General features: G+C 67.7%; 53 protein-coding genes and 5 tRNA genes. 21 read left to right on the top strand and 37 right to left on the bottom strand.

The window, feature by feature from the left end; all coding sequences use genetic code 11:
• Positions 1-139: 139 nt before the first annotated feature.
• From fusA to KBY47_RS20355, 15 genes are all read right to left on the bottom strand, one after another.
• Positions 140-2,266: an elongation factor G gene (fusA, locus tag KBY47_RS20425; protein WP_210922693.1), complete on the bottom strand. Its 2,127-nt coding sequence runs from the start codon at positions 2,264-2,266 to the stop codon at positions 140-142.
• A gap of 39 nt (positions 2,267-2,305) precedes the next feature.
• The gene (gene rpsG, locus KBY47_RS20420; RefSeq protein ID WP_003998848.1) at positions 2,306-2,776 is read right to left on the bottom strand and encodes a 30S ribosomal protein S7; all 471 of its coding nucleotides are present in this window, start codon (positions 2,774-2,776) and stop codon (positions 2,306-2,308) included.
• A 2-nt stretch (positions 2,777-2,778) separates the two neighbouring features.
• Positions 2,779-3,150, bottom strand: coding sequence for a 30S ribosomal protein S12 (rpsL, locus tag KBY47_RS20415; RefSeq protein WP_003948652.1), 372 nt, complete (start codon positions 3,148-3,150; stop codon positions 2,779-2,781).
• A 334-nt stretch (positions 3,151-3,484) separates the two neighbouring features.
• Positions 3,485-4,018 (bottom strand): DUF1707 and DUF4190 domain-containing protein, encoded by a 534-nt coding sequence (locus KBY47_RS20410; RefSeq protein WP_210922690.1) that lies wholly within the window; start codon positions 4,016-4,018, stop codon positions 3,485-3,487.
• 125 nt (positions 4,019-4,143) lie between these two features.
• Positions 4,144-8,043: a DNA-directed RNA polymerase subunit beta' gene (locus tag KBY47_RS20405; RefSeq protein WP_210922688.1), complete on the bottom strand. Its 3,900-nt coding sequence runs from the start codon at positions 8,041-8,043 to the stop codon at positions 4,144-4,146.
• A 94-nt stretch (positions 8,044-8,137) separates the two neighbouring features.
• Positions 8,138-11,617, bottom strand: coding sequence for a DNA-directed RNA polymerase subunit beta (gene rpoB / locus KBY47_RS20400; protein ID WP_210922686.1), 3,480 nt, complete (start codon positions 11,615-11,617; stop codon positions 8,138-8,140).
• A gap of 560 nt (positions 11,618-12,177) precedes the next feature.
• Positions 12,178-12,567 (bottom strand): 50S ribosomal protein L7/L12, encoded by a 390-nt coding sequence (rplL, locus tag KBY47_RS20395; RefSeq protein ID WP_210922684.1) that lies wholly within the window; start codon positions 12,565-12,567, stop codon positions 12,178-12,180.
• Positions 12,568-12,681: 114 nt separating this feature from the next.
• A complete protein-coding gene (gene rplJ, locus KBY47_RS20390; protein WP_210922683.1) occupies positions 12,682-13,212 on the bottom strand; it encodes a 50S ribosomal protein L10 in 531 nt (176 codons plus the stop codon).
• A gap of 295 nt (positions 13,213-13,507) precedes the next feature.
• Positions 13,508-14,377: a DUF1396 domain-containing protein gene (locus KBY47_RS20385; protein WP_210922681.1), complete on the bottom strand. Its 870-nt coding sequence runs from the start codon at positions 14,375-14,377 to the stop codon at positions 13,508-13,510.
• 91 nt (positions 14,378-14,468) lie between these two features.
• Positions 14,469-15,341 carry a hypothetical protein gene (locus KBY47_RS20380; RefSeq protein ID WP_210922788.1) on the bottom strand — a complete coding sequence of 291 codons (873 nt, stop codon included), beginning with the start codon at positions 15,339-15,341 and terminating at the stop codon, positions 14,469-14,471.
• Positions 15,342-15,488: 147 nt separating this feature from the next.
• Complete coding sequence (rplA, locus tag KBY47_RS20375; RefSeq protein WP_210922679.1) at positions 15,489-16,214, bottom strand: 50S ribosomal protein L1; 726 nt, start codon at positions 16,212-16,214, stop codon at positions 15,489-15,491.
• 81 nt (positions 16,215-16,295) lie between these two features.
• The gene (rplK, locus tag KBY47_RS20370) at positions 16,296-16,730 is read right to left on the bottom strand and encodes a 50S ribosomal protein L11 (protein ID WP_073940577.1); all 435 of its coding nucleotides are present in this window, start codon (positions 16,728-16,730) and stop codon (positions 16,296-16,298) included.
• A gap of 167 nt (positions 16,731-16,897) precedes the next feature.
• On the bottom strand, positions 16,898-17,695 hold the full coding sequence (nusG, locus tag KBY47_RS20365; protein ID WP_210922678.1) for a transcription termination/antitermination protein NusG: 798 nt from the start codon (positions 17,693-17,695) through the stop codon (positions 16,898-16,900).
• Between the two features lie 77 nt (positions 17,696-17,772).
• Positions 17,773-18,060 carry a preprotein translocase subunit SecE gene (gene secE, locus KBY47_RS20360; RefSeq protein WP_210922676.1) on the bottom strand — a complete coding sequence of 96 codons (288 nt, stop codon included), beginning with the start codon at positions 18,058-18,060 and terminating at the stop codon, positions 17,773-17,775.
• 105 nt (positions 18,061-18,165) lie between these two features.
• Positions 18,166-18,238 (bottom strand) — tRNA-Trp (locus tag KBY47_RS20355).
• A gap of 273 nt (positions 18,239-18,511) precedes the next feature.
• Here KBY47_RS20355 and KBY47_RS20350 point away from each other — a divergent pair.
• Together KBY47_RS20350 and KBY47_RS20345 are read left to right on the top strand one after the other, a co-directional pair.
• Positions 18,512-19,738 (top strand): pyridoxal phosphate-dependent aminotransferase, encoded by a 1,227-nt coding sequence (locus KBY47_RS20350; protein ID WP_210922674.1) that lies wholly within the window; start codon positions 18,512-18,514, stop codon positions 19,736-19,738.
• Between the two features lie 115 nt (positions 19,739-19,853).
• Positions 19,854-20,885, top strand: a complete 1,032-nt coding sequence (locus KBY47_RS20345) for an adenosine deaminase (protein ID WP_210922672.1) — start codon at positions 19,854-19,856, stop codon at positions 20,883-20,885.
• 33 nt (positions 20,886-20,918) lie between these two features.
• On the opposite strand, the gene KBY47_RS20340 is transcribed toward KBY47_RS20345, so the two are convergent.
• The 10 genes from KBY47_RS20340 to KBY47_RS20295 form a co-directional block, all read right to left on the bottom strand.
• The gene (locus KBY47_RS20340) at positions 20,919-21,629 is read right to left on the bottom strand and encodes a thioredoxin domain-containing protein (RefSeq protein ID WP_210922671.1); all 711 of its coding nucleotides are present in this window, start codon (positions 21,627-21,629) and stop codon (positions 20,919-20,921) included.
• 54 nt (positions 21,630-21,683) lie between these two features.
• Positions 21,684-22,739 carry a UDP-N-acetylmuramate dehydrogenase gene (locus tag KBY47_RS20335; RefSeq protein ID WP_210922670.1) on the bottom strand — a complete coding sequence of 352 codons (1,056 nt, stop codon included), beginning with the start codon at positions 22,737-22,739 and terminating at the stop codon, positions 21,684-21,686.
• A 109-nt stretch (positions 22,740-22,848) separates the two neighbouring features.
• Positions 22,849-23,229, bottom strand: coding sequence for a DUF3291 domain-containing protein (locus KBY47_RS20330; RefSeq protein ID WP_210922669.1), 381 nt, complete (start codon positions 23,227-23,229; stop codon positions 22,849-22,851).
• A 430-nt stretch (positions 23,230-23,659) separates the two neighbouring features.
• On the bottom strand, positions 23,660-25,105 hold the full coding sequence (locus KBY47_RS20325) for a DHA2 family efflux MFS transporter permease subunit (RefSeq protein WP_210922668.1): 1,446 nt from the start codon (positions 25,103-25,105) through the stop codon (positions 23,660-23,662).
• 91 nt (positions 25,106-25,196) lie between these two features.
• The gene (locus KBY47_RS20320; RefSeq protein WP_210922667.1) at positions 25,197-25,766 is read right to left on the bottom strand and encodes a TetR/AcrR family transcriptional regulator; all 570 of its coding nucleotides are present in this window, start codon (positions 25,764-25,766) and stop codon (positions 25,197-25,199) included.
• 103 nt (positions 25,767-25,869) lie between these two features.
• Entirely contained in the window at positions 25,870-26,298 is a 429-nt protein-coding gene (locus tag KBY47_RS20315) for a MaoC family dehydratase (protein WP_210922666.1), read from the bottom strand.
• A gap of 4 nt (positions 26,299-26,302) precedes the next feature.
• Positions 26,303-26,755 (bottom strand): MaoC family dehydratase N-terminal domain-containing protein, encoded by a 453-nt coding sequence (locus KBY47_RS20310; RefSeq protein WP_210922664.1) that lies wholly within the window; start codon positions 26,753-26,755, stop codon positions 26,303-26,305.
• A 108-nt stretch (positions 26,756-26,863) separates the two neighbouring features.
• The gene (gene rpmG, locus KBY47_RS20305) at positions 26,864-27,028 is read right to left on the bottom strand and encodes a 50S ribosomal protein L33 (RefSeq protein ID WP_003948671.1); all 165 of its coding nucleotides are present in this window, start codon (positions 27,026-27,028) and stop codon (positions 26,864-26,866) included.
• 89 nt (positions 27,029-27,117) lie between these two features.
• Positions 27,118-27,190: transfer RNA gene (locus KBY47_RS20300), tRNA-Met, on the bottom strand.
• A gap of 46 nt (positions 27,191-27,236) precedes the next feature.
• Positions 27,237-27,309: transfer RNA gene (locus KBY47_RS20295), tRNA-Thr, on the bottom strand.
• Positions 27,310-27,604: 295 nt separating this feature from the next.
• Between KBY47_RS20295 and KBY47_RS20290 the strand changes: the two genes are divergently transcribed.
• Together KBY47_RS20290 and KBY47_RS20285 are read left to right on the top strand one after the other, a co-directional pair.
• Positions 27,605-28,861, top strand: a complete 1,257-nt coding sequence (locus KBY47_RS20290; RefSeq protein WP_210922663.1) for an amidohydrolase family protein — start codon at positions 27,605-27,607, stop codon at positions 28,859-28,861.
• Positions 28,862-28,948: 87 nt separating this feature from the next.
• Positions 28,949-29,605 carry an SDR family oxidoreductase gene (locus KBY47_RS20285; protein WP_210922661.1) on the top strand — a complete coding sequence of 219 codons (657 nt, stop codon included), beginning with the start codon at positions 28,949-28,951 and terminating at the stop codon, positions 29,603-29,605.
• Between the two features lie 3 nt (positions 29,606-29,608).
• Here KBY47_RS20285 and KBY47_RS36625 read toward each other — a convergent pair whose 3' ends face one another.
• Together KBY47_RS36625 and KBY47_RS20280 are read right to left on the bottom strand one after the other, a co-directional pair.
• On the bottom strand, positions 29,609-29,821 hold the full coding sequence (locus tag KBY47_RS36625; RefSeq protein WP_247694975.1) for a hypothetical protein: 213 nt from the start codon (positions 29,819-29,821) through the stop codon (positions 29,609-29,611).
• 76 nt (positions 29,822-29,897) lie between these two features.
• Positions 29,898-29,988, bottom strand: a tRNA-Tyr gene (locus KBY47_RS20280).
• Between the two features lie 298 nt (positions 29,989-30,286).
• Here KBY47_RS20280 and KBY47_RS20275 point away from each other — a divergent pair.
• Positions 30,287-31,354 (top strand): hypothetical protein, encoded by a 1,068-nt coding sequence (locus KBY47_RS20275; protein WP_210922660.1) that lies wholly within the window; start codon positions 30,287-30,289, stop codon positions 31,352-31,354.
• A 40-nt stretch (positions 31,355-31,394) separates the two neighbouring features.
• Here KBY47_RS20275 and KBY47_RS20270 read toward each other — a convergent pair whose 3' ends face one another.
• Both KBY47_RS20270 and KBY47_RS20265 read right to left on the bottom strand, forming a co-directional pair.
• Positions 31,395-32,753, bottom strand: a complete 1,359-nt coding sequence (locus tag KBY47_RS20270) for a HEPN domain-containing protein (protein ID WP_210922658.1) — start codon at positions 32,751-32,753, stop codon at positions 31,395-31,397.
• A gap of 118 nt (positions 32,754-32,871) precedes the next feature.
• The gene (locus tag KBY47_RS20265; protein ID WP_210922656.1) at positions 32,872-33,603 is read right to left on the bottom strand and encodes an HNH endonuclease signature motif containing protein; all 732 of its coding nucleotides are present in this window, start codon (positions 33,601-33,603) and stop codon (positions 32,872-32,874) included.
• A gap of 180 nt (positions 33,604-33,783) precedes the next feature.
• Here KBY47_RS20265 and KBY47_RS20260 point away from each other — a divergent pair, with 180 nt between their 5' ends.
• Positions 33,784-34,572, top strand: a complete 789-nt coding sequence (locus KBY47_RS20260) for a GntR family transcriptional regulator (protein ID WP_210922654.1) — start codon at positions 33,784-33,786, stop codon at positions 34,570-34,572.
• Here KBY47_RS20260 and KBY47_RS20255 read toward each other — a convergent pair.
• Positions 34,556-35,686, bottom strand: coding sequence for a helix-turn-helix transcriptional regulator (locus KBY47_RS20255; RefSeq protein ID WP_308405214.1), 1,131 nt, complete (start codon positions 35,684-35,686; stop codon positions 34,556-34,558). The two genes, KBY47_RS20260 and KBY47_RS20255, sit on opposite strands and share 17 nt — an antisense overlap.
• A 587-nt stretch (positions 35,687-36,273) precedes the next feature.
• Between KBY47_RS20255 and KBY47_RS20250 the strand changes: the two genes are divergently transcribed.
• From KBY47_RS20250 to KBY47_RS20220, 7 genes are all read left to right on the top strand, one after another.
• Positions 36,274-36,543, top strand: a complete 270-nt coding sequence (locus KBY47_RS20250; RefSeq protein WP_210922653.1) for a DUF6284 family protein — start codon at positions 36,274-36,276, stop codon at positions 36,541-36,543.
• Complete coding sequence (locus KBY47_RS20245; protein WP_210922651.1) at positions 36,540-36,821, top strand: DUF6303 family protein; 282 nt, start codon at positions 36,540-36,542, stop codon at positions 36,819-36,821. Before KBY47_RS20250 ends, KBY47_RS20245 begins: the two co-directional genes overlap by 4 nt.
• Complete coding sequence (locus KBY47_RS20240; protein ID WP_210922649.1) at positions 36,818-37,681, top strand: protein spdB; 864 nt, start codon at positions 36,818-36,820, stop codon at positions 37,679-37,681. Before KBY47_RS20245 ends, KBY47_RS20240 begins: the two co-directional genes overlap by 4 nt.
• Complete coding sequence (locus KBY47_RS20235) at positions 37,681-38,031, top strand: RRQRL motif-containing zinc-binding protein (RefSeq protein WP_210635691.1); 351 nt, start codon at positions 37,681-37,683, stop codon at positions 38,029-38,031. The genes KBY47_RS20240 and KBY47_RS20235 overlap by 1 nt, the downstream gene beginning before the upstream one ends.
• Positions 38,028-38,345: a hypothetical protein gene (locus tag KBY47_RS20230; protein ID WP_210922647.1), complete on the top strand. Its 318-nt coding sequence runs from the start codon at positions 38,028-38,030 to the stop codon at positions 38,343-38,345. The genes KBY47_RS20235 and KBY47_RS20230 overlap by 4 nt, the downstream gene beginning before the upstream one ends.
• A gap of 104 nt (positions 38,346-38,449) precedes the next feature.
• Positions 38,450-40,576, top strand: a complete 2,127-nt coding sequence (locus KBY47_RS20225) for an FtsK/SpoIIIE domain-containing protein (protein WP_210922645.1) — start codon at positions 38,450-38,452, stop codon at positions 40,574-40,576.
• A 207-nt stretch (positions 40,577-40,783) separates the two neighbouring features.
• The gene (locus KBY47_RS20220) at positions 40,784-41,236 is read left to right on the top strand and encodes a hypothetical protein (protein ID WP_210922643.1); all 453 of its coding nucleotides are present in this window, start codon (positions 40,784-40,786) and stop codon (positions 41,234-41,236) included.
• A 7-nt stretch (positions 41,237-41,243) separates the two neighbouring features.
• On the opposite strand, the gene KBY47_RS20215 is transcribed toward KBY47_RS20220, so the two are convergent.
• Positions 41,244-41,480, bottom strand: a complete 237-nt coding sequence (locus KBY47_RS20215; RefSeq protein WP_210922642.1) for a hypothetical protein — start codon at positions 41,478-41,480, stop codon at positions 41,244-41,246.
• Positions 41,481-41,629: 149 nt separating this feature from the next.
• Here KBY47_RS20215 and KBY47_RS20210 point away from each other — a divergent pair, with 149 nt between their 5' ends.
• The 4 genes from KBY47_RS20210 to KBY47_RS20195 all read left to right on the top strand — a co-directional run bounded on the left by KBY47_RS20210 (position 41,630) and on the right by KBY47_RS20195 (position 46,064).
• Positions 41,630-42,514, top strand: a complete 885-nt coding sequence (locus KBY47_RS20210) for a bifunctional DNA primase/polymerase (protein ID WP_247694974.1) — start codon at positions 41,630-41,632, stop codon at positions 42,512-42,514.
• Positions 42,515-42,516: 2 nt separating this feature from the next.
• Complete coding sequence (locus KBY47_RS20205) at positions 42,517-43,989, top strand: ATP-binding protein (protein WP_210922639.1); 1,473 nt, start codon at positions 42,517-42,519, stop codon at positions 43,987-43,989.
• 449 nt (positions 43,990-44,438) lie between these two features.
• On the top strand, positions 44,439-44,627 hold the full coding sequence (locus KBY47_RS20200; protein WP_019525248.1) for an AlpA family transcriptional regulator: 189 nt from the start codon (positions 44,439-44,441) through the stop codon (positions 44,625-44,627).
• Positions 44,628-44,696: 69 nt separating this feature from the next.
• Positions 44,697-46,064, top strand: a complete 1,368-nt coding sequence (locus KBY47_RS20195; RefSeq protein WP_164351123.1) for a tyrosine-type recombinase/integrase — start codon at positions 44,697-44,699, stop codon at positions 46,062-46,064.
• 162 nt (positions 46,065-46,226) lie between these two features.
• Here the strand turns inward: KBY47_RS20195 and KBY47_RS20190 are convergent.
• A tRNA-Tyr gene (locus KBY47_RS20190) sits at positions 46,227-46,308 on the bottom strand.
• 224 nt (positions 46,309-46,532) lie between these two features.
• Between KBY47_RS20190 and KBY47_RS20185 the strand changes: the two genes are divergently transcribed.
• Positions 46,533-47,021 (top strand): YajQ family cyclic di-GMP-binding protein, encoded by a 489-nt coding sequence (locus KBY47_RS20185; protein ID WP_210922638.1) that lies wholly within the window; start codon positions 46,533-46,535, stop codon positions 47,019-47,021.
• Between the two features lie 96 nt (positions 47,022-47,117).
• Here the strand turns inward: KBY47_RS20185 and KBY47_RS20180 are convergent, their stop codons facing one another.
• On the bottom strand, positions 47,118-47,384 hold the full coding sequence (locus tag KBY47_RS20180; protein WP_210922636.1) for a GlsB/YeaQ/YmgE family stress response membrane protein: 267 nt from the start codon (positions 47,382-47,384) through the stop codon (positions 47,118-47,120).
• A gap of 177 nt (positions 47,385-47,561) precedes the next feature.
• Between KBY47_RS20180 and KBY47_RS20175 the strand changes: the two genes are divergently transcribed.
• Positions 47,562-48,809 (top strand): APC family permease, encoded by a 1,248-nt coding sequence (locus tag KBY47_RS20175; RefSeq protein ID WP_210922634.1) that lies wholly within the window; start codon positions 47,562-47,564, stop codon positions 48,807-48,809.
• Positions 48,810-48,858: 49 nt separating this feature from the next.
• Here KBY47_RS20175 and KBY47_RS20170 read toward each other — a convergent pair whose 3' ends face one another.
• Complete coding sequence (locus KBY47_RS20170; protein ID WP_210922633.1) at positions 48,859-49,425, bottom strand: SMI1/KNR4 family protein; 567 nt, start codon at positions 49,423-49,425, stop codon at positions 48,859-48,861.
• Between the two features lie 91 nt (positions 49,426-49,516).
• Positions 49,517-49,846 (bottom strand): YccF domain-containing protein, encoded by a 330-nt coding sequence (locus KBY47_RS20165; protein WP_210922628.1) that lies wholly within the window; start codon positions 49,844-49,846, stop codon positions 49,517-49,519.
• A gap of 87 nt (positions 49,847-49,933) precedes the next feature.
• Between KBY47_RS20165 and KBY47_RS20160 the strand changes: the two genes are divergently transcribed.
• Positions 49,934-50,335: a YccF domain-containing protein gene (locus KBY47_RS20160; RefSeq protein WP_210922626.1), complete on the top strand. Its 402-nt coding sequence runs from the start codon at positions 49,934-49,936 to the stop codon at positions 50,333-50,335.
• A gap of 280 nt (positions 50,336-50,615) precedes the next feature.
• On the opposite strand, the gene KBY47_RS20155 is transcribed toward KBY47_RS20160, so the two are convergent.
• Positions 50,616-52,400: an AAA family ATPase gene (locus KBY47_RS20155; RefSeq protein WP_210922624.1), complete on the bottom strand. Its 1,785-nt coding sequence runs from the start codon at positions 52,398-52,400 to the stop codon at positions 50,616-50,618.
• Positions 52,401-52,764: 364 nt separating this feature from the next.
• Positions 52,765-54,117, bottom strand: a complete 1,353-nt coding sequence (locus KBY47_RS20150) for a tetratricopeptide repeat protein (RefSeq protein ID WP_210922622.1) — start codon at positions 54,115-54,117, stop codon at positions 52,765-52,767.
• A 197-nt stretch (positions 54,118-54,314) separates the two neighbouring features.
• On the opposite strand from KBY47_RS20150, the gene KBY47_RS20145 reads away from it, so the two are divergent.
• Entirely contained in the window at positions 54,315-54,890 is a 576-nt protein-coding gene (locus KBY47_RS20145) for an ATP-binding protein (RefSeq protein WP_210922619.1), read from the top strand.
• Positions 54,891-55,670 lie beyond the last annotated feature (780 nt).

The raw sequence follows: 55,670 nt of genomic DNA, 5'->3' as shown, positions 1-55,670 counted from the left end.
GTGGTTCTGTACGCCTTACTTCATCGGCGCCAGGTGATCTTTGCTGTTAGGTCCCGGGCCTCGGGCCATTCCGCCATGAATGCGGAGGAATGGCCCGCGAGGCTCCGGAGTCAAGCCTACGGCGTACGGACGATGTCCGTTACTCGCCCTTGGCCTTCGCGATGATCTCCTCGGCGACGTTCCGCGGAACCTCGGCGTAGGAGTCGAACTGCATCGAGTAGCTTGCGCGACCCGACGTCTTGCTGCGGAGGTCGCCGACGTAGCCGAACATCTCCGACAGGGGCACGAGGCCCTTCACGACGCGGGCACCGGCCCGCTCCTCCATGGCCTGGATCTGGCCACGGCGGGAGTTGATGTCGCCGATCACGTCACCCATGTAGTCCTCGGGCGTGGTGACCTCGACGGCCATCATCGGCTCGAGGAGCACGGGGGACGCCTTGCGCGCGGCCTCCTTGAAGGCCTGCGAACCGGCGATCTTGAACGCCAGTTCGGAGGAGTCCACCTCGTGGTAGGCACCGTCGAGGAGGGTCACCCGGACACCGGTCATCTCGTAACCGGCGAGGATGCCGAACTGCATGGCCTCCTGGCAGCCGGCGTCGACCGAGGGGATGTACTCCTTCGGGATACGACCACCGGTGACCTTGTTGACGAACTCGTACGAGGCGTCGCCGCCCTCGATCGGCTCGACCGCGATGATCACGCGAGCGAACTGGCCGGTGCCACCCGTCTGCTTCTTGTGGGTGAACTCGACCTTCTCGACCGACTTGCGGATGGTCTCGCGGTACGCGACCTGCGGCTTGCCGACGTTGGCCTCGACCTTGAACTCACGGCGCATCCGGTCGACCAGCACCTCGAGGTGCAGCTCGCCCATACCGCCGATGATGGTCTGGCCGGTCTCCTCGTCCGAGTGGACCTGGAAGGACGGGTCCTCCTCGGCCAGCCGCTGGATCGCGACGCCCAGCTTCTCCTGGTCGCCCTTCGACTTGGGCTCGATGGCGACCTGGATGACCGGCGCCGGGAAGTCCATGGACTCCAGGATCACCGGCTGCTTCTCGTCGGACAGCGTCTCACCGGTGGTGGTCTGCTTCAGACCCATCACGGCGACGATGTCACCGGCGCCCACCGAGTCGATCTCCTCACGCTTGTTGGCGTGCATGCGGTAGATCTTGCCGATGCGCTCCTTGCGGCCCTTGACGGAGTTCAGCACGGCGGTGCCGGACTCCAGACGGCCGGAGTACACGCGGACGAAGGTGAGCTTGCCGAGGTGCGGGTCGCTCATGATCTTGAACGCCAGCGCCGACAGCGGCTCCTCGTCGGACGGCTTGCGCGCGATGACCTTCTCCGGGTCCTTCACGTCGTGGCCCTCGATGGCCTCGACGTCCAGGGGGGAGGGCAGGTAGCGCACGACCGCGTCGAGCAGGGGCTGGACGCCCTTGTTCTTGAAGGCGGTGCCGCAGAACACGGGGGTGACGGTGGTGCCGCCGCCCTTGCCGGAGGCGATGGTGATACGGCGGATCGCCGCGTACAGCTGCTCCACGGAGGGCTCCTCGCCCTCCAGGTACAGCTCCATCAGCTCCTCGTCGTTCTCGGCCACGGCCTCCAGGAGCTTGCCGCGGTACTCCTCGGCGGCCTCCAGGTGGGTGTCCGGGATGTCGACGGTGTCGTACATCTCGCCCTTGGTGGCCTCGGCGGACCAGACCAGGGCCTTCATCGTCACGAGGTCGATGACGCCCTTGAAGTCGGCCTCGGCACCGATCGGCAGCTGCATGACCAGCGGCTGTGCGCCCAGACGGTCCGTGATCATGTCGACGCAGCGGTGGAACTCCGCACCGGTGCGGTCGAGCTTGTTCACGAAGCAGATACGCGGAACGCCGTAGCGGTCCGCCTGACGCCACACCGTCTCGGACTGGGGCTCGACGCCGGCGACGCCGTCGAACACCGTCACGGCACCGTCGAGCACGCGCAGCGAACGCTCCACCTCGACGGTGAAGTCGACGTGGCCCGGCGTGTCGATGATGTTGATGGTGTGGTCGACGTCTTCCAGCGGCCAGTGGCAGGTGGTGGCAGCAGAGGTGATCGTGATGCCACGCTCCTGCTCCTGCTCCATCCAGTCCATGGTGGCAGCGCCGTCGTGGACCTCACCGATCTTGTACGAGACACCGGTGTAGAACAGGATCCGCTCGGTGGTGGTCGTCTTGCCCGCGTCGATGTGGGCCATGATGCCGATGTTGCGCACCTTGGCCAGGTCAAGCGAAGTGGTAGCCATAAGGCTTTCGTCTTCTCTCGGTTCTCGATGGGGTAGCGACTACCAGCGGTAGTGCGCGAAGGCCTTGTTGGACTCGGCCATCTTGTGCGTGTCCTCGCGCTTCTTGACGGCCGCACCAAGGCCGTTCGAAGCGTCGAGAAGCTCGTTGAGCAGACGCTCGGTCATGGTCTTCTCGCGACGGGCGCGGGAGTAACCGACCAGCCAGCGCAGCGCCAGGGTGTTGGCGCGGCCGGGCTTGACCTCGACCGGCACCTGGTAGGTGGCGCCACCGACACGGCGGGACTTGACCTCGAGGGTCGGCTTGATGTTCTCAAGGGCGCGCTTGAGGGTGATGACCGGGTCGTTGCCGGTCTTCTCGCGCAGGCCCTCCATGGCGCCGTAGACGATGCGCTCGGCGGTGGAACGCTTGCCGTTCAGCAGCACCTTGTTGATCAGGGAGGTCACCAGAGGGGAGCCGTAGACCGGGTCGATGATGACCGGACGCTTCGGGGCGGGGCCCTTACGAGGCATTCTTACTTCTCCTTCTTGGCGCCGTAGCGGCTGCGGGCCTGCTTGCGGTTCTTGACACCCTGGGTGTCGAGGGAACCGCGGATGATCTTGTAGCGAACACCCGGCAGGTCCTTCACACGGCCACCACGCACGAGCACGATGGAGTGCTCCTGCAGGTTGTGTCCCTCACCCGGAATGTAGGCCGTGACCTCGATCCCGCTGGTCAGACGCACACGCGCGACCTTACGCAGGGCCGAGTTCGGCTTCTTCGGGGTGGTCGTGAACACACGCGTGCAGACGCCGCGACGCTGAGGGGAACCCTCGAGTGCGGGCGTCTTGTTCTTCTCGACCTTGTCCTGCCGGCCCTTGCGGACCAGCTGCTGGATCGTAGGCACTACTTCTCCGGTTTCTGTGTGCCGATGGGTACAGCTAACCTGGAACGTCTCCGACCCACGCGGTCGGGTGTGTCGAATCCCGCGGACCCCCGCCGCGAGGCAGGAACAAGCGCGGATTACGGCGGCCGATCGCGGCCCCGCAGTGCGGTGTGAAGGCACGCACGAGGGCCAGGGCACACCCCAGGCACAAGGTCTGAGCGTACCTACCTCATTCGCTGTGGTCAAAACAAATGGGTGGGCGCACCCGACCTGCGCGAATCATGCCAAAGCCCAGCCACCCGAACGATCTTCGAATCCACGGCACCGCGCCGCGTCCGCCGACGGTTCCCGCAGGTCAGGAGCCCGAAGCCACGGCCGCCACAAAAAGGGCCGCGACCAGCACGGCCCAACCCGCCACCGAGAGCCAGCCGAGCACCAGCCCGGTCATGGCGTATCCTTCGCCGCTCTCCCCGGTCCGCCGCATCTCGGCCCGGGCCGCGTGACCGAGGATGACCGCGGGTACGCCGGTGACGCCGAGGGTCGCCACCGTGAGCACCCCGCAGACCATGGAGCCCACCGCCTTGCCGTTGACCGGCGGCTGCGGGGCGGGCAGGAAGGTGTGCGGAACGGGCTGCTGCACGGCCCCGGCGAACGGCATCGGCCCCTGCGGCAGATCGGCGACCAGCAGGGCCAGCTCCCCCACCGTACGGGCCTGGTAGGCCCGCGCCACCCGCTTCTCCAGCTCGTCCTCCAGCAGCCGCCCCTCGCCGTAGCCCGCTCTGAGCACGTCCACGGCCCGCTCACGGTCGGCGTGCGAGGCGAGCATCGACGCATGACCGCTCTGCCCCTGCCACGGCTGCCACTGCCGCCACGGCGATGGTTCGGACATGGGCGCCTCCCAGCCGATTTCGACCCTTGTCCCCTTCAACGCCCGTTGCTCCGCATCGGTTCCGGACACGCCGAAGGGCGGTCACCCCTGACGAGGTGACCGCCCTTCAGAACCTACTGCGTTGCCTACTGGTTGTACGGACCGTAGTCGTAGTCCTCCAGCGGCACGGCCTGGCCGGAGCCCGTGCCGAACGGCGAGTAGTCGATGTCGTCGTAGCCGACGGCCGAGTACATCGCGGCCTTGGCCTCCTCGGTCGGCTCCACCCGGATGTTGCGGTAGCGGGACAGACCCGTACCGGCCGGGATGAGCTTACCGATGATGACGTTCTCCTTGAGGCCGATGAGGCTGTCGGACTTGGCGTTGATCGCCGCGTCCGTCAGGACCCTGGTCGTCTCCTGGAAGGAGGCGGCCGACAGCCAGGACTCCGTCGCCAGCGAGGCCTTGGTGATACCCATCAGCTGCGGACGACCGGAGGCCGGGTGACCGCCCTCCTGGACCACACGACGGTTCTCGGTCTCGAACTTCGAGCGCTCGACCAGCTCACCGGGCAGCAGCTCGGCGTCGCCGGACTCGATGATCGTCACCCGGCGCAGCATCTGCCGGATGATGATCTCGATGTGCTTGTCGTGGATCGACACACCCTGCGAGTTGTAGACCTTCTGGACCTCGCCGACCAGGTGGACCTGAACGGCCCGCTGGCCCAGGATGCGCAGCACGTCGTGCGGGTTGGTGGCACCCACGGTGAGCTTCTGGCCCACCTCGACGTGCTCGCCCTCGGACACCAGGAGACGGGCGCGCTTCGAGATCGGGTACGCCGTCTCGTCGCTGCCGTCGTCCGGGGTGACGACGATCTTCTTGGTCTTCTCGGTCTCCTCGATCCGCACCCGGCCGGAGGCCTCGGAGATCGGGGCGACACCCTTCGGGGTACGGGCCTCGAACAGCTCGACGACACGCGGCAGACCCTGGGTGATGTCGTCACCGGCCACACCACCGGTGTGGAAGGTACGCATCGTCAGCTGGGTGCCGGGCTCACCGATGGACTGGGCGGCGATGATGCCGACCGCCTCACCGATGTCGACCAGCTTGCCGGTGGCCAGCGAGCGGCCGTAGCACATGGCGCAGGTGCCGACGGCGGACTCGCAGGTCAGGACCGAGCGGGTCTTGACCTCCTCGACACCGTGGCGGACCAGCTCGTCGATGAGCACGTCACCGAGGTCGGTACCGGCCGGGGCCAGTACCTTGCCGTCGACGACGATGTCCTCGGCGAGGCAGCGCGCGTACACGGACGTCTCGACGTCGTCCGCCTTGATGAGGACGCCCTCGGCGTTGCGCTCGGCGATCGACAGTCGCAGACCGCGCTCGGTGCCGCAGTCCTCCTCGCGGATGATGACGTCCTGGGAGACGTCGACCAGACGACGGGTGAGGTAACCCGAGTCGGCGGTACGCAGGGCGGTGTCCGCCAGACCCTTACGGGCACCGTGCGTGGCGATGAAGTACTCCAGCACGGTGAGACCGTCGCGGTACGACGCCTTGATCGGCCGCGGGATGGTCTCGTTCTTGGCGTTGGACACCAGACCGCGCATACCGGCGATCTGACGCAGCTGCATCATGTTTCCTCGCGCGCCGGACTCGATCATGATGAAGATCGAGTTGGTGCGCGGGAAGTTCGCCTGCATCGCCTCGGCGACCTCGCTGGACGCCTTGTTCCAGATGACGATCAGTTCCTGCGTGCGCTCTTCCTTGGTGACGAGACCACGCTCGAACTGCTTCTGGATCTTCAGCGCCTGGTCCTCGTACCGCTCCAGGATCTGCGGCTTCTCCGGCGGACCGACGATGTCGGAGAAGGCCACGGTGACGCCGGAACGGGTGGCCCAGAAGAAGCCCGCCGCCTTCAGGTTGTCGAGCGTCGCCGCCACGATGACCTTCGGGTAGCGCTCGGCCAGGTCGTTGACGATCTGGGAGAGCTGCTTCTTGCCGACCTCGTAGTCGACGAACGGGTAGTCCTCGGGCAGCAGCTCGTTGAAGAGCGCACGGCCCAGCGTGGTCTTCAGCGTGAAGCTGTCACCCTGCTGCCACTCCGGCTCACCCTCCTCGCGGACCGGCGGGGTCCAGCCGCGCGGCGGGATGGTGCCGACCGGGAAGCGGACGTCGATCTTCGACTGGAGCGACAGCTCGCCCGCGTCGAAGGCCATGATCGCCTCGGCGACGGACGCGAACGCGCGGCCCTCGCCCTTGACCTCACGGGCGTCGCTGTCGGTCGTCAGGAAGTACAGACCCAGCACCATGTCCTGGGTCGGCATCGTCACCGGACGGCCGTCGGCGGGCTTGAGGATGTTGTTCGAGGACAGCATCAGGATGCGGGCCTCGGCCTGCGCCTCCGCGGACAGCGGCAGGTGCACGGCCATCTGGTCACCGTCGAAGTCCGCGTTGAACGCGGTGCAGACGAGCGGGTGGATCTGGATGGCCTTGCCCTCGACCAGCTGCGGCTCGAAGGCCTGGATGCCGAGGCGGTGCAGGGTGGGGGCGCGGTTCAGCAGCACCGGGTGCTCGGCGATGACCTCTTCGAGGACGTCGTACACCACGGTCCGGCCGCGCTCCACCATGCGCTTGGCGCTCTTGATGTTCTGCGCGTGGTTCAGGTCGACCAGCCGCTTCATCACGAACGGCTTGAACAGCTCCAGCGCCATCGCCTTCGGCAGACCGCACTGGTGCAGCTTCAGCTGCGGGCCGACGACGATCACGGAACGCGCCGAGTAGTCGACCCGCTTGCCGAGCAGGTTCTGGCGGAAGCGGCCCTGCTTGCCCTTCAGCATGTCGCTGAGGGACTTCAGCGGGCGGTTGCCGGGACCGGTGACCGGACGGCCACGACGGCCGTTGTCGAACAGCGCGTCCACGGCCTCCTGGAGCATCCGCTTCTCGTTGTTCACGATGATCTCGGGCGCGCCGAGGTCGAGAAGCCGCTTCAGGCGGTTGTTGCGGTTGATGACACGGCGGTACAGGTCGTTCAGGTCGGAGGTCGCGAAGCGGCCACCGTCCAGCTGGACCATCGGACGCAGGTCCGGCGGGATGACCGGCACGCAGTCCAGCACCATGCCCTTGGGGCTGTTGCTGGTCTGGAGGAACGCGGAGACGACCTTCAGGCGCTTGAGCGCACGGGTCTTCTTCTGCCCCTTGCCGGTGCGGATGATCTCGCGGAGCTTCTCGGCCTCCTCGTCGAGGTCGAAGGACTCCAGGCGCTTCTGGAGCGCCGCGGCGCCCATCGAGCCGTCGAAGTAGGTGCCGAAGCGGTCGCGCAGCTCGCGGTAGAGCAGCTCGTCGCCCTCCAGGTCCTGGACCTTGAGGTTCTTGAACCGGTTCCACACCTCGTCGAGGCGGTCGATCTCGCGCTGCGCACGGTCGCGCAGCTGCTTCATCTCACGCTCGGCACCCTCGCGCACCTTGCGGCGCACGTCGGCCTTGGCGCCCTCGGCCTCCAGCTCGGCCAGATCGGTCTCGAGCTTCTTGGCGCGGGCCTCCAGGTCGGCGTCCCGGCGCTGCTCGATCTGCTGACGCTCGACGGAGACATGGGCCTCCAGCGAGGGCAGGTCGCGGGTGCGGCGCTCCTCGTCGACGAACGTGATCATGTACGCCGCGAAGTAGATGACCTTCTCCAGGTCCTTCGGAGCGAGGTCGAGCAGGTAACCGAGGCGCGACGGCACGCCCTTGAAGTACCAGATGTGCGTGACGGGCGCGGCCAGCTCGATGTGGCCCATCCGCTCACGGCGCACCTTGGCGCGCGTGACCTCGACGCCACAGCGCTCGCAGATGATGCCCTTGAAGCGGACGCGCTTGTACTTGCCGCAGTAGCACTCCCAGTCCCGGGTCGGACCGAAGATCTTCTCGCAGAAGAGCCCGTCCTTTTCCGGCTTGAGGGTGCGGTAGTTGATGGTCTCGGGCTTCTTGACCTCGCCGTGGCTCCACTGACGGATGTCGTCAGCGGTGGCCAGGCCGATCCGGAGCTCGTCGAAGAAGTTGACGTCGAGCACTATGCGTCAATCCCTCTCAGGGTTGTAAGTCTTGGGGTCTGATACGGGGGTCCTGGGGCCGGAGACCTCCGGGTGGAGGTCTCCGGAACTCCCGTCAGACCTCTTCGACGCTGCTCGGCTCGCGCCGGGACAGGTCGATGCCGAGCTCCTCCGCAGCGCGGAAGACGTCCTCGTCGGTGTCACGCATTTCGATGGACATACCGTCGCTGGACAGCACCTCCACGTTCAGGCACAGGGACTGCATCTCCTTGATGAGCACCTTGAAGGACTCGGGGATGCCGGGCTCGGGGATGTTCTCGCCCTTGACGATGGCCTCGTAGACCTTCACGCGGCCGGTGACGTCGTCGGACTTGATGGTCAGCAGCTCCTGGAGGGCGTAGGCGGCGCCGTACGCCTCCAGCGCCCACACCTCCATCTCACCGAAGCGCTGGCCACCGAACTGGGCCTTACCACCCAGCGGCTGCTGGGTGATCATCGAGTACGGACCGGTCGAACGGGCGTGCAGCTTGTCGTCGACCAGGTGGTGCAGCTTGAGGATGTACATGTAGCCGACCGAGATCGGGTCCGGGAACGGCTCACCCGAGCGGCCGTCGAACAGCCGCGCCTTGCCGGACGGCTGGACCATGCGGTCACCGTCGCGGTTGGGCAGGGTGTTCTCCAGCAGACCGGTCAGCTCGTCCTCACGGGCGCCGTCGAAGACCGGCGTCGCCACGTTCGTCCGGGGCTCGACCACGTCGGCGCCGATCTGCTGGAGGCGCTGCGCCCATTCGTCCGCGAGGCCGGAGACGTCCCAGCCCTGGCTGGCGAGCCAGCCGAGGTGGATCTCCAGGACCTGCCCCGGGTTCATTCGGGACGGCACACCCAGCGGGTTGAGGATGATGTCGACCGGGGTGCCGTCCTCCAGGAACGGCATGTCCTCGATCGGCAGGATCTTCGAGATGACGCCCTTGTTGCCGTGGCGGCCGGCGAGCTTGTCACCGTCGGTGATCTTGCGCTTCTGCGCGACGTACACGCGCACCAGCTGGTTCACTCCGGGGGGAAGCTCGTCGCCCTCCTCGCGGTCGAAGACGCGTACGCCGATGACCTTGCCGGTCTCGCCGTGCGGCACCTTCAGCGAGGTGTCACGGACCTCACGGGCCTTCTCACCGAAGATCGCGCGCAGCAGGCGCTCCTCCGGGGTCAGCTCGGTCTCACCCTTGGGCGTGACCTTGCCGACGAGGATGTCACCGGCGATGACCTCGGCGCCGATGCGGATGATGCCGCGCTCGTCGAGGTCGGCGAGGACCTCCTCGGAGACGTTCGGGATGTCCCGGGTGATCTCCTCGGGGCCGAGCTTGGTGTCACGGGCGTCGACCTCGTGCTCCTCGATGTGGATCGAGGAGAGGACGTCGTCCTGCACGAGGCGCTGCGACAGGATGATCGCGTCCTCGTAGTTGTGACCCTCCCACGGCATGAACGCGACCAGCAGGTTCTTGCCGAGGGCCATCTCGCCGTGCTGGGTGGCCGGGCCGTCGGCGAGGACCTGGCCCTCGATGACACGGTCGCCCTCGTTGACGATGACCTTCTGGTTGACCGAGGTGCCCTGGTTGGAGCGGGCGAACTTGGCCAGGCGGTACGTGATGTACGTGCCGTCGTCGTTGGTGGTGGTGATGTAGTCCGCGGAGACCTCCTGGACCACACCGGCCTTCTCCGCCTTGACGACGTCACCGGCGTCGACCGCGGAGCGGTACTCCATGCCGGTGCCGACGAGCGGCGACTCCGCCTTGATGAGCGGAACGGCCTGGCGCATCATGTTCGCGCCCATGAGGGCACGGTTGGCGTCGTCGTGCTCCAGGAACGGGATCATGGCGGTCGCGACCGACACCATCTGGCGCGGCGAGACGTCCATGTAGTCGACCTCGTCGCCGGGGACGTAGTCGACCTCGCCGCCGCGGCGGCGCACCAGGACGCGCTCGGAGAAGCGCATGTCCTCGGTGAGCGGCGCGTTGGCCTGCGCGATGACGAAGCGGTCCTCCTCGTCGGCGGTCAGGTAGTCCACCTCGTCGGTGACCTGGCCGTCGACGACCTTGCGGTACGGCGTCTCGACGAAACCGAACGCGTTGACCCGGCCGTAGGAGGCCAGCGAGCCGATCAGACCGATGTTCGGGCCTTCAGGGGTCTCGATGGGGCACATACGGCCGTAGTGCGACGGGTGCACGTCACGGACCTCGAAGCCCGCCCGCTCACGGGAGAGACCACCCGGGCCGAGCGCCGACAGACGGCGCTTGTGGGTGAGCCCCGACAGCGGGTTGTTCTGGTCCATGAACTGCGACAGCTGGCTGGTGCCGAAGAACTCCTTGATGGAGGCGACGACCGGCCGGATGTTGATCAGGGTCTGCGGCGTGATCGCCTCGACGTCCTGGGTCGTCATGCGCTCGCGCACGACGCGCTCCATACGCGCCAGACCCGTACGGACCTGGTTCTGGATCAGTTCGCCGACGCTGCGCAGACGACGGTTGCCGAAGTGGTCGATGTCGTCGGTCTCGACGACGACCTTGTCGCCGTTGTCGCCGACGGTCTCGGTCTCACCGGCGTGCAGCTTCACCAGGTACTTGATCGTCGCGATGATGTCCTCGACGGTCAGGATGCCCGCGTCCAGCGGGGTGTCCGTACCCAGTTTCTTGTTGACCTTGTAGCGGCCGACCTTGGCGAGGTCGTAGCGCTTGGGGTTGAAGTAGAGGTTCTCCAGCAGCGTCTGCGCGGCCTCACGCGTGGGGGGCTCGCCCGGGCGCAGCTTGCGGTAGATGTCGAGCAGCGCGTCGTCCTGGCCCTGGGTGTGGTCCTTCTCCAGGGTGGCACGCATGGACTCGTACTCGCCGAACTCCTCGAGGATCTGCTCGGTGGTCCAGCCGAGCGCCTTCAGCAGGACGGTCACGGACTGCTTGCGCTTGCGGTCGATGCGGACACCGACCATGTCGCGCTTGTCGATCTCCATCTCCAGCCAGGCACCCCGGGACGGGATGATCTTGGCCGAGAAGATGTCCTTGTCGGACGTCTTGTCGATGCTGGAGTCGAAGTACACACCCGGCGAACGAACCAGCTGCGACACCACGACACGCTCGGTGCCGTTGATGACGAAGGTGCCCTTGTTCGTCATGAGCGGGAAGTCGCCCATGAACACGGTCTGGGACTTGATCTCGCCGGTCTCGTTGTTGGTGAACTCGGCGGTGACGAAGAGCGGAGCCGCGTAGGTGAAGTCACGCTCCTTGCACTCGTCGATCGAGTTCTTCGGCGGCTCGAAACGGTGGTCGCGGAAGGTCAGCGACATCGACCCGCTGAAGTCCTCGATCGGGGAGATCTCTTCGAAGATCTCCTCGAGCCCGGACTTGGTGGGGACGTCCTGACCGTTGTCCAGAGCCTGCTCGACGCGAGCCTTCCACGCATCGTTGCCGAGCAGCCAGTCGAAGCTCTCGGTTTGCAGCGCAAGAAGGTTCGGAACCTCGAGGGGCTCCTTGATCTTTGCAAAGGAGATGCGCAGCGGGGCGGTGCTGGCGCCGTTGTTCGTATTCGCGGAGGCAGTGCGCGAGGCGGCCAAGAGGGGGTCCTTCCGAGGGCTCGGACTCACTACGCGCGTACCGGCCCCTCACCGCCGCAGAGAGACAGAGATCCCAGGTCGGGGACGCTTCGGTCGTCAATGCTGAGGCGAGGACAGACCCCTGGTGACGGGCAGGGGGCAGCTAACAGGCAGCGCAAAGGGTCAGTGTAGCCACTTGGCACACTGATGTCCAGTGCGGGTTCCTGAGACCCGTTTTGGCCCTCGTTGTTGTCACCACCTGCGACAAGGCCCTGCCCTCAACGCACGTTGATACTGCCCTCTTCGTCGCCGATCCATGCCTCGGATTCGGATCCTTGTGACGACGCGTCCTGAGAATTGCGCGCTGCGTGCGGTTCGTCAAGGCCCCCCTGCACGAACCCCCTGCCCGAACGGGGCCACCCAGAGACACGACGAAGATCACCATACCCCTCGCGTCCGCGGGTGCAAGGCAACCGTGACCGCACCCCCGGACACGCCGAAGAGCGACCACCCGGATGGATGATCGCTCTTCGGTACCTCGGTGTTACAGCCCGCCGGGGGCCGCGGTCACCTCAGTGGTGTCACTTGACCTCGACGGAGGCGCCGGCGCCCTCGAGGGCCTCCTTGGCCTTGTCGGCGGCGTCCTTCGCGACCTTCTCGAGGACGGGCTTCGGGGCGCCGTCCACCAGGTCCTTGGCCTCCTTCAGGCCGAGCGAGGTCAGCTCACGCACGACCTTGATGACCTGGATCTTCTTGTCGCCGGCGCCGGTGAGGACGACGTCGAACTCGTCCTTCTCCTCGGCGGCCTCGGCGGCGGCGCCACCAGCGGCACCACCGGCGACGACGACCGGCGCGGCAGCGGCGGCGGTGACGTCGAACTTCTCCTCGAAGGCCTTCACGAACTCGGAGAGCTCGATGAGGGTCATCTCCTCGAACTGCGCGAGCAGGTCTTCCTGGCTGAGCTTCGCCATGATGGCGGTCCTTCCACTAATTCGGCAGGTGCCGGATGTACTGGTGTGGCGGGCGTACGTCTGGCCCGCGACGGCCTCCGCGTTCAGGCAGCGGCGGCCGGGGTGCGAGCCGAGTTACTCGGCACCGCCCTGCTCGTCCTGCTTGGCACGGAGCGCGTCCACGGTGCGGACGAGCTTCGAGGGCAGCGCCTGGAAGACGGAGGCAGCCTGGGACTGCTTCGCCTTGAAGGCACCGGCCAGCTTGGACAGCAGAACCTCGCGGGACTCGAGGTCCGCAAGCTTCTTGATCTCGTCGGCGGACAGCGCCTTGCCGTCAAGGACACCGCCCTTGATGACGAGATTCGGGTTGTCCTTGGCGAAGTCACGAAGACCCTTCGCCGACTCCACCGGGTCACCGGTGACGAAGGCGACTGCCGTCGGACCGTTGAACAGGTCGTCCAGCGTCGTGATCCCGGCCTCGTTGGCCGCAATCTTGGTCAGCGTGTTCTTCACCACGGCGTACTGGGCGTTCTCACCGAGCGAACGGCGCAGCTGCTTCAGCTGCGCCACGGTGAGACCGCGGTACTCGGTCAGCACAGCGGCGTTGGAGTTGCGGAACTGGTCCGTCAGCTCGGCAACCGCGGCAGCCTTGTCGGGCCTCGCCATAGAGCCTCGGCCTCCTTCCGGGTGATTCGGACCGCGCGGACCCGAAGGAGGACTGGGTGAAACGAAACGCCCCGGCGCAGGCGCACGGGGCGGACTCGACCGGGCGGGCATACGGGGCTCGTACGCACTCCGGGAGTTCTTCCACTGTCACCTGCGCGGGTCGTCCGCTGTTCAGCGGATCCTTCGGCCACCGTGCCCTCGAACGAGCACACGGCAACGACCAGCGGTCTTTGGCTTCGTGGAGAGAGTACGTGACCGGATCGCTGTCAAGCAAATCCGGTCACGCGGGTGAGGCTCAGCTCTCGGAGGCCGCGGCCTCCTCCATCATCTCCGCGAAGTCGAAGGTGTCCTCGGCGGGCGGGGCCTCGATCTCCACCGGCTGGTTGTAGTCGAGGAAGGTGATGGTCATGTCCAGCGGGCCGCCGTCGGCCTCGCCCTGCATGCGGAACTGCTTGGTGCGGTCCTCACCGTCGATCCACATGTCCATGTCGAGGGTCTCGACACCCATCTTCTCGTACTGCTCGATGCTCTTCTCCCGCTGCTCGCGCAGGGCCTTGCTCTCGCCCTCGTTGCCCTTGCGCAGGTCGTCGAGGCTGACCGTGCCCTTGTAGTGGGTGGTCTTCACACCGTCGATGGTCTCGGTGCCGACCTTCTCCACGTCCTCGGCCCCGGCGAGGAAGCCGGACTCGGCGGCCGGGTTCTGGGTCGTCTGGCCCGCGCCCAGCTCGTCCAGGTTCAGCGGATTGTCCTCGCCGAGCGCGGACAGATCCATCTTCATCCAGCTCTTGCCGTCCATCTCCTTGGCCATCTCGGCGCCGCCGCCGATGTACATGACCTGGTCGAGGAGACGGATCTGCACCTCACCGGAGTCGGTCGGGCTGGGACCCTCCACCGACATGGTCATGTCCATCTCCAGCGGGTCGATGGACATCGAGGCCTCACCCTCGACGGTGCCCTGCTCGGGAACCTCACCGGTCATCTTGTACCGGAGGGACTTGATCTCCTCCGCGTTCTTCGCGGCCGCGGCGACCGCCGCCGCGGGCTCCATCTCCGGCGACTCGCTGTCACCGGAGCAGCCCACCGCTCCGGCGGCCAGCAGCAGCGCGGACACGCCGACGCCTATCGCCCCGCCCCGGGTACGTCGCGTGCGTACGGAAAGACCCATGGGATTCCCCCTAGAAACACCTGTGTGGCACTCAACGAAACGTGAGCGTATCTCAGGGGACTGACAGGGTCCGCACAATTGCCCCCGGCCCTCAGGAGCCCCCGCCACGGCCGTCCAGCAGCTCGGTGAAGTCCACCGTGTCATCCGACGGCGGTCTCTCGACAGAGACCTTCAGGCCGTAGTCGTCGTAGAAGGCGGTCTGCCGCAGCTCCCCCGTCTCCTTGAGCTGGCCCTTCTCCACCTTCTTGACCAGCAGGTTCCGCTCGTCGACCCATATGTCGACGGACTGTGTGACCACCCCGGCGGCGGTGAGCCGCCGCTTCAGGGCGGAGTCGGCCAGCTCCGTCACCGTCAGCGTGCCCGAGAAGCGGGTGGCGGGGCGGCCGTCGACCCGGTCCTCGCCGGCCTTCCGCGCGCTCTCACAGGCCAGCAGCAGCTCCAGGGGCTGGACCGGAGCCGTACGCTCCAGCTCCTCCTTCAGCTGCGCCCCGGAACCGCCCGGAAGCTCGTCCAGGCTGTCGTGGTCGTACCTGACCCAGTGCTTGCCCCGCGCGCGGTCCGCGAAGGCGTCACCGAGCCTGGCGTAGTAGGCGTCGGGCAGCAGCCGCGCCTGCATGGAGACGCTGCCCAGGTCCCGCATGCTCTCGGCGACCTCGCCGCCGGTGTAGGTGAGCGTGAGACGGCCGACGGGGCCGTCCGCCCAGGACAGCGCGCCGGTCGTCTCCATGGACAGGACGCTGCCCATGACCGTCGTGGAGGACACCCGGGCCGATCCGGCCGCCGCGGTGGCCTCCTCCACCGCGCGCAGCGCCTCCCGCACGGCCGCCGGGGCGACCGGGGAACGGCTGGGGGCGGGCGCGGACGTGGAGGTGGTGGGCGTGGGTCTCGTCGGCCGGTCGGCGTCCCCCGGGGAGCCGCACGCGGTCACCAGCACCAGCGCCGCCACGGCGACCGCCCGCCCCATCAGCCCGTACCTCACCGGTGTCCCCCTCGTACGTCCCGTGCCCACCCCCTCACGCTAACCCGCGGGTACGACAACGGGCCCCGCACCTCGGAAGGTTGCGGGGCCCGTCGGCGAATACGCGTGCGCGTGCCGCGGTCGTCGTCAGGATCAGACGGCGGCCGGGTCCTCCTCGACGAGGAGGTTGCGGGTGCGGTTCGGGTCGACCGGGATGCCGGGGCCCATCGTGGTGGTGATGGCGGCCTTCTTGATGTAGCGGCCCTTGGCGGCGGACGGCTTCAGACGGAGGATCTCCTCCAGCGCGGCGCCGTAGTTCTCCACCAGCTTGCTGTCGTCGAAGGACGACTTGCCGATGATGAAGTGCAGGTTCGAGTGCTTGTCGACGCGGAACTCGATCTTGCCGCCCTTGATCTCGGTGACGGCCTTGGCGACGTCGGGGGTGACGGTGCCGGTCTTCGGGTTGGGCATCAGACCACGCGGACCGAGCACCCGGCCGAGGCGGCCGACCTTGCCCATGAGGTCCGGGGTGGCGACGACGGCGTCGAAGTCCAGACGGCCCTTCGCGACCTCGTCGATCAGTTCGTCGGCGCCGACGATGTCGGCGCCCGCGGCACGCGCGGCCTCGGCACGGTCACCGGTCGCGAAGACCAGGACCCGGGCGGTCTTACCGGTGCCGTGCGGGAGGTTCACGGTGCCACGCACCATCTGGTCGGCCTTGCGCGGGTCGACACCCAGACGGAAGGCGACCTCGACGGTGGCGTCGAACTTGGTCGTGGAGGTCTCCTTGGCGAGACGGACGGCCTCGAGCGGGGCGTAGAGCTTCTCCCGGTCGACCTTGGCGTCCGCAGCGCGGAGAGACTTGCTGCGCTTGCTCACTACTGCTCCTGGGTTTGCTGAGGAGTCGTGGTCCGGGCCGAGCAGGCCCTGCCACTCATCTGCTGGTGGGGAGGTTGGGGCTCAGCCCTCGACCGTGACGCCCATGGAACGGGCGGTGCCGGCGATGATCTTCTCGGCGGCGTCCAGGTCGTTGGCGTTGAGGTCGGGCATCTTGGTGGTGGCGATCTCACGGACCTGCTCGCGGGTGATCTTCGCGACCTTGGTCTTGTGCGGCTCGCCGGAGCCCTTCTCCACGCCCGCGGCCTTGAGGATCATCTTGGCGGCCGGCGGGGTCTTCGTGACGAAGGTGAAGGAACGGTCCTCGTAGACCGTGATCTCCACCGGGATGACCCAGCCACGCTGCGACTCGGTCGCGGCGTTGTAGGCCTTGCAGAACTCCATGATGTTCACGCCGTGCTGACCCAGCGCGGGGCCGACCGGCGGGGCCGGGTTGGCGGCACCGGCCTGGATCTGGAGCTTGATGAGCCCCGTGACCTTCTTCTTCTTGGGAGGCATAGCTCTCCGGGTCCTTTCGGTTCGGGTCCTGCCCGCATACGGGGACCACCCGGACGCAGGCATACCGCACAACGATAACGGGTATAGGTGTGCGGCCAAAAACCGCGCAGGTCAGGCGCACGCTCGCACGTTGCCTGACCTGCGCGGAAGCAGTTGCTCCAGAAGGACTAGTTCTTCTGGATCTGGTCGAAGCTCAGCTCGACCGGCGTCTCGCGCCCGAAGATCTCCACCAGACCCTTGACCTTCTTGGAGTCGGCGTTGATCTCGTTGATGGTGGCCTGGAGCGTGGCGAACGGGCCGTCGGTGACGGTGACCGAGTCGCCGACCTCGAAGTCCAGCACCTGGACCTCGACCTTGCGCTGCGGCGCGGGCTTGCCCTCGGCCTCCGCGGCCTCGCGGGCGGCCTTCTCCTCGGCCTCCGGGGCGAGCATCTTGACGATCTCGTCCAGGGTCAGCGGATACGGGTCGTAGGCGTTGCCCACGAAGCCGGTGACACCGGGTGTGTTGCGGACGACGCCCCAGGACTCGTTCGTCAGGTCCATACGGACCAGGACGTAGCCCGGGAGCTTGTTCTGCTTGATCGTCTTGCGGTCGCCGTTCTTGATCTGGACGACCTCTTCCTGCGGCACCTCGGCCTGGAAGATGTAGTCCTCGACGTTCAGCGAGACGGCGCGCTGCTCCAGGTTGGTCTTCACGCGGTTCTCGTAACCGGCGTAGGTGTGGATCACGTACCACTCGCCGGGCAGCGTGCGCAGCTCCTCGCGGAGCTTCTCGACCGGGTCGACGTCGGCCTCGGGCTCCTCGGCCTCCGCCGCCTCCTCGGTCTCGTCCTCGGCGGCGGTGTCCGCAGCCTCGGTCTCGTCGACCTCGTCCGCGTCGCCCGCGACGATGTCGAGATCGTCATCCACGGACTCGACGACGTCCTCGCGAGGCTCCATGGCGTCGTTCACGTTCGGGTCAGACACGGTGGCTGCTTCTTCCTGGATACATACGGGTGGAACACGCGAAAGGGGCGCCGATCACGGCGCCCTTCGCTCCTGGCTCAGCCGAAGACGTACTTGGCTGCGTGGTCGAGCCCATAGTCAATCACGGTCACCAGGCCGATCATCACGACCACGAAGATGATCACGACGGTCGTGTACCTCGTCAGCTGGGTGCGCGTGGGCCAGACGACCTTGCGAAGCTCCGCGACGATCTGGCGGTAGAAGAGAGCGAGGCGCTTCAGCGGGCCCTTCTTGGCGCGCTTGCCACCCTTACGGGTCTTCTTCCTCGACTCGGGAACCTCGTCCTGGGCGTCAGGCGTGTCGAGGGAGCCCACGGCGTCCGACATTCATCCTCACCTGATCCCGGGTCGTGGCCGTGCCGCGCCCGGTCTGAGCCGCACGGCGGTGCAATGCTGTACGTACCTGCGCACACATCCTGGCGGTGTGTGTAGCAGGGCCGGAGGGACTTGAACCCCCAACCGCTGGTTTTGGAGACCAGTGCTCTACCAATTGAGCTACGACCCTTTGTGTCTCCCCCAACGTACCGCATCCGGTCGAGTGCTCGGTGTACACCCGATGAGCGCGGCTCGCTGAAGGCCAACGACGTGAGAGTGTACGTGCTCCCGGCCCGGTCGTCGAACAGAAAGTGCCCGTGGGAGCGTTCCGCGGCGAAAGATCGCCCGACGACGGCGCGATCCGGACGACCATTTCGGACAGTTGTCCACCTGCTTGCCCGGGGCCGCCCAGTCTGTGAAACCCACGTGCCGGGGACATTTCCGGTCTGGAACGATGGGCCCCATGAGCGCTGCAACCCCTCCCACCGAGCGCCGGGTCTCCGCCCGAGTCGGCGCGATCTCCGAGTCCGCCACCCTCGCCGTGGACGCCAAGGCCAAGGCCCTCAAGGCCGCCGGGCGTCCGGTGATCGGCTTCGGCGCGGGCGAGCCCGACTTCCCGACCCCGGACTACATCGTCGAGGCGGCCGTCGAGGCCTGCAAGAACCCCAAGTACCACCGGTACACCCCGGCGGGCGGCCTGCCCGAGCTGAAGGCCGCGATCGCCGCGAAGACGCTGCGTGACTCCGGCTACGAGGTCGACGCGTCCCAGATCCTCGTCACCAACGGCGGCAAGCAGGCCATCTACGAGGCCTTCGCCGCGATCCTCGACCCGGGCGACGAGGTCATCGTCCCGGCCCCGTACTGGACGACGTACCCGGAGTCGATCCGCCTCGCGGGCGGTGTCCCGGTGGAGGTCGTCGCCGACGAGAGCACCGGCTACCGCGTCTCGGTGGAGCAGCTGGAGGCGGCCCGCACCGAGAAGACGAAGGTCGTCCTCTTCGTGTCGCCGTCCAACCCGACCGGCGCCGTCTACACCGAGGCCGAGACCGAGGCGATCGGCCGCTGGGCCGTGGAGCACGGCCTGTGGGTGCTGACCGACGAGATCTACGAGCACCTCGTCTACGGCGACGCGTCGTCCGTCTCGCTGCCCGCGATCCTGCCGGAGCTGCGCGACAAGTGCATTGTCGTCAACGGCGTCGCCAAGACGTATGCGATGACCGGATGGCGGGTGGGCTGGATCATCGGCCCGAAGGACGTCGTCAAGGCCGCGACCAACCTCCAGTCCCACGCCACCTCGAACGTCTCCAACGTCGCCCAGGCAGCGGCGCTCGCGGCGGTCTCCGGCGACCTGGAGGCGGTGGCGAAGATGCGTGAGGCGTTCGACCGGCGCCGCAGGACGATCGTGCGGATGCTCAACGAGATCGACGGTGTGCTCTGCCCGGAGCCCGAGGGCGCGTTCTACGCCTACCCGTCGGTGAAGGCGCTGATCGGCAAGGAGATCCGCGGCAAGCGCCCGCAGGACACCGTCGAGCTGGCCGCGCTGATCCTGGAGGAGGCCGAGGTCGCGGTGGTCCCGGGCGAGGCGTTCGGTACGCCGGGCTATCTGCGGCTGTCGTACGCGCTCGGTGACGAGGACCTGGTGGAGGGCGTGAGCCGGATCCAGAAGCTGCTGGCGGAGGCCCGCGACTGAACCCGTTCCGCGGCGGGGGGCGTCCTTCGGGGCGCCCCCCGTTCGTGTGTGCGAGCAAGACCACGAACGGCGAAAGCGGTTCCGGCGCGGGAGGGACGTACGGCAGGATCACGGAATGGAACGTGTACGTGATGTCTCTGCGCTGCCGAAGGCCCATCTGCACCTGCACTTCACCGGGTCGATGCGACCCGGGACCGTTCTGGAACTGGCCGACAAGTACGGCGTCCGCCTGCCGGAGTCGCTGGCCGAGGCGCTGGTCAGCGGGGAACCGCCGCAGCTGCGGGCCACGGACGAGCGGGGCTGGTTCCGTTTCCAGCGGCTGTACGACGCGGCGCGGTCGTGTCTGAGGCAGCCGGAGGACATCCAGCGGCTGGTGCGGGAGGCCGCCGAGGAGGACCTGAAGGACGGCTCGGGCTGGCTGGAGATCCAGGTCGACCCGACCTCGTACGCGCCCCGTCTGGGCGGGCTGATCCCGGCGCTGGAGATCATCCTGGACGCGGTGGAGACCACGTCCCGGGAGACCGGCCTGGGGATGCGGGTGCTGGTGGCCGCGAACCGGATGAAGCACCCGCTGGACGCCCGGACGCTGGCCCGGCTCGCGGTGCGGTTCGCGGACCGGGGGGTGGTGGGTTTCGGCCTCTCCAACGACGAACGGCGCGGTATGGCCAGGGACTTCGACCGGGCGTTCGCGATCGCGCGGCACGGCGGGCTGCTGTCGGCGCCGCACGGCGGTGAACTCACCGGCCCGGCGTCCGTGCGGGACTGCCTGGACGACCTGGAGGCGAACCGGATCGGCCACGGCGTACGGGCGGCGGAGGACCCCCGGCTTCTGAAACGGCTGGCGGACCGCGGCGTGACCTGCGAGGTCTGCCCGGCGTCGAACGTGGCCCTGGGCGTCTACGAGAAACCGGAGGACGTGCCGCTGCGGAAGCTGTTCGAGGCGGGCGTGCCCCTGGCCCTCGGCGCCGACGACCCCCTCCTCTTCGGCTCGCGGCTGGCCGCCCAGTACGACATCGCCCGCCGGCACCACGCCTTCACGGACCGGGAGCTGGCGGAGCTGGCCCGGCAGTCGGTGCGGGGCTCGGCGGCCCCGGAGGACGTGAAGGCGCGGCTGCTGGCGGGCGTGGACGACTGGCTCGCGGACTGACCGGACGGGGCGCCGACAAGAGCCGGTGGCAGCTCAGGAGCCGGTGGCGGCGATCACCCAGGGCAGGGTGTCCGCGTCGAAGAGGCCGCTGAACAGCTGCTCGGGGACGAGGTTGCCGTCCACCTCCACGGCGGGCGTGCCCTCGGCCGCGGAGGCGTCGAACGCCTCTTGGGAGGCGGTCACGAAGTCGCGGTACTTCATGTCCTTCACGGCCGCGTCGAACTGGGCGCCGCGCAGCCCCGGCACCTCGGAGGCCATGTCGAGCAGAAACTTGTCGGTGTAGCCGTCGGCGAGTTCCTCGGGCTGATGGGTGAAGAGCACGTCGTGGTACTCGACGAACTTGCCCCGCTCCAGTGCGGCCCGCAGCGCGTTGGCGGCCTTCTTGGAGCCGTGGCCGGTGAGCCGGTCGTCGAGGAACGACGCGAACGTGTACTCGGCCCGGACCTCACCGGAGAGGACCAGCTCGCGCAGGGCCCCACCGCCGCCCTCGGTCTCGAACTCCCCGCAGACCGGGCAGCGCATGTCCTCGTACACATGGACGGTGGTCCTCGCCCGCGCGGAGCCCACGCGGATGGTGGTGCCATCGGGCGCGATGCTCTCCGCGATCTCCTCGACGCTGTCGTACATCTCGGCGTCGGGTCGGCCGCCGCCGGTGTCCTCGGTGCCCTGCCCGCACCCAGCGGCGAGCACACCCGCCAGCACGAGCACGGCCGCGGCACGCCACGGCCCGGGTCTCTCCCGCATGTTCCGGTTCCCCTCCCCTGGTCCGCGCCTCCCCTAGCGCGACGAGGGCTGACCCTACAGGGCGACGCCCACGGTCACCGGCTCATTTACGAGCGTGACGCCGAAGGCCTCGCGGACCCCGGCGACGACCTCGCGGGCCAGCGTCAGCAGGTCCTCGGTGGTGGCGTCACCGCGGTTGGTGAGGGCGAGGGTGTGCTTGGTGGAGATACGGGCGGGCCCGGTTCCGTAGCCCTTGGTGAAACCCGCCTTGTCGATCAGCCAGGCCGCAGAGGTCTTCGTACGGCCCTCCCCGGCGGGGTAGGCGGGCGGCTCGACGCCGTCGCCGAGGCGTTCGCGCACGCGCGCGTGGAAGACGGCGAAGTCGGCGTCGGTGAGGATCGGGTTGGTGAAGAACGATCCCGCGGACCATGTGTCGTGGTCGTCGGGGTCGAGGACCATGCCCTTCCCGGCCCGCAGCTTCAGCACGGTCTCCCGCGCGTCCTCGACCGGCACGCGCTCGCCCGGCTCGACCCCCAGGGCGCGCGCGGTCTCCGCGTATCGGAGGGGGGCCGAGAGGCCCTTGGCGTCCTCCAGCCGGAAGCGCACGCGCAGGACCACATACCGCTCGGGGTCGGCCTTGAAGCGGCTGTGCCGGTAGGAGAACGCGCACTCGGCGTTGGTCAGCGTCACGGTCTCGCCCGCCCGGCGGTCGTACGCGATCACCTCGGTGATCGTCGACGAGACCTCCTGTCCGTACGCCCCCACGTTCTGGATCGGTGTGGCACCGGCCGAGCCCGGGATCCCGGCGAGGCACTCGACGCCCGCGAGCCCGGCCCGCACGGTGCGCTCGACCGCGTCGGTCCACACCTCGCCCGCGGCCAGCTCCAGGCTGGTGCCGTCGAGTTCGAAGCCGGTGGTGGCGATGCGCAGGGCGGTGCCGTCGAAGCCCTTGTCGCCGATGACCAGGTTCGATCCACCGCCGATCAGCAGCAGCGGCGTACCGCTGGCGTCGGCCTCACGGACGGCGGCGACCACCTCGGCGTCGGTCGTCGCGGTGATCAGTCGGGTGGCGGGGCCGCCCAACCGGAAGGTGGTCAGCGGGGCGAGGGGGGCGTCGTGGAGTTCCTGCACGCGCCCAAGACTACGAGACGGCACCGACAGCGCGGGCGACGGCGAAGGGCCATGCGGCCACGCGCGCGTACGGCCCCGTCGGCGGGGACGGGACCGTACGCGCGTGGGCTCACGTCAGGCGGTGGACCGCCTCCGTCCAGCTCAGCGGGAGGTCGTCGCTGGACGCCGTCCACGTCACGAACTTGGCGTCCCGCATCTGCGGGGCGAGTCCCCGCGCGGTGGGGGCGTGGGCGCCCGCGTGGGCGAATGCCTTGAGGGCGTCGCGCGATTCCCAGGCGGACAGCGTCCAGAAAGTCCGCTTGAAGGGCTCGGCCCGCAGCGAGGCCCCGTAGGCGCCGCGCGCCCGGCTCACCTGCCGCCAGACCCGCGGCGTCCGGGCGAGGAAGAGCAGCGCTCCCCACCGGGTCCGGGTCTCGAAGCGCGAGGCGAAGACATGAACCTCGACGGCGGGCGGCGGCGTGTTGGGCCGGGTCCAGGGGAGGGTGGGCATGTCGTACTCCTGTTCGTAGGCAGGTGGTGAGGTCGGCTTCTTGGACGGACGGCGTCCGCTGTCCTGGGAGAGAGGTGACGTCCGCCGTCGTGGGCGGGCGGGGAGGTGACGTCCGCCGTCATGGGCGGGCCGTGACGCGTGCATTCCAGGGCGGGAGGCGACGAGCACCCTCCTGGACGGGAGGCGACGTGCACCCTCCTGGGCTGGATGTGGCACCCGACGTCCGGCGCGGGCGGGTGACGTCCGGATCCCGGGACGGGATGTGACGTCCCCCATCCCGGACTGAAGGTGGCACCGCCACCCTGGGCGGGCGGTGGCGCCCGGCCCCAGGGCGGGCGGCGTCCGCCTTCCAGGGCGGAGGTGCCGCCCGCTGTCCCGCGCGGGCGGCGTCCGCCTTCCCGCGCGCCGTCGGGTGTCGGCGCGCGGCGTGTCAGCGCGCGGCGGTGTCGGCCAGCGGCCTGGGCTCCGGCTCGGGCAGGTCCGCGGTCGCCGCCAGGGCCCGGCGCCGGGCCGGGATCAGCAGCGCCGCCACTCCGGCGAGGGCCACCACCCCGGCGCCCACGGCGATGGCGGGCCGCAGCCCGTCCACGAACGTCTGCGGGGTCTCGTAGCCGCCTTGGGCCGCGAAGATCGAGGACATGATGGCGATGCCGAGCGCCCCGCCGACCTCGCGCAGCGCGTTGTTGGCGCCGGAGGCGATGCCCTGTTCCTTGGCGATGACGCTGCCCATCACCAGGGCGGAGGCAGGGGCGAAGAAGAGGGCCATGCCGACGCCGCTGAGGATCAGACCGGGCAGCTGGACGCCGTAGGAGGCGTCGGCCGTGACGACGAAGGAGAGGTAGCCGAGTCCGGCCGCCTGGAGGAAGAGGCCGGTGGCGACGACGGGCCGGCCGCCGATCCGGTCGGAGAGGAGCCCGGCTATGGGTGCGACGAGCATGGGCATGCCGGTCCAGGGGAGCATGCGCAGCCCCGCCTCGGTGGGCGAGTAGCCGAGGACGCCCTGCATGTACTGGCTGAGCAGGAAGATCGACCCGAACATGCCGAGGAACATCAGCATGCTGGCCGCGTTGATCCCGGCGAAGGCGCGGGAGCGGAACAGCCGCATCGGCAGCATCGGGTTGCGGCCCCGGATGCCGTGCAGGACGAACGCCGCGAGCAGTGCGGCACCCGTGGTCAGGCCCATCAGCACGACCGTGTCGGTCCACCCGTCGGCGGGGCCGCGGACCAGGCCGTAGACGATGCCGAAGAGGCCGCCGCTGGCCAGCAGGGTGCCGGTGACGTCGAGCGGGGAGCCGGTGCCGTGGGACTCGGCGAGGCGCAGCCGGGCGAGCGGCAGCAGGGCGATCCCGAGGGGCACGTTCAGCCAGAAGATCCACTGCCAGGAGATGTGCTCGGTGAGGCTGCCGCCGATCAGGGGCCCGGAGGCGACGGCGAGCCCGTTGACGGCGCCCCAGATGCCGAAGGCCATCCCGCGCCGTTCGGCCGGCACCGCGGCGGTGAGCAGGGTGAGGGTCAGCGGCATCATCACGGCCGCTCCGACGCCCTGGACGGCGCGGGCCGCGATCAGGGAGTCGATGCCGGGTGCGAGCGCCGCGGCGGCGGAGGCGAGGGTGAAGATCGTGATGCCGACGAGGAAGAGCCGTCGGCGGCCGAAGCGGTCGCCCAGTGCCGCGCCGAACATCAGCAGCACGGCGAAGGTGAGCGTGTAGGCGCTCACGGTCCATTCGAGGTCGTGCAGCGCCCCGCCGAGGTCCTCGCGGATGGCGGGCAGGGCGGTGGTGACGACGAGGTTGTCGAGGGCCGCCATGAATCCGGCGACGCTGGTGATGACCAGGGCCCAGGCGGTCCCGCCCCGACGTGCGGTCTGTGGTGACATCTCTCCCCCAGAGGGTGTCCACTTGCTGATTAGTTATTGATCACTAATTTCCACGCTCACAAAAAGGCGCGAGAACGCCTTCCCGTTCGCCCTAGATCTCCAGCCGGCCCTTGGCCCGCGCCGACGGGTACAGCCCTTCCCAGACCCGGTGGTCGGGCGGGAAACCCATGGCCACCAGGCAGTTGATGAGCATTCCGTACGCCATGAAGGTCGTCGTCTCGCCCACGTCGGCACCGAGCGGCAGATGCACCGTGTCCCACAGGCGCATCCAGCCGCTGCGCACCACCTCGCCGAGTTCGTGGTCGCCCGCCTCCTCGGCGGCGCCCACGGCGACGTACATCTGCATCTGCATGAGCAGCATCTCGGGACGCTCCGCGATGACCCGGGTGTACGCGTTCGCCATGGCGTGCAGGGCCTCTTCGCCCTCCAGCCCTTCGGCGGCCTCGGCGAAGATGCGCGCGATGTCGTCCATGCACTGGCCGACCACCGCGAGGAAGATCGCCTTCTTGCTCGGGAAGAGCCGGAAGAGGTACGGCTGCGAGACACCGACCCGCTTGGCGATCGCCTCGGTCGATGTGCCGTGGTAGCCGCCGCGGGCGAACTCGCTCGTCGCCGCGCGGATGACGCTCTCGCGCCGCTCCTCTGCGCTCATCCTGACCATGAAAGTAAGTTAGTACTCAATCACTAACTACGTCAAGGGACCCTGGAGGTAAGGGGCGGCCCGCAATGGGAGCCGCCCCTTACATCCCACCGTCGAAGACTGCTCAGGCGAGTCGTACGACCGCCCGCGACATCCCCAGCACCTTCTGCCCGGCGCTGGTCGCGGTCAGGTCCACACGGACCGTGTTGTCGTCGAGCTTGGCCGCGACCCTGCCGCTGACCTCGATCACGGCGCCCTGGTCGTCGTTCGGTACCACCACCGGCTTGGTGAAGCGGACGCCGTACTCGACGACCGCGCCCGGGTCGCCCGCCCAGTCGGTGACCACGCGGATCGCCTCGGCCATGGTGAACATGCCGTGCGCGATGACGTCCGGCAGGCCCACCTCCTTGGCGAACTTCTCGTTCCAGTGGATCGGGTTGAAGTCGCCGGAGGCACCCGCGTACTGGACGAGGGTCGCCCGGGTCACGGGGAAGCTCCGCGCGGGCAGTTCGGCGCCGACCTCGATGTCGTCGTACGCGATCTTGGCGGTCATCCGCTCACGCCTCCCCGGCCGCGCGGGCCACCAGCTTGGTCCAGGCGGTCACGACGTGCTCCCCGGCCTCGTCGTGGACCTCGCCCCGGACGTCCAGGATGTCGTTGCCCGCGAGGGACTTGATCGACTCGATCGTCGAGGTGACGGTGAGCCGGTCACCGGCGCGCACGGGACGGCTGTAGGCGAACTTCTGGTCGCCGTGCACCACCCGGCTGTAGTCCAGGCCGAGCTGGGGGTCCGCGATGACCTGTCCGGCGGCCTTGAAGGTGATCGCGAAGACGAAGGTCGGCGGGGCGATCACATCGGAGTGGCCCAGTTCCTTGGCGGCCTCGGGGTCCGTGTAGGCCGGGTTCGCGTCCCCCACGGCCTCCGCGAACTCACGGATCTTCTCCCGGCCCACCTCGTAGGGGTCGGTGGGCGGGTACGTCCGCCCCACGAAGGACTGGTCGAGCGCCATGGCTCGGCACCTCCTGATGTCTTCTGCTGTGGATGACCGTGATCAGGTGAACCAAACGCCACGAGGCCGCCCCTGGGGTCCAGGGACGGCCTCGTGAAACGAGCCTTGTTATCGCGTCTCGCGGTGCGCGGTGTGCGCGTTGCAACGCGGGCAGTGCTTCTTCATCTCAAGACGGTCCGGGTTGTTACGCCGGTTCTTCTTGGTGATGTAGTTCCGCTCCTTGCACTCCACGCAGGCCAGCGTGATCTTCGGGCGGACGTCGGTGGCAGCCACGTGAGTGCTCCTTGACGAACGGATGGGATGAATTAACGCAAGAAAGAGTAGCCGATCGAAGGACCGACCCCACAATCGGCTACTGTCAGTAGCGGTGACCGGACTTGAACCGGTGACACAGCGATTATGAGCCGCTTGCTCTACCGACTGAGCTACACCGCTTCGATGCGATCGGGCCCCGCCTCGCGGCGGGAACCTCTCACACCAGAGCCCCAAAACGGAATCGAACCGTTGACCTTCTCCTTACCATGGAGACGCTCTGCCGACTGAGCTATTGGGGCGAGCGATGAAGACATTACACGGTCCGCGGCGGTTCACCCAAATCCGTTTCCCGCCGCCCGTCCCACCCCCGCCGGCGGCCCCGCACCAGCCCCTCGGCCACACCGGTACGACTATTGCGCTCCTCCCGGACGGGAGCTGATCACCGTCCTAGGCTCGACTCACTCTGCGTGATCTTGCGCTCCGGCACGGGACCTGCGGGCTCGCGCGGAGTGACCGGTCCCGAGCCCGGCGCCCGAGCCTCCCGGCCCCGAGCCCGGCACCCCGAGCCCTGTGCCCCCGAGCCCTTGGAGCGCGATGCCCGACAGCCAGCCGCAGCCGCCCCACTCGTCGTCCTCGCCGGGCTCCCCGGGCCGGCCCGATGCCGTCCTGCTGCTGTGCGGGGCCCGCCTCACCGACGGCCGCACCGTGGACGTACGGCTCAGCGGCGGGCGTATCGAGGCCGTCGGCACGGTCGGCAGCCTCGGCCCGGTCCGCGGCGGCGGCACCCGCGTGGACCTCGGCGGCTACCTCCTGCTGCCGGCCCCCGCCGAGCCCCACGCCCACGCCGACACCGCGCTGTCGGCCGACGACGACGGACCGGTCTCCCACGACCCCCACGACGTCCAGCGCCGCGCCACCGAGGCCACCCTCCTCCAACTCGGACACGGCGCCACCGCGGTGCGGGCGCACGCGCGCGTGGGCGACGTCCAGGGGCTCGGCGCGCTGGAGGCCACCCTCCAGGCGCGCCGCTCGCTGCACGGGCTCGCCGAGCTGACGACGGTGGCCGTCCCGCGCGTCCTGACCGGGGCGGCGGGGGCCGACGGTCTCGCCATGCTGCGGGACGCGGTGAAGATGGGCGCCTCCGTGGTGGGCGGCTGCCCCGATCTGGACCCGGACCCGGCCGGTTACGCGGAGACCGTCCTGGACCTCGCCTCCGAGTACGGCTGCCCCGTCGACCTGCACACCGACGCCACCGACCCGGCGCGTCTGGCCCGGCTCGCGGCGATGGCGGGCGGGCTGCGCCCCGGCGTGACCATCGGCCCGTGCGCCGGGCTCGCCGACCTCCCCACCGACGTGGCCTCCCGGACCGCCGACCAGCTGGCGGCCGCCGGGGTCGCCGTGGTCTGTCTGCCGCAGGGCGGCTGCGCGGGCGTCGACCGGCGCGGCACCGCCCCGGTACGCCTGCTGCGGTCCGCCGGGGTGCGGGTCGCCGCGGGCAGCGGCGCCCTGCGCGACGTGTCGAACCCGGTGGGCCGCGGCGACCCGCTCGAGGCGGCGTACCTCCTCGCCTCCCGCCACGGTCTGCGCCCCGAGGACGCCTACGACACCGTCAGCTCGTCGGCGCGGGCGGTGCTGGGGCTGCCGGAGGTGCGGGTGGAGGCAGGCTTCCCCGCCGAGCTGCTGGCGGTGCGCGGGGACCGGCTCGCGGGGGCGCTTTCGCTGGCGTACAGCCGGATCGTGGTGCACCAGGGGCGCGTTGTGGCGCGGACCAGCGCGGTGCGGGAGTACTGCAACACCGGTGCGACGGTGGAACCGGGGCTCCCCCGGCAGGGACGCGGGCAGCTGTCCTGAGCCGCGGCGTGCGAACTGGTGCCCACTCATGCCCACTCATGCGAACCCATGCGGCGAAGGCGCCCCTCGGGGCGTACGGTCAAGAACATGCGCATTGTCATCGCTGGTGGTCATGGTCAGATCGCGCTGCGGCTGGAGCGGCTGCTCGCCGCGCGCGGGTACGAGGTCGCGGGCATCATCCGCAAGGCCGAGCAGGGCGACAACCTGCGGGAGGCGGGCGCCGAACCGGTGGTGCTCGACCTGGAGTCGGCGTCGGCCGAGGAGGTGGCGGAGCACCTGCGGGGCGCGGACGCCGCCGTCTTCGCGGCGGGGGCGGGGCCGGGCAGCGGTGCGCAGCGCAAGGACACCGTGGACAAGGGGGCGGCCGTCCTGTTCGCGGACGCCGCCGTGCGCGCGGGCGTACGCCGGTTCCTGGTGGTGTCCTCGATGGGCGCGGACCCGGGGCACGGGGGCGACGAGGTCTTCGACATCTATCTGCGCGCCAAGGGCGAGGCCGACGAACACGTCCGCCGTCAGGACGCCCTGGACTGGACGATCCTGCGCCCCGGCTCCCTGACCGACGACCCCGGCACCGGACTGGTCCGTCTGGAGGCCCACACCGGCCGCGGCCGGGTCTCCCGGGACGACGTGGCCACCACGCTCGCCGAACTCCTGGACACCCCGGCGACCGCGGGCCTGACCCTGGAGCTGATCGGCGGCGCCACGCCCGTGTCGGTGGCGGTCAAGTCGGTCGCGGGCAACTGACGTTCAGAACAACGGCAACTGCCCCGGGAAGTCGGGCACGGCATACCCGTCGAGCCCCGGCTGCACCGCGCCGAGCTGCACCGCCCGGCGCGACCCCGGGCACGACACCAGTTCCCCGCTCTCCCGCGCCCCCGGCGGATCATGCCGCGCGAACCGCCCTGCGACGACAGCGATCTCCCGACGACACTCGGGGCACCTCCTACGACGGCTGACCATGCCCCCAGTGTGCCCCTCCCCCAACGCGAAGATCCCCTCCCTCCGCGTCTCGCGAAGGAAGGGGATCTCCCAGAAGTGGCGGCGCCAGGATTCGAACCTGGGAAGGCTGAGCCGGCAGATTTACAGTCTGCGCGGTGATCACGCTTCGACTGCATACTTCTGCTGCCAAGCGAGCATCTGCCCCACGAGTGCCCCACAAGCTCCCGTACGGGCACGGCATGGATGACTAAGAATGTCCCGCGACTGCACACGGCGATGGCTCATGCAGCCCGAAGGAGGTTGTGCAGGCGGCCGATGCCGAGCATGGCGTTATGGACGCCGTCGCCTCGGAGGAGGCTCGCACGAGGGTATGTATGCCAGCTTGGTTGGGGGCGAAGGTCGGTAGGATGAACAGTCTGACTCTCTGTCGGACGCGGATGCACCCCACGGTGGCCCGTCTCCCTTGCTCCCTAGCACGAGGTCACCTTGGATACGCTCGTCGACGTAACGCTCACGCAGGACCAGCACAACCTCCTCACCGCTATCGCCCATCGGTGGCTTGCCACCGGCGAGTGGCCTCGGTGGGCCGTCGTCCAGCACCAGTACGACCTGCGCGGCCAAGACGCTGATGTCATCCTCAACTCGCTGCCGTACGTCGGCATCGAGGGGCCCTTCGCCGCCAGCTATGGCTTCGTCTCTTACCCTCGTCCGCGCGTCAGCCCGCGTGACCGGGTGCGGCTCACCGTGGCCGCCTCCCTGGTCCTCCCCGAGGTGAAGATGGTGGCCGGGGAGCCGTTCGTGAAAGCCCTGCGCCACATGATTGACCTCTACACCAGCAGGACGATCACTGATGACGTCCCCACGCTTATCCTGCGTTCCACCGAGCTCGCGGCCGCGCACCCCGACCTCAATCCCTGGTTCGTCCAGGTGCTACCCGACCTGCTCTCGCATGAGCCAGCCATCAGCACCGGTGGCGTCCACCTCGCCGACGGGCGCTGGGAGCGAGAGGTTACCCGCAGCGTGATGCAGTACATCGGTGTGGACACCGTGGAGGAGTACATCGGAAAGACGATCGAGATCGTCACCGCGAACGCCGCGGAAATCTCCCCTGCCCCCGTCGGGGCGACCGAGCCGCAGGTCTCCCCACCCCCGCGCGGGTCGTACATCGACCCCGCCCTCCTGAACGACTTGGAGAAGGCCGCCCAGACGAGCACCTGGAAGCTGCACAAGCTGATCGCCCTGTGCCGGGAGCTGAACGACAACTACGCGGCCGGCAACCCGTACGCGAGCGCGGCCGTAATCCGGGCCATCCTGGACCACATCCCGCCGGTCTTCGGGCACCAGGACTTCAAGCAGGTGGCGGCCCAACACACGTTCGCCACGCAGCGCACCGACAAGGCGCACGCCCAGAGGCTCGCCGCCTTCAAGGACATTGCCCATGACGGCCTGCACCGGCCTATCAGCAGTGCCGCCGTCCCCACCATCGGCATGGACGACCTGGAAGCGCCCGCCCGCCTCAACGCCATCCTCTACGAGCTGATGAGACTTCTTTAGGGGCCAACCGACACATTCCAGACCTATTCTGGAGAAAGCGTCAGTATGAGCTCTTAGGCTTCAGGTTTTTCGGCGGGTTCTGCACAAGTTCACGAACTCTATCTCGCAACTGATATCCGACTCGCCTGTTGAGCAGGCGGTCCAACCCGGCTTTCGACATACCGCACCGCTGAAGCAAGTACGCCGTAAGTAGCAGATTGCCCGACAACGCAAGAGTCGCCAGGTCGCGCGGGTCCGGGTCATAACTCGCTTGATGCTTTATGCCATTATATACACCCCAAAACAGGCTCGCCCACACGCTCTCGTCACCTACGAAATCGACGAATGGCGTACCTACCCTCTTGGCGAGTGCGAGACTTTGCGGTTTCTCATTTGCCCACGACGGCCTACTCTCCTTCTTGCATTGAGCGATAAGCCTCTCGATTCCGACTGCGGTATCCCGCATGTAGCTGTGCCATGTCATTCCGCTAAACCGATACGGAGTGACGACCGCATCGAGCGCACTCGGGTACTTATCATAAAGCCGGACCCACCTACTGACCCCACGGGCACCTTTCAAATCCGCGAGGGTAAACAGGGGAAAGCCCACACCCCCTTTTCTCTTGCCTCGACTGGGCGGCCCATCCATAAGCGCATCATTCCAGAAACTGGGATATTGGGCAGGGTCATCCTCAGCGCCCAATACGGCCCTCCCTCCATCCACCGCCATGAACGAGTCGTGAGCGATGTTAATCAGGCCTTGCACTCGCGACAAGACAGTGATCATCTCAGAGACATCGCGGGCGCGCTTTGCCTTCACTCCAATCGACACGGGAGCATAAATCAAAGGCCTATCATCATTCTCAGCGACCTCCCAGTGTCCTCCAATGACCAAGGTGAGTGACCCGAGCTCCGCTACAATCTGCTCGGGAGATTTCAGGTGCACAGTAGCGGTCCTCGCTCTACCATCTGGATTCCGCTCTCGCTTTACTTCAGACACCTTCAACCCTGCCCACTTCGAAACTCCCGGAAAGTGGGCACTCAACTCTTTAACGCGAACGTTTACAGTCTCACCGTCCAACTCTTCGACTGGGAACCGCGTAATGACGGTGCGTGCCCCATATTCGAAGGCAGACGCTTTCCTCCCTCCGATGTTGGTTGTCCCTCCCTGACGGGAGATGTTGAGGATCACCGCACTCCCCTCTGGGAACACGCAAACGATCGCGTGCGGCCTCGCTCTTTGACTTGGAAATAGGAGACTCATTTGCGCATCCTCATTCAGGGTGCGGATTTCAAGTCTCCCACTGTCCCCCTTACTGACGAACCCCCTTTCGGGCTCTTCGTTGAACCTGCCATCCTCCGAGATAGGCCAGAAAAACCCCACTGTCCCCGACATTAGAGCTTGAATTTCTTTGTCCATGAAGCTTCCCAATCGAGAGTTCGGGTGCGTTCTAGTAGGTCAGGGAGGGAGACGAAAGACAGACAGGCACCTAGAACCGGATTTCTCGCCGTCCACTGCGACTTAGGCCGCCGCCACATCAGTCAAATCTAAGCGCCGAACCGCCATTCCCACGAGCACTGTAGCCTGCCATGCGGATGTTGTATTTGGGCAGGTGTATGTGATCAGGCTCCACTTGGATCTGAGCTCCTCCAAAGGCGAATACGCCGCGCGTGATAAGAATGGCATCGGGAGTTTGGAACTCCATCTGCACCAAAATATCACGCGACCCGCCGCGAATGGTCAGCAGCCGACCCACAAGTTCGACATCCCAGGAGGAAGTAGAAAAGACTAGCTCATTCTCTACGATTTGCAGCAGAGGCTTTGCTTGCTTATTGTAGACCCGCAAAGATAGAAGTAGACGCTCGTCCTGCTTCTTCACCTCGATAACCGCGCACCCCCTTATGACCAATAGGGGAACTACGGCATCCTGCGTGAATTCATGCCGCCAGATGCTTCCTCCTATACTCACCAGGCAACTATCACCGGAGTATCTCAGCGGGAAAGATTCAGACTGCCCAGACCGGAAGTTGAATGGGGCCTGATCAGCCGACTTCACCTCAGCAACAGGAAGTAGGCCGCGCGTCTTTTCCGCATGATGGGTCGGGCAAAGCAGCGTCATTTCATCAGGATCATGCCGCTTTACGGCAGACCACTCGGCGATATGTTCGTACTCGTACAACGGCAGCCCGCAGATCACACACCCAAATCCACACCGCTGACGAATTTGACGCTTGACCGACTCAGGAATATTCGGTCTCTTCTGCGCCATACACCCCCCTACCCTGCACGGTAGGGACATGGTAGGACCAAAGAGCGCACGTGGGCAGGTGAAGCAAGAAATGGGGAGCACGCTGTTGAGCCCGCGCTGAACTCTGTCGTCGACGGGGGCTACGCACCTCATGCCCGCTACGCTGGTACGCACCACAGCAGAACGGAGAGTGCTCCGCGGATGGGACCGAAGACGACCAAGGTCTACGAAACGCTTCGGGAGCGGCTCGCCACCGGCGAGTATGCCCCCGGCGACAAGCTTCCCTCGGAACGCACGCTAGTCGACGAACTTGGCATTGGCCGGACCGCGCTGCGGCAGGTACTCGCACGTCTCGTTGCCGAAGGCGCATTGGAGGTCCGGGGCCGCAGCTCTTACCGGGTACCCGGCCCTGTGACCATCCGGCGGCCGGAGGGTGTGGAGCCGTGGCGCATCCATGGTGAGCGGGACCTGTATGACAACCGCTGGGTGAAGCTGCAGCTCTGGGACGTGGAACCGCCCGGCATGAAGTCGTTCGAGCACCACGTGGTGAAGCTGCACCATGTGGCCGTCACCGCCGTTTTGGACGACCAGGACCGCGTGCTCATGATGTGGCGCTACCGCTTCGTGCCCCAGCAGTTCGGGTGGGAGCTCCCGGGTGGCATCGTCGACGCTGGCGAGGAACCGGCGGACACGGCACTGCGGGAAGTCGTCGAAGAGACCGGGTGGCGCCCGAAGGCGCTAGAACACGTTGTGACCTATCAGCCCATGGTCGGCATGGTCGACTCGCCCCACGACATCTTCGTCAGCCACGGGGCGGAGAAGGTCGGCGAACCGACCGACCTAGAGGAAGCTGGCCACATCGAGTGGGTTCCCCTCGCAGACATTCCAGGGCTAATGGCCCGCGGTGAGCTGATGGGGTCCGGCACGCTCGTTGCTCTGCTGCACATCCTTGCCAACCGGCGCGCCCAGGGGGTCACAACCGGGCGCTGAGCATGTCGACACGACGGCGCTGCCTCACCGATCCAGTGCGGCCCGCCAGCAGCCGGGCCTGCCTCAAATGGGTGTGGGCGTCGTCGTACTCGGCTCGCGTCAAGTGCGCGTGCGCCAAGTCTGTATGCAGTCCAGCGCGCGCCCGGACGAACGACGGGTCCATGTCTTCCAGCGCTCCATACAGACTCGTGACCGCGTCGCTGTCACCGAGCATGGCGAGCACGTTGCCTTGCCACCGGGCAAGGTGGGTGCCGTTTAGGAAGATGCTCAACATGTCCGGGTCCCTGTCTTCCGGTCCTGCTGGGATGGTGGCCAGGGCCGCATCGAGCGCCCGTCGGGAGTCGTCCGGCATGCCGGCGTATGCGCACATCTCCGCTTCGGCCGCGTGAAGCCACGCTCGCAATCGGGCTGAACCTGACTGGCCAACGGTGCGCCGCGCGTCCCGTACGAGGTCGACCCCGAGGGCAGGTCGACCGGCTTCGCAGAGCACGTACGCCTGTTCCGCCATGGCGTGGGCAAGGTACATCGGAGCCTCAGCGTCACGCGCCGCTCGTTTCGCGAGTTCGTAGTGCCGCCATGCCCGTTCGACCGCTCCGGAGTCGATGGCCTGCCACGCCGCAAGGGTCGACGCACCTGCGAGGGCTAGGGCAACAGGTCGGCGTGCGGACGGCAGCACGGCGAAGTTGAGCGCGTCTTCCAGTGCGGCAAGGTGCCCTGTCATCTGGTCGACCAGACCGGCCGCGCCCCTCTGCCTATCCATGGTGCGGAGCAACTCTGTCTGGTCGTTGAACGCCTGCACCATGGACTCACCGACACTGCCGGCCGCGTCGATCCGGCTGAGCAGTTCGTCGTAGCCGTCGACCGAAGCGGCCACCGGCGCCGGTACAGCGCCCCTCAGTTCCGCGTCAGTGACGCCGAGAAGCTTCCGCAGAATCCCCGCATACCGGTCCGAGAGCGTGCGCTTCCCGTTCTCCCACTCCGACACGTACACGCGCAGGCTCGCGGTGGAGGCAACATCCATGACGTTCTTCCGGGCGTACTGCTCGATCTCGCGAACCAGTCGCTCCTGAGACCAGCCGCGCGCCGTCCGTGCGCTTCGAAGTCCTGCGCTCACAGATCACCGTCCGACGGTTGAGGCCTTCACTGGCGCTCTCAGCATGCCGCACATTGCCGCAGGTCAACAGGGGTTAACAGGCCGGTTGTTAAGCGCTGTTGGCTACCGCCAGCCCTGCTCTGCGCGGTCTTCTGTAGAGGCACCGCAGGGAGCGAACGCCACCCTAAATGGCGAACCACCTTGACTCTGGTGCGCACCAGATGCAATCTACTGGTGCGCACCAGTTGGCGGACCTCGTGTCCGGCCTGCGGTGTGTATCAACGGGCGCTGCGCTTCGAAGCGGCGCCAAGGGGCCCGGGACAGAGCGGGCCGAGGGCGGACCCGACCCTTGTCATTCGGGACGGCTTAGACCGAAAGGTCACGTCTCCATACGCCTACAACGGGAGCTCGTGTTCCCGAAGGAGACACCCGTACGACCACGACCTATCGCAGCGCTTCCCGCGTTGCGGCCGGTTGCCTCCGCTGCTCGTCGCGTACGAGCAGCGCTGGGGGGAGCCGGATATCCCGACTTCAACGGCGCGCGCCCCCGGAGCGGTAACTCCGGGGGCGCTGTTCGGGCCGTTCACCTGCTAGGGAGACCACGACCCATGGAACACATCGTCACTGTTCAGGACGCCGTTACCGCGTTCGCCGACTTCATCGAGCCGACGAACGCGGAACTGGACGCCACCGAGCGGGAGATGCCCGTCATCCTGGCGGACGTCGAGCTGCTGGACGCGCACATCGTCACCCTGGACCGCATCCCGTCCGAGCTGGACAACCGGCGCATCCGCCGGGCCCGCCGCCGCGCGCTCGCCGCCCGCGTCGCCCTGCTCAACCACAGCGCCGGCACGAGCCTCCCCGGAGGTGCGGCATGAGGACGCTGACCGCGCAGATGTCGAACACCGGCCGGGCGTGGCACCTGTACGTCGTGCTGTACGGCGAGACCGAGTGGCCCACCTTCCGATGGGAGCGCACGGGGCCGGTCCCCACCGTCGCGGAGCGCCGGGCGGCGCTGGCCGTCCTCGGCTACGAGGTGGCACCGGGCGCGGTGTGGTCCTGGACGGAAGACAGCCGGGACCCCGACGACGACTCCACCCCGGTTCTGCTGATCGCGGCCGTCGCGGTGCGCGACCGGGACGGAGGTGCGGCATGAGGGCCAAGACCGTTCTGCCGGCCGTCGCGATGACGGCCGTGTCCATGGTGCTCACCCTCGCCGTCGTCGTCATGTGGCTCGGGACGGCGGTGCCGTGGCCGGTCGCCCTGGTCGTCGGTCTCGGCATCGACGGCGGTTGGCTGGCCACCCTCGCCTACGAACGCCGCCTCGCCGCACAGGGCGACCACAACCGCGCCGTGACCGCCGTCGGCTGGTCCTTCGGCTTCCTCGCCGCCGGCGTCCTCATCGCCCACGCCCTCACGGCAGAACACTCCGCCGGGGCATGGCTGGCCGTCGCCTGGCTCCCGATCGCCGCCAAAGCCCTGTGGCTGGTGCACTCGATGTGGGAGCGCACCGCCCTCACCCCCGTCGCGCTGGACGCGATCCGCGGTATCCAGCAGGAAGCGCGCGACGAGGCGGCCGTGGCCCGCGCCCGGCTGCGGGCGGAAGCGGCGACCGAGGAGACGCGGCTGACGGCCGTGACGGAGGCCGGGGCCCGCGTCGCACGCGTCCAGGCGAAGACCGCGCAGACCCTCGCGGGGGCGTGGTCGACGCTGGAGACGGCCCGCGCGGGTGAGGAGACCGGTAGGGCGCTGACCAGCGTGACGGCCCGCGTCACACCCGGTGTCACGCCCCGCTGGGAGCTCCCGGTGTGGGGCCCGACCGAGCCGCTCACGTCCCGGTCGCTGGAGAGCGCACCGGCTCTCACCGATGAGGCGCTGGACCTCATCGTCGACGAGATCCGCACCAGCGAAACCCCCGCCCTGTCCTACCGGGAGATGGCCGCCCGGTTCCGCGCCGCCGGCCACGCCGCGAGCGAGATGCGGCTGCGGGCCGCGTGGAAGCGCGTGGCCGCGTGATGGGGGCGCTGCCGGTGTTCCGGTGGCGCCTCGCCCCGGACGGCTACGCCACCCGCCGCCAACTCCGCGCCCAAGGGCTACGCCCCGGCGGTCAAGACGTGGCCGCGCAGCTCGAACGGCCCCGCCGCCGACGGGGCCCGCTGGTCGCCTACCTGTACCGCGTCGACCTCGCGGTGCCGGTCCGTCCGATGACCCCGGCCCGCAGGGCGGCGCTGGCCAAGGCGAACGCCGCCCGCCGTCTCTGCCCTGTCTGCCGGCGTGACGCCGGATACGTCATCCCCACCTCGCTGGGCACGTGCGTGCCCTGCGCCGACGCCGACCCGCACGGGTCCGATGGGAGCACCCGATGAGCAACGCCGACCTGCGCCGCCTGGACCGCGAAATCCGGGCCACCAGCAAGAAGTTGGAGGCCGTGCGGCGGGGTGAGTTGTGGCCGCTGAACGGCCGCGAACGCCGCGCCATGCTCCGCGCCGCCGCCGGTGGCGCCTACCGCACCGCGCGGGGCCGCAGCACCGGCCGCGCCGAAACGCAGATGGAGTCCACATCGTCGGCCGCTGAGATGCGGCTCGCGGCGGAGTTGAACGCGCTACACGGCGAGCGGCAGCGGCTCATTACGGAGGCCGCGCGCGAGAAGGCAGCCAAGAAGTCGTCCGGCTGGTGGTGACCAGCCCCAACGTGCACCGGGGTGGCCGCTCTTTCCACGGACCTGGCCACCCCGGCTCTCCCACACAACCGCCCCACGCAGGGGCAGTCAGGAGCTCTCCCAGCATGTCTGAGAACGTCGTTCACCTCCACAAGCACACCACCCCACCGGCCGAACCTGCGGCCGTCGGCACGGCCCCGACGGTGCTCACCGTCGTGCCCGACGCGCCGCCCGCGCGGCCGGTGCCGCTGTGGGTACGCTCCGGCCGCGCGGTGAAGACCGTTGTCACGCACGAGCGCACCCGGTCGGCCGGGCGCGCCGTGGTCCGGCACGGTCTCTACACGTTCAACGGCGGGCGGATCGTGGCCCGTCGGGCGTGGGACGGCCGGACCGGGGCCCGCTATGAGCGGATGATCCGGGCGGCGGAGGCCGCGGGGAACTTGGAGGCGGCGGAGGAGTGGGAGGAGCGGCTGAGCCGTTTCCGCGCCGCCCGCCACCACCGCCGCATGGACCTCCTGCACTCCCCGGTCGACGCCGCCAAGGGCGTAGCCGTCGGCGCTGGTATGAGCGTCGGTGTGCTGGTCGCCCTCGGTGTGGTGATGGCGATCAGCACCGGTCAGGTCGGGGATGTGGTGACGCCTCTGTCGGCGACCATCGACTTCATCGCCTTACTGATCCGCATCGTGCAGATCGTGTGGGGCCCGGCCATCACCATCGGCCCGTTCCTCGCGCTGCTCGCGCTGTGGTCCGTCGGGCGCAAGCAGCACGCCGCACCCCAGTGGGCACTCCCCGCGAACGTCCGCTCGGGCGAGGGCGAGCCGATCACACCGTCCATCGTGGTCAAGGCCCTGCGCGACCTCGGCGTGCCCGCCCTGCGCAACGCCATCAAGGAGATGGGCGACGCCGGCGCGAGCATGCTCGGACCCATCACGATCGCCGGATGCGGCGTCGAGGTCGACGTCACGCTTCCCTCCGGGGTGTCGACGATCGAGGTGCAGAACCGGCGGCGGAAGCTCGCGGAGAACCTGACCCGGCACGAGCACGAGGTGTTCATCACCATCCCGCAGGCCGCCCGCACCGTCCGCCTGTGGATCGCCGACAGCGGGGCGCTGGACGAACCGATCGGCCCGTCCCCGCTGGTCACCGACGAGACCATGACCGCCGACTACAAGAAGGGCAAGGCCCCGTGGGGCCAGGACCTGCGCGGCGACGCCGCCGCCCTGTCCCTCTACCAGCGGCACCTGCTCATCACGGGCCTGTCCAACCAGGGCAAGACCGTCGCCCTGCGCTCCCTGGCCCTGTGGCTGTCGCTTGACCGGTCGGTGCAGTTCCTCATCGGCGACCTGAAGGGCGTGGGCGACTGGGCCATGTTCGACGGCCTCGCCCGCACCCTCATCCAAGGGCCGACCGATGAGCACGTGATCCAGGTGACCGAGATGGTCGAGAGCGCGGTGGCCGAGATGAACCGCCGCATCCAGGCCCCGCCCGGCACGCAGTTTCCGCCGCTCATCGTCCTCGTCGACGAAGCACAGGTCGCGTTCATGTGCCCGGCCAAGGACGAGGACAAGCGCCCCTACGGCGGCAGCAAGGCCAACTCCCGGTACTTCATGGCCGTCCGCAAAATCCACAACCAGGGGCGGGCCGTGAACGTGCTCATGTGGCAGGGCACCCAGGACCCCACCAACGAGAACCTCCCCAAGCTCGTACGCGAGGGCGCCCACACCCGCGCCTCCCTCGCCCTCGGCACCGAATCCCAGGCCCGCATGGCACTCGGGGACAAGGCCGTCGACGGCGGCGCCGCGCCGAACCTGCTCCGTCCCGGCCTGGACCGGGGAACGCTGGTCGTCGCCTCCGACGGGATCACCATCCCGGCGGGGCAGTCGTCCATCACGGTGCGCACGCACTACATCGACGACGACGCGGCCACAGCGATCACCGACCGGGCCAAGGCCCTGCGCGACGGCGTCACCACCCTCCACGCCATCGAGCACAAAGAGGAGCACGACCCGCTCGCGGACATCGCCGCCGTCATCGGTGACGCGACCCGCGTCCGCACCAAGGACGTCCTCGCCCGCCTCGCCACCCGCAACCCCGGCGCGTATGGCGAGTGGTCGTTCATCGACCTCAAGCGCGTCCTGGACGACGCCGGCGCGGAGCCGTACAAGTCCGACGGTGTCATGGTCGTCTCCCGCGACCGCGTCGCCCGCGCCCTCGCCAACCGCGACACCGAGGGTTCCGCTTCCGCCGAATGATGGCAGGGAGCCGACCCCGCGCGGGTCAGGGAGGCAGGGAGAACTCCCTGACCACCTCCCTGACTCGCCTCCCTGGCCCTGACCTGCACGAATGATCGTTCAGGGAGTCAGGGAGGCCCGCAGGTCAGACCCTCAAAATACCCCTCCGCACGGCACCCCAGAGGGGGTGCCGCTGCCTCCCTCACCGAGCACCGGAAGGGATTCCGCATGTACCCCGACCACACCCCTCAGCGGGCCGTGAAAGTCCACCAGCCCACCCCGATACCGCCCCCGGTCATCCACTCCGCGCCGGTCGTTCCGGCGCAGCCGGGCACCGTTCCGACAGTGGCGAGCATCGTCCTCCCGGACGGCCACGTCGTCACCGGATACGCCATCGACCCCGCCCGCCCCGAACCCGTCACCACCAAGCCGGCCATCTCCCGCGCGGCGGTGAACGTCGCCCTCGGAGGCGTCGGCTTCCTCGCCGTGTGTGGCGGACTGCTCCTGCTCACCTCGTTCATCGCCGCGCTCACCGCGTTCATCGGCCAGCTCATCATCCTTGCCGCCGTCGTCTTCGGCGGCTGGATCGCCGTCCAGGTGCTCAGCGGGAGCGGCCACAAGGGCGGCACGACTGTGAACATCCGCCGGGCCGTGATCAAGCGCAACCACTTCCACGGCTGACCAGCGGCTACGCAGAACCTAGCCGCTCGTCGAGGGCACCTTGCCAGCCCTCGTTCCCCAAGCCTGCCCACATCAGGAGATCACGCCAGTCCTCCCGCGCCAGGGCAACAGCCGTGCGGAACTGCTTCAGGTCTCCGTCTGCGATCAGAACAGCAGCAGCCAACAGCCGCTCCGTGTCCTGCTGCGAGTCTCCGAGATCGACCGCCAGCGCGCGCCTGCGCAGCGTCGTGGTCCGGAAAGTCACGCCGAATCCGCTCGTGCAGACGAGCGCTGATCGAGTCCTCAGGCACGCCATCCCCCAAACGACAACAACGAGGCGGCCCCCTCATCTCGCCAAAGATCCGGGGCCGCCCCTGCCAACCACTCCACAACAGATTGTTGGAGGTCTACAGCATGACCCAACCCGCCACCATCTGGCGAGCCTCCGGCCCACGGCCGCCGCTGCCGGACCACCTGCGGACGGCACTGTCGCTGGCCGCGGACGGTGTGCCTGTGTTGCCGCTGCGGCGGGGCAAGGTGCCGTTCGCCAACTGCCCGGCGTGCACGGGCAACGCGTGCGGGGGCCGACCCAACATGAGGACCCCGGGCCCGTGCCGGTGCCCCGGCGTGTGCCACGCGTGGGCCGCCGCCACGACCGACCCGGCTGTCGTCGCCTCGCCCGCGTGGGCGGCGGCGTGGCGGCGGGCGGTATGCGTCGGCTACCACCCCGGCGGCGCCGACTTGACCGTGGTCGACCTGGACGACGCCGAAGCCATCGCGTGGGCCCGCACCGCACTGCCCGCCACGCGGACCGTGCCGACGACGCGCGGTGAGCACTGGATCTACCGGGGCAGCATGCCCTCGCGGAACGCGGTCCGCCCCGGCGTCGACATCAAGTCGACCATGGCCTACGCCCGCTACCTCGGGCCCGGCACCGGCCCGATGGCCGACCTGCCGGACGCCGTGCGGGCGCTGGCCGTCAAGGAGCCTTCCCCGGTCCGGCCGGCGGCGCATGCGGCCGTCGTGCCCGCCGGCGTGGGCGGAGAGTGCCCGCACCGCACCCCCGCCTACCTGGAGCGTGGCATCGCCATGGCCGAGCAGCGCATCACCGAGGCGTCCAGCGCGGTTCACGCGAACGTGTACCGGACGTTCCTGGCCGTGCTGTCCACGCACGGCCGGTGCGGCTGCCTCACCGACGCCCACGTCGCCCGACTGTTCGCCGCCGCGCAGTCCAAGGGCGAGACGGCCCGGCACTGCGCGGACGCGTGGACCAACGCCCGCACCACGTTGGGACTGTGACCATGTCCGACGACGACAAGACTCCCGCACGGGAGATCATCACTGACTACGCGCAATCCCACTTCCGGTACTTCCGCACCGCTGACGGCACCGTCTACGCACAGCGCAACGGCCACCCCGTGGCCCGCCCCATCCGCTCCCAGGGCACCACGGGAAGCCACCGGCAGGAACTCATGGTCGGTCTCTTCCGCGACGGCGTAGGCGTGTTCAACGGAACCGCCCTCAAGGAGGCACTGGACTTGATCGAAGCGCTCGCGCTGACCGAGGACGTCCAGGCCGTACACATCCGCGTTGCCCCAGGGTGGGACGGCGCTACCTGGCTGGACCTGGGACGGGCCGACGGACGCTCGGTCCGTATCCACCCCACCGGGTGGGACATCGCCGTCCCCGACCCGCGTGAGGTGTGCTGGCGGCGTACCCAGCTCACCGGGGAACTGCCCCTGCCTGCCCGGGACACCGACGGCAAGGGCATTGATCTGCTGCTGCGGCTGTGCAACTTCGCCACCGCTCAGACCGAGTGCCTGGCCATCGCGTGGCTCATCGGCTGCCTGGAACCGTCCGTGCCCGTTCCCGCCCCGTTCCTAACCGGCCCCCAGGGCGCCGGCAAGTCCACCGGCGGGCGCATGCTCACCCGGATCATCGAGGGCATGAGCGGCGACCTGCGCCGCGCGCCGAAGGATGAGGAAAACCTGATCGCGGCGGTGGCGGCCGGGTGGGTCACGGCGCTCGACAACCTCTCTCACATGACCCCGGACCTGTCCGATGCGATGTGCTGCATCGTCACCGGAGCCGAGAACGTCAAGCGCGCCCTGTTCACCGACGGGGACGTGTTCCGCGCCCGCTACCGCCGCCCCTTGCTCCTCACCGGCATCGACGTGGGCGTCATCCGCCCCGACCTTGCCGAACGGCTGTTGCCGCTCCGGCTGGAACGCCCGCGCGTCCGCCGCACTGAGGCGGAATTGTGGGCGGACTACGCGGAGGCTCTGCCCATGATCCTGGGGTCTCTCCTGGACCTCACGGTCAAGGTCCGCGCGGTCGACGTAGAAACCCCGACCGACCTGCGGATGGCAGACTTCGCGCACCTGTGCGCGCAGTTGGACGCGGCGACCGGTTTCGGGTCGCTCGCCGCCTACCGGGCCGCCCTGGACGACCTCAACGACGACGTGATCGAGGGCGATCTGTTGGCTCAGACCGTCCTGCGGCATGCCGCCGACGTCGAACCGGGCACGGCACAGCGGATGACGTCCACGGAGTGGCTGCACCACTTCACCCGCCTCTACACCGGCGAGGAGTGTCGTCCCCTGCCCAAAGGGTGGCCGACCACCGGCAAAGTGCTCTCCGACCGCCTCAAGCGGCTACAGCCCACCCTCGCCGCCCGCGGCGTGCTCATCGACTCGGGCCGCACCTACGAGGGCCGCTACATCGAGATCAGCCGCTCACCGGCCGCGCCACCACACCAACAGCAGACACTCTGACCGCCGCGCCGGTCGGCCGGCCACCGGCACAAGCAAGAAGAGCACCCCGCCCGGGCGTGCTCTTCTTGCTGTTCGGCGGCAGCGCCGCCCTGTGGGACGCGCCGCGCAGCGGCTCCTTCTTCACGTTCTGAGCCGCTGCCGCACCACCACAGACACCACCTCTCTTTTCCTAAGAGGGGAAATCCTGCGTCATGTGCGTCATGCGGACGCGGAAACGGCCCCTGGCCTGCGGACGAGGGCATGACGCAGACGGCGGCTCCTGCGTCATGCTGCGTCATCTGCGTCATGGCATGACGCAGCCCATGACGTGCCAATGACGCAGCCCAAGCGGCTGCGTCATGCAAAAACCGCAGGCCAGACGCCCACATGACGCAGATGACGCTCATGACGCAGAAATCCGCACCTCGGACAGACACGCCCCGTACAGCCCCGGCTATGAGGAGCCACTGATGGCCAGCCCCCAGATGCTCAAGCTCCCCGAAGTCCTCACCGAGATCGGCATGAGCCGCGCTGCCTTCTACCGCATGCGCGCACGCGGACAGGCACCCCGACTCGTGAAGCTGCCCAACGGGCACCTGCGGGTCCGCCGCAGCGACCTGGACGACTGGCTCAGCAACCTGGATTCGCCCGCCTACTGATCACACCCATTCACCACACCACCCCCAGGGGCCCGGCTCTCGCCGGGCCCCTTTCGCAGGAAGGCCCCCATGGGGAAGACGTACGACGTTCGTATCTGGTCCGTCCGCCAGCGGAAGGACCGTGGCCAGAGCTCCGCAGAGCTGCGCTGGAAGACGGGCGAGACTCCGCACTCTCAGACCTTCCGGACCAAGACGCTGGCAGAGGGCCGCCGCGCCGAGCTGCTGCGGGCGGCTCACGCTGGCGAGCCGTTCGACGAGTCCACCGGGGTGCCGGTCTCCGAGCTGCGGAAGCGCAACGACGTGAGTTGGTATCAGCACGCCCGCGAGTACATCGAGATGAAGTGGCAGCACTCCCCCGGTTCGACGCGCCGGACGCTCGCGGAAGCCATGGCCACGGTGACGCCGGCGCTTGTCACCAACACCAAGGGCATGGCCGACGCCAAGACAGTGCGGACGGCTCTCTACAGCTGGGCGTTCAACATGAGCCGCCGTGACCAGGAACTCCCGGACGATGTGGCCGCCGTGCTGGCGTGGTTCGAGCGGAAGTCGCTGCCCACCTCCGCGCTGGCCGACCGGATGCACGTGCGCGCGGCTCTGGACGCCCTGACCAAGAAGCTGGACGGCACCACGGCATCCGCGTCGACCATCCGGCGGAAGCGGGCCATCTTCCACAACGCCCTCGGCTACGCCGTCGACGCCGGCCGTCTGACGGACAACCCCCTGCCTCAGGTGCAGTGGAAAGCTCCGGAGCAGGTAGCCGAAGAACTGGACCCCGCCTCAGTGCCAGACCCCCGACAGGCTCTCGCGCTGCTCGATGCCGTGCGCACGCAGAGCCCCCGCGGGCGGCGCCTGGTCGCATTCTTCGGCTGCATGTACTACGCGGCGGCACGGCCGGCGGAAGTCATCGGCCTCCGTCTCCAGGACTGCGACCTGCCACGGCGAGGATGGGGCACTCTGCGACTCCGAGAGACCCGCCCACGCTCGGGGTCGGCCTGGACGGACAGCGGTGAGGCACACGACCGGCGAGGGCTCAAGCACCGGCCCCGGAAAGCAGTCCGCACGGTGCCGATCCCTCCCGATCTCGTGAGCCTGCTCCGGTGGCACGTCACCGCGTACGGCGTCGCCCCCGACGGGCGGCTGTTCCGGACGCAGCGCGGCGGGCTGATCCAGGACACGGGATACGGCGAGGTTTGGGCGGAAGCCCGCTCGCGTGCTCTCACGCCCGCTCAGTGCGCGTCGCCGCTCGCCAAGCGTCCATATGATCTTCGCCACGCGGCCGTCTCCACCTGGCTCAGTTCAGGGGTGGAACCGCAGGAAGTAGCCGCGCGCGCCGGCCACAGTGTGGCCGTGCTGTTCCGGGTGTACGCCAAGTGCCTGGACGGTGGTGCGGCCACAGCGAACGCCCGGATCGAGCGGGCACTGAGGAGCGGCAACTAGGGGGCCGAAGCTGCCCCACGCCTGCCCCACACGGACTGGTCAGCACCCGAATCAGGGTGAGACACCCTGGGAAAAAGCACCCATAACGATCAAGTCGGGCCCGTCAACGACGAAAGGGTCTGTGATCAGCATTGCTGCTGGTCACAGACCCTTTCGGTCGTGTGGCGGCGCCAGGATTCGAACCTGGGAAGGCTGAGCCGGCAGATTTACAGTCTGCTCCCTTTGGCCGCTCGGGCACACCGCCTGGGTCGCTGCCGGGCGAACCGCCTTTCGGCGGTGCTCCGTGGCAACGACGTAAACAATACCCGATGCTCCGGGGTGCTTCGCCACCCGATTGATCGGCACTCGGGGCGCGGCGGGTGGCTAGGCTTGTCCGGATGCGGCCCGCGCCCCTCACCGGGTCGGAGGCCGCCGCCGCGTACGCCGCTGCGCACCCGATACCCATCCGGACACAAGGAGCCACAGGACATGGCCGACTCCAGTTTCGACATCGTCTCGAAGGTCGAGCGGCAGGAGGTCGACAACGCCCTCAACCAGGCCGCCAAGGAGATCTCCCAGCGCTACGACTTCAAGGGCGTGGGCGCCTCGATCGCGTGGTCGGGCGAGAACATCCTCATGGTGGCGAACTCCGAGGACCGGGTGAAGGCGATCCTCGACGTGTTCCAGTCCAAACTGATCAAGCGCGGCATCTCGCTGAAGGCGCTGGACGCGGGCGAGCCGCAGCTCTCCGGCAAGGAGTACAAGCTCTCGGCGTCGATCCAGGAGGGCATCTCCCAGGAGAACGCCAAGAAGGTCGCGAAGCTCATCCGCGACGAGGGGCCGAAGGGCGTGAAGGCCCAGGTCCAGGGCGACGAACTGCGCGTCAGCTCCAAGAGCCGGGACGACCTCCAGGCCGTGATCGCCCTGCTGAAGGGCCAGGACTTCGACTTCGCGCTCCAGTTCGTGAACTACCGGTAGGCGCGGTTCCGTCCGGTTGGGCCGGGCGGTCCGAGTGATCCGAGCGATCCGAGCGATCCGGGAGGGGCGGGCATCTGGTGCCCGCCCCTCCGGACGTCAGTCGCGGGAGTTGCCGAACAGCAGGCGGTAGGCCACCAGCAGGACGAACGAGCCGCCGATCGCCGCCGCCCAGGTCGCGCCGTCGTAGAAGTCCTTGCTGATCGGATGGTCGAGCCAGCGGGACGAGATCCAGCCACCCGTGAACGCGCCCGCGATGCCGATGAGGGTGGTGCCGATGAGGCCGCCCGGGTCGCGGCCCGGCAACAGAAACTTGGCGATGGCCCCGGCCAAGAGTCCCAGGATGATCCAACTGACGATGCTCATGCCGTGAACCTGCCCTTCCGCGCTGTGCCTGCACCTTGATCGGGCTGTGATTTCCGCCCGGGTCAGGGGCGGTCCGGCGCCCTGCCGAATATGCGTTCGCTCGGTGTTGGTGCTGTGTTGATGTTCAGGACGACGGCCCTGCATCCGGCGGTTGCGGTGCTCAGTAGAGTGCGGCGCATGACACAGCCTGGCTCTGAACTGCGGCGCACGCTCGGCGTCGGCGACGCGGTGGTCATCGGGCTCGGCTCGATGATCGGGGCCGGTATCTTCGCCGCCCTGGCCCCCGCGGCCCACGCGGCCGGGTCCGGGCTGCTGCTCGGGCTCGCGGTCGCCGCGGTGATCGCCTACTGCAACGCCATGTCGTCGGCCCGGCTGGCCGCCCGCTACCCGGCGTCGGGCGGCACCTATGTGTACGGGCGGGAGCGGCTCGGGGACTTCTGGGGCTACCTCGCCGGCTGGTCGTTCGTGGTCGGGAAGACCGCCTCCTGTGCGGCGATGGCGCTCACCGTGGGTGCCTATGTGTGGCCGGATCAGGCGCATGCGGTGGCCGTCGCGGCGGTGGTGGCGCTGACCGCGGTGAACTACGGCGGCATCCAGAAGTCGGCGTGGCTGACGCGGGCGATCGTGGCGGTGGTCCTGGCGGTCCTCGCCTGTGTCGTCGTGGTCTGTCTGGGTTCCGGGTCCTCGGACGCCGGGCGGCTGGACATCGGGGCGTCGGACGGCGCGGGCGGCATCCTCCAGGCCGCCGGTCTGCTCTTCTTCGCCTTCGCCGGTTACGCGCGTATCGCCACCCTCGGTGAGGAGGTGCGGGATCCCGGGCGCACCATCCCCCGCGCGATCCCGCTGGCGCTGGGTATCGCGCTGGTCGTGTACGCGTGCGTGGCCGTCGCCGTCCTTTCCGTGCTGGGGTCGGACGAGCTGGGCCGGGCGGCGGCGCCGCTGGCCGACGCGGTGCGGGCCGCCGGTGTGCCGGAGCTGGCGCCGGTGGTGCGGGTGGGGGCCGCGGTGGCCGCGCTGGGCTCGCTGCTCGCCCTGATCCTGGGGGTCTCCCGGACCACGCTGGCCATGGCGCGGGACCGCCATCTGCCGGGTGCCCTGGCGGCCGTGCATCCGCGTTTCCAGGTGCCGCACCGGGCGGAACTCGCCGTGGGCGCGGTGGTCGCGGTGCTGGCCGCCACGGTGGATGTGCGCGGCGCCATCGGGTTCTCCTCCTTCGGTGTGCTGGCCTACTACGCGGTGGCCAACGCCTCCGCGTGGACGCTGGACCGCTCGCCCGCGACCCGTGTCGTGCCCGCCGTGGGGCTGCTCGGGTGCGTGGTCCTGGCGCTGTCCCTGCCGAGGGTGTCGGTGCTCGTGGGCGCGGGTGTGCTGGCGGTGGGCGTGGTTGCCTACGGCGTACGGCGGCGGGTGGCCGGGCGGGCGTGAGGGCGGTCCTGTCCGCCGCCGGCTTAAGCCGGCCGGGGGTCGCCGTCGGCTACGCGGCCGGGGGCGTGGCCGTGCGTATCCGGAAGTCGAGCCAGGGCTCCATGTCCACGCCGTCGTTCGTCTCCTCGTACCAGCCCGTGCCGTCGAGCCAGTCGCCCAGCCAGGCCGTGAGGCTCGGGGCGTCGAGGTACCAGGCGTGGTCGGCCTCATCGGCGTTGGGCTCGAAGAGGAGGACCGGGGCCTCGGGGTGCAGGCAGTCCACGCACGCGTACATCGCGCAGCCCCAGTGGGATATCGGCAGGACGCCCTCGGGCCAGGGCCAGTCGGGGTCCTCGCGACCCTCGGCGCGGTTGGCGAGGTACTGCTCGACCGCGGCGGGCTCGTCGGCGGGCGCGCTGTCGAGCAGGGGCAGCAGACCGTACTCCGGGCCGAATCCGCCGTCCCCTATGCGCAGGTAGAGCGCGGCGAGCAGCGGGGGCAGACGGAAGCCCAGGGCGGCCTCGGCACGGGCCACCGTGGCGGCGTCCACGGGCTGCGGCAGGGAGGGCCAGCCCCAGGGGCGGGTGGCTCGGGCCTTGTCCGCCACCCGGGTCAGCAACTGCTCGATCTCGGTCATGAGTTCATGATGCAAGGCACCACTGACAATCGAGCGGGCCTGTGGAAAACCTGCCGATTGTGGACAACTCCGCACCCGGTGGCGCCGGTCGTCACCAGCCTGATGTGGCCGTGAAGGGCTGGTCCGTGCGCACGATGTCGCGGCCCAGGGGCAGCAACGACACCGGGATCAGCTTGAAGTTGGCGATGCCCAGCGGGATGCCGATGATCGTGAGGCACAGGGCGATGCCGGTGACGATGTGGCCGATGGCCAGCCACCAGCCCGCCAGGACCAGCCACAGGACGTTGCCGACGCAGGAGGCGGCGCCCGCGTCGCGGCGCTCGACGGTGGTGTACCCGAAGGGCCACAGGGCGTAGACGCCGATGCGGAAGGCGGCGATCCCGAACGGGATCGTTGTCCGACGCTCCCGATCGCGCCACAAGGGCTCTGCGGTTCCGCCTAAAGGTCTGACCGGCTGATACTGGTGGGAGCAGGCATGCCGACGGAGCAACCTTGGAAGGTACCGATCATGAAGGTGTTCAACCTGCTGCTCAACGCCCTTTGGCTTGTCTTCTGTGGCCTCTGGATGGCGATCGGTTATCTGATCGCAGCGCTGATCTGCTTCGTCTTGATCGTCACTATCCCCTTCGGCATTGCGTCGCTACGCATCGCTGGCTTCGTCCTTTGGCCGTTCGGCCGCACCGCTGTGGACCGGCCGGACGCCGGGACCGGGTCGTTGATCGGGAACGTGGTCTGGGTGATCTTTGCAGGGTGGTGGCTGGCCTTGGGGCACCTATTGACAAGCATCCCGCTCTTTGTGTCCATCATCGGCATCCCCTTCGGCTGGGCCAACCTCAAGCTCATCCCTATCTCGCTCATGCCCCTCGGGCGTGAGGTAGTGCAGACAGATCAGGGATTCGCCGGGCGCTGATCCGCCAACACCTAAATCGACATTTGAGAGCAAGACACCCCAAGGCCGCTCTCCATGACCGCAGCAAGAAAAGCCGTCAGCAACGCCTGCAGTTTCGACTTGAACGCCCCCCGCAGATAGACAGTACGGCAGAAATAGATCGTAATGGATCTCCCGCCACCGCACTACGCCGTACCGCACCTCACTCAACGATCAATCGCCGTCGTTAGCAATTTACCTGACGCGACTCTTCGCTTCATTGGAGGGTTGCTCGCCCGATAGACAGATAGAGCAACTAAGACTAAATCGACGTATCAGACATTTCTGCGGTGCGAGATTCCTTAGCATCGCCGAGGTGGCGACCTCTGCTAGTCAGGTACTCCTTAACACCGACACTGAACTCCTGCAGCTCACCGCTAGGGCTACGGTGACGCCCCTCCTCGAAAACTCGGTTTAGCCATACCATCTTGTTGGACCTAGGAATATCCTTCACCCAGCATTCGAGTTCCCCAACAGGTACGAGAAATAGACCAAGCTCTGCAAAATAGGAAATTAGGCGCTTGGCTGCGGCGTACGACTCGCCATTCAAAGACTCGAGACCTGACGCTTTCATCTTCTTCCAACCGTTGGCCGTTTTCAGAGCTTCCGTGATCGATTCGACTTGCCGATCAGTAAGAGCTGTTTTCCCTCGAGGGTTTCCAATTATGGAGATTATTTGCTTTTTGATCTCGCTTGCCGTCGTGGCTGTGACTTCAGAAGATGCTTCTTTCTGAATCAGAAATACATCGGCCTTCACAGCCTCCCAATCTCCACCCAAATGAGAGAGTGCATCTTTAATCTTCTTCGTATCATTCAAGAAGTCAAAGTCCGCGATGGCTGCGACGGGAACACCACAAGCTCTCAGTTTCCATGCCGCGTCGCTCAATCGAGCCTTACCATTTACATGCAGGAAAATCAGGTTCTCATGCGGAGAACTTCCCCGAACAGCGTCGAAAGTTGCTGCGTAAAACTGGCAGTCTCCTTCTCCCTCACACAAAACAACCCCATCATGGAAAATTCCAGCAACGATGTTTGAGTAGCGCAGCAACGGGGTGTCGAGTATTTCATTGACCGATTCAGAAGGCAAGGACCGGGCGACAGGAAAGCCTGTATTTCGAGAAATCCGAACGAGACAAAGACCACGCGTTGGGTTACCTGGCGTCGCAGCGTTCTCTTCAAGCGCTCCACTAAGGAAGTCTGCGCTGTGAGTGGCGACAAAGATCTGGCATGGTGCGGGTGTGTAACGAATGAGATAGTGCGCCAGAAGTCGCACCTGCGGAGGATGGAGGAACGCTTCAGGCTCGTCGATAACGATGACTGGGGCAGGACGTATGAGCGTATGCACGAGAAGGTTGGTGAAAGCTCGCACTCCATCACCTTGTTCGTTCACATACGGCAGCGATGCATAGGCTTCCATGAGTTCAGACGACGGCGGGGGTGCAGTGTCTTCCACTCCGACCGGGCCGAACTGCAACCTAATGTTCGGAGCATACCTATTGATTACGATAGGCACCCCGAAGGCTCGTTCAAACAGGTCGGAGAACTGACGCATTTTTTCTCTTGACTCCCACAAAATTTGCGTGGGATGAGATGCTGGCCTCACCCATTCCCATTGTGGTGCATCTGTTTGGTTAGCCAAGCGACTTTCGGTCCATTGATCATTAACCAGAAAATGTCCAACCTCTCCTAGTTTACCATTTTGCCAGTAGGTTGATGCCGCGTCGACGCTTAGGGTGTAATATTCCTCCGACGGGTGGCGGTCCGGAAGGTAACGTATATTATTTCTCGGGTGATTTTTACCTTCGATTCCGCGTTCGGCTAGCCACTCAATGAACTCTTCACCGCCGCCCTCCCGATGCATTTGAACGCTCTTCAGCCAGCGCTTCGGGTCTGGCGAGGCCGGGACATGCACTGACGTCACCAATTCCCGAAGCAGTACGGATTTTCCACTGTTATTCGGGCCGGTGAAAATTGTCATGCCATCGCGAGGAGGCGTGATTACAGTGCCGTCGGTTAGGTTCAGCGCGCATAGACGAAAGGAAAACACTTTCCTCCTCCTGGTACCAGCCAAGCCCTTTTTGGACCTTCTTAATTTCTCACGGAATCTGCATAGCCTGACGACTCTTTGCCTAGATCAACGCGCTGCGAACCGGGCGGGATCTGGCCCTAGGTTCAAGAAGCTCTTCGCGGGCGGGTACACCGTTCGACTTCCAGTTCTGTTCATGGCGGGGCATTTACGAATTGCACACCAGTTGATCGTCACCCATCTGCGTATCCCTCTCCTGCGCGGAACGGTCCAATCTGCGCCTTCGCCTCGGAAAAGGGACTTGAAGTTATACACACACTACTCGTCATCATTCGGCATTACGTGTGGTCTTAGTGGCAGGGAAGATCGGCAGCAAACACCACTCTCAGAAAGGGAGGTCTGGCCTTGTAGTGCCTCGTTTGACGGTCATGATCTGTTCGTGAAAGTCGCGTGTGATCGGCTCCCGTGGGTAGCGGGAGCGCAGTTCCTTGTCCAACTCGTCAGCGACTAAAAGCAGAGACGGGAGTGACTTGCGGTCGGCTTCCAGGGCCCTGGTGCCCATGCCGATGGCTTCTTCTATCTCGCCGGTGCGGGCGGCGGCGACTCCGAGCGTGAGGCGCGCTTCTGCGGCGCGCATGGGCGAGATTTCGGTGCCGTCGGGGCCAGTGCTGATGGTGATGACGGAGCGGGCGTGGGTGGCGGCGCGTTCGTCGTCGCCGAGGAGACGGTAGGCGTCCATCTCGTAGAAGTCCCACTTGTCGGGGTCGATGATGAAGTGGTGTTCGGGGTGGTCCGGGCGGGGCAGGCGGTCGAGGCGGGCGCGTCCGGCGTCGAGGGATTCGCGGACCAGGCGTGCGTCTCCCATGCGGGCGGCGGCTCGGGCCTTGTGGGCGTAGAGCTGGACACCGACGGAGTGCGTTTGGTCGGCGACGTGTCCGGCTTCGACGGCTTCGATCATGTCTTGCCATCGGCTCTGGGTGAGGGCGAACCAAGCTTCGATTTCCCATGCCCATGCCTTGATCTCGCCGTGTCCGGTCTCCTCACCGATGCGGAGGGCGGCGGCCTTGCTCAGGTTGGCGGCCTCGCGCTGGCCACGGTCGTACTGGACGCAGGCGTTGAGTAGGAAGAGCCATCCTGCGTCGACTAGTAGTTCCCGGTGCTGGCGCAGTGTCGTGCGGCCTTCGAGCTGCTTGGTGACGTAGTGCAGGCCGTTGCGGGTGCGCTCGTGCAGGTAGTCGGCGTCCGCGTACGGGTATGCGCGGGCCAGTTGGTCAATGCCTTGCTCAATCGACTCCAGGGCGGCGCTGTTGATGCTGGACATCTCCGTGCGCCGTAGTACCTCGGCGACGTCCCACAGTCCTGCGCCTCCCTGCTGGATCAGGGCGCTTGGGTCGTCGGTGCGGGAGGCGACGGTGGGTCGTTCGAGTTCCCATGGGCGCGGTGCGAGCCCTGCGAGGTGGCCCGGGATGCGGAGTCCGTCGACGACTTCGAGGATCTTGTGAAACTGAGTGATCCGGGGGCGTACACCCTTGCCGTCGGTCTCGGGGCGGGCCATCTTGCCGATGTGTTCGCGTTTGTAGCCGACGGCTTCAGCGATCTTGGCGAAGCTGATGTTGCCGTGGAGCTTGGCCAGTCGGAAGACTTCGCCGAAGTCGTGGTTCGCGATGGCTGACCGTACGTCTGCGCGTTCGAGTACGTGCGGCGGTAGTGCTGCTGGTGTGGGTGCAGCCTCGGTCATCTCACTTCCCCATTGTGATTGACCTGATGTTCTGGGGTCGATCTGCTCCTGCGATCTTCATTTCGCGGTCCGTCTCGCGAGTGTACCCATGAGGGGGGTCCCCAAGAGGGGGGAGCGACAGCCTGGGCATGGGGTGCACTCTCACGTCATCCTGCCGGGAAGGGCCCGGCAGGCGTGACCTGAGACGGGATCGTGTCATGGACGCGAGGAGCAAGCGGCGGGTTGAGCATGAACGGGTGGCTGACGAACTGAGCGCGTACGCACACTGGCGCGCGGCCCCCGATCCGTCCTCGGGCGGTCACCTCCTCACACTGACGCTGTTCGCCGAGTCCCCCAAGACCGGACGCATCGCGCGGGACATGACGACTGTGTTTCTCCGCTCTGCGGGTGCGGACAGTGCCGTGGACGATGCCCGGCTGATCGTGTCCGAGCTGGTGGGGAACGTCGTGAATCACGCTGTGCCGGAGCCGCGTCTAGTGCGCCCTGGCGGTAACCGGCGTATCGATGTGACCTTCAAGATCTGGCCGCGGTGGCTCTTCATCGGAGTCACCGACGAAGACCCGACGCCCCCTCTGCTTCCCATGGGCGACGCGCTGTCGCCCGAATTGGTGGGGGAGCTGACCGAAGCGGTCTTACCCGACAGCGGTCGGGGGCTGATGATCGCTCAACGGCTGGCGACGTCGGTCTGGTGGACCCCAGAAGTCCAGGGCGGCAAGACCGTCTGGTGTCGCCTTGATTCCGACAGCCTTGCATGGGGCCTGCCCGCTTGGTGATCTCGGGTCGTCGCCAGTCTGACGCTTTGGATCTGGACGGCGGCCCGGAAGGCGGCCGGAGGTGACATCTCCGGTCCACGGGGCGTGGCCTCCTGGGCGGCTTGCCGGGTTCCCCACCCGGCCCCAGGGGGTCACGCTTCACAACCGAAAACCGAGACCGGGCCACCCCCTCAGCCCTAGGAAAGCGTGAGGGTGGCCCGGCAGGGGACGCGGCGGTCCCCGGTGCCTGATGGTACCGGGGCCGTCGCGCTGCGCTGCGTCGCTTTCGGCTCCCAGGTGAGCAAGTTGACGTTCCGTTACCTGCGACGGGGTTGGGGTGGACAGGGTGACTGGCACGGGCGAGAACTGGCCCGAGGGCGGCTCGGAGGCGTTCGCGGGTGCGGACTCGGGTCTGTGGGTTCGCGGAGTCGACTACGTGGCGGGCTGGCGAGAAGCTCATGAGGTTGCCGACCGTCTCAACCGGGCACTGGGCGGTGTGGGCTTCGAACTGTCGGAGCTGCGGGCGGTGGCCTCGACGGACGAGTCCGGGTGCGGGGTGGTGCGGGTGGCGGGCTTGCCGGGCGTTGTGGACCGTTTGGCTATGGTCCTCGCGAATCTCGCGGATGGAGACGGGGGCGGGTCGTGAGGTGTCTCTTCGCTGGTGAGCGGTGCACGTGGGCACGTCGGCGGTTGGAGAGACTTTGGGCTGGAGCTGCCATGGGGCGAGTGAACAGGGGGCCTTACGCTCGCCAGCGGATCGGGCAGTCTGTGGAGCTGCCCGCAATAGCCCGATCGGCCCCC

It is taken from the genome of Streptomyces sp. B93, assembly GCF_018070565.1.
Classification (GTDB): domain Bacteria; phylum Actinomycetota; class Actinomycetes; order Streptomycetales; family Streptomycetaceae; genus Streptomyces.
Note: the sequence above shows the minus strand (reverse complement) of the source record. Positions and strands in the feature narration are given on the sequence as shown.

What these genes read in the sequence shown, in the direction of transcription:
- fusA (WP_210922693.1), bottom strand. Translation starts at nt 2,266, where the DNA reads ATGGCTACCACTTCGCTTGACCTGGCCAAGGTGCGCAACATCGGCATC.
- rpsG (WP_003998848.1), bottom strand. Translation starts at nt 2,776, where the DNA reads ATGCCTCGTAAGGGCCCCGCCCCGAAGCGTCCGGTCATCATCGACCCG.
- KBY47_RS20410 (WP_210922690.1), bottom strand. Translation starts at nt 4,018, where the DNA reads ATGTCCGAACCATCGCCGTGGCGGCAGTGGCAGCCGTGGCAGGGGCAG.
- rplL (WP_210922684.1), bottom strand. Translation starts at nt 12,567, where the DNA reads ATGGCGAAGCTCAGCCAGGAAGACCTGCTCGCGCAGTTCGAGGAGATG.
- rplJ (WP_210922683.1), bottom strand. Translation starts at nt 13,212, where the DNA reads ATGGCGAGGCCCGACAAGGCTGCCGCGGTTGCCGAGCTGACGGACCAG.
- KBY47_RS20385 (WP_210922681.1), bottom strand. Translation starts at nt 14,377, where the DNA reads ATGGGTCTTTCCGTACGCACGCGACGTACCCGGGGCGGGGCGATAGGC.
- KBY47_RS20380 (WP_210922788.1), bottom strand. Translation starts at nt 15,341, where the DNA reads ATGGGGCGGGCGGTCGCCGTGGCGGCGCTGGTGCTGGTGACCGCGTGC.
- rplK (WP_073940577.1), bottom strand. Translation starts at nt 16,730, where the DNA reads ATGCCTCCCAAGAAGAAGAAGGTCACGGGGCTCATCAAGCTCCAGATC.
- secE (WP_210922676.1), bottom strand. Translation starts at nt 18,060, where the DNA reads ATGTCGGACGCCGTGGGCTCCCTCGACACGCCTGACGCCCAGGACGAG.
- KBY47_RS20350 (WP_210922674.1), top strand. Translation starts at nt 18,512, where the DNA reads ATGAGCGCTGCAACCCCTCCCACCGAGCGCCGGGTCTCCGCCCGAGTC.
- KBY47_RS20345 (WP_210922672.1), top strand. Translation starts at nt 19,854, where the DNA reads ATGGAACGTGTACGTGATGTCTCTGCGCTGCCGAAGGCCCATCTGCAC.
- KBY47_RS20340 (WP_210922671.1), bottom strand. Translation starts at nt 21,629, where the DNA reads ATGCGGGAGAGACCCGGGCCGTGGCGTGCCGCGGCCGTGCTCGTGCTG.
- KBY47_RS20330 (WP_210922669.1), bottom strand. Translation starts at nt 23,229, where the DNA reads ATGCCCACCCTCCCCTGGACCCGGCCCAACACGCCGCCGCCCGCCGTC.
- KBY47_RS20325 (WP_210922668.1), bottom strand. Translation starts at nt 25,105, where the DNA reads ATGTCACCACAGACCGCACGTCGGGGCGGGACCGCCTGGGCCCTGGTC.
- KBY47_RS20320 (WP_210922667.1), bottom strand. Translation starts at nt 25,766, where the DNA reads ATGGTCAGGATGAGCGCAGAGGAGCGGCGCGAGAGCGTCATCCGCGCG.
- KBY47_RS20315 (WP_210922666.1), bottom strand. Translation starts at nt 26,298, where the DNA reads ATGACCGCCAAGATCGCGTACGACGACATCGAGGTCGGCGCCGAACTG.
- KBY47_RS20310 (WP_210922664.1), bottom strand. Translation starts at nt 26,755, where the DNA reads ATGGCGCTCGACCAGTCCTTCGTGGGGCGGACGTACCCGCCCACCGAC.
- KBY47_RS20290 (WP_210922663.1), top strand. Translation starts at nt 27,605, where the DNA reads ATGCCCGACAGCCAGCCGCAGCCGCCCCACTCGTCGTCCTCGCCGGGC.
- KBY47_RS20285 (WP_210922661.1), top strand. Translation starts at nt 28,949, where the DNA reads ATGCGCATTGTCATCGCTGGTGGTCATGGTCAGATCGCGCTGCGGCTG.
- KBY47_RS36625 (WP_247694975.1), bottom strand. Translation starts at nt 29,821, where the DNA reads ATGGTCAGCCGTCGTAGGAGGTGCCCCGAGTGTCGTCGGGAGATCGCT.
- KBY47_RS20270 (WP_210922658.1), bottom strand. Translation starts at nt 32,753, where the DNA reads ATGGACAAAGAAATTCAAGCTCTAATGTCGGGGACAGTGGGGTTTTTC.
- KBY47_RS20265 (WP_210922656.1), bottom strand. Translation starts at nt 33,603, where the DNA reads ATGGCGCAGAAGAGACCGAATATTCCTGAGTCGGTCAAGCGTCAAATT.
- KBY47_RS20260 (WP_210922654.1), top strand. Translation starts at nt 33,784, where the DNA reads ATGGGACCGAAGACGACCAAGGTCTACGAAACGCTTCGGGAGCGGCTC.
- KBY47_RS20250 (WP_210922653.1), top strand. Translation starts at nt 36,274, where the DNA reads ATGGAACACATCGTCACTGTTCAGGACGCCGTTACCGCGTTCGCCGAC.
- KBY47_RS20245 (WP_210922651.1), top strand. Translation starts at nt 36,540, where the DNA reads ATGAGGACGCTGACCGCGCAGATGTCGAACACCGGCCGGGCGTGGCAC.
- KBY47_RS20240 (WP_210922649.1), top strand. Translation starts at nt 36,818, where the DNA reads ATGAGGGCCAAGACCGTTCTGCCGGCCGTCGCGATGACGGCCGTGTCC.
- KBY47_RS20235 (WP_210635691.1), top strand. Translation starts at nt 37,681, where the DNA reads ATGGGGGCGCTGCCGGTGTTCCGGTGGCGCCTCGCCCCGGACGGCTAC.
- KBY47_RS20230 (WP_210922647.1), top strand. Translation starts at nt 38,028, where the DNA reads ATGAGCAACGCCGACCTGCGCCGCCTGGACCGCGAAATCCGGGCCACC.
- KBY47_RS20225 (WP_210922645.1), top strand. Translation starts at nt 38,450, where the DNA reads ATGTCTGAGAACGTCGTTCACCTCCACAAGCACACCACCCCACCGGCC.
- KBY47_RS20220 (WP_210922643.1), top strand. Translation starts at nt 40,784, where the DNA reads ATGTACCCCGACCACACCCCTCAGCGGGCCGTGAAAGTCCACCAGCCC.
- KBY47_RS20210 (WP_247694974.1), top strand. Translation starts at nt 41,630, where the DNA reads ATGACCCAACCCGCCACCATCTGGCGAGCCTCCGGCCCACGGCCGCCG.
- KBY47_RS20205 (WP_210922639.1), top strand. Translation starts at nt 42,517, where the DNA reads ATGTCCGACGACGACAAGACTCCCGCACGGGAGATCATCACTGACTAC.
- KBY47_RS20200 (WP_019525248.1), top strand. Translation starts at nt 44,439, where the DNA reads ATGGCCAGCCCCCAGATGCTCAAGCTCCCCGAAGTCCTCACCGAGATC.
- KBY47_RS20195 (WP_164351123.1), top strand. Translation starts at nt 44,697, where the DNA reads ATGGGGAAGACGTACGACGTTCGTATCTGGTCCGTCCGCCAGCGGAAG.
- KBY47_RS20185 (WP_210922638.1), top strand. Translation starts at nt 46,533, where the DNA reads ATGGCCGACTCCAGTTTCGACATCGTCTCGAAGGTCGAGCGGCAGGAG.
- KBY47_RS20180 (WP_210922636.1), bottom strand. Translation starts at nt 47,384, where the DNA reads ATGAGCATCGTCAGTTGGATCATCCTGGGACTCTTGGCCGGGGCCATC.
- KBY47_RS20175 (WP_210922634.1), top strand. Translation starts at nt 47,562, where the DNA reads ATGACACAGCCTGGCTCTGAACTGCGGCGCACGCTCGGCGTCGGCGAC.
- KBY47_RS20170 (WP_210922633.1), bottom strand. Translation starts at nt 49,425, where the DNA reads ATGACCGAGATCGAGCAGTTGCTGACCCGGGTGGCGGACAAGGCCCGA.
- KBY47_RS20160 (WP_210922626.1), top strand. Translation starts at nt 49,934, where the DNA reads ATGAAGGTGTTCAACCTGCTGCTCAACGCCCTTTGGCTTGTCTTCTGT.
- KBY47_RS20150 (WP_210922622.1), bottom strand. Translation starts at nt 54,117, where the DNA reads ATGACCGAGGCTGCACCCACACCAGCAGCACTACCGCCGCACGTACTC.
- KBY47_RS20145 (WP_210922619.1), top strand. Translation starts at nt 54,315, where the DNA reads ATGGACGCGAGGAGCAAGCGGCGGGTTGAGCATGAACGGGTGGCTGAC.